General features: G+C 61.6%; 52 protein-coding genes and 2 pseudogenes (2 of these 54 cut by a window edge). 42 read left to right on the forward strand and 12 right to left on the reverse strand.

What is annotated here, in order from left to right; all coding sequences use genetic code 11:
• The 4 genes from AC07VU_RS04325 to AC07VU_RS04340 all read right to left on the reverse strand — a co-directional run.
• Positions 1 to 2,034 carry the 5' portion of a CHASE2 domain-containing protein gene (locus tag AC07VU_RS04325; RefSeq protein ID WP_422121746.1) on the reverse strand. It extends 279 nt beyond the left edge of the window, so 2,034 of the gene's 2,313 nt are visible here — the first part of the coding sequence; its start codon is at positions 2,032 to 2,034; the stop codon falls past the left edge of the window.
• Between the two features lie 18 nt (positions 2,035 to 2,052).
• Positions 2,053 to 3,039, reverse strand: coding sequence for a FecR family protein (locus AC07VU_RS04330; RefSeq protein ID WP_053263216.1), 987 nt, complete (start codon positions 3,037 to 3,039; stop codon positions 2,053 to 2,055).
• A 198-nt stretch (positions 3,040 to 3,237) separates the two neighbouring features.
• Positions 3,238 to 3,927 (reverse strand): aquaporin Z, encoded by a 690-nt coding sequence (gene aqpZ, locus AC07VU_RS04335; protein ID WP_007921032.1) that lies wholly within the window; start codon positions 3,925 to 3,927, stop codon positions 3,238 to 3,240.
• 304 nt (positions 3,928 to 4,231) lie between these two features.
• The gene (locus AC07VU_RS04340; protein WP_274305117.1) at positions 4,232 to 4,516 is read right to left on the reverse strand and encodes a hypothetical protein; all 285 of its coding nucleotides are present in this window, start codon (positions 4,514 to 4,516) and stop codon (positions 4,232 to 4,234) included.
• A 231-nt stretch (positions 4,517 to 4,747) separates the two neighbouring features.
• On the opposite strand from AC07VU_RS04340, the gene AC07VU_RS04345 reads away from it, so the two are divergent.
• The gene (locus AC07VU_RS04345; RefSeq protein ID WP_009041468.1) at positions 4,748 to 5,464 is read left to right on the forward strand and encodes a response regulator transcription factor; all 717 of its coding nucleotides are present in this window, start codon (positions 4,748 to 4,750) and stop codon (positions 5,462 to 5,464) included.
• 77 nt (positions 5,465 to 5,541) lie between these two features.
• On the opposite strand, the gene gyrB is transcribed toward AC07VU_RS04345, so the two are convergent.
• Genes gyrB through dnaA form a run of 4 tightly spaced genes read right to left on the reverse strand, consistent with a single transcriptional unit; the run spans position 5,542 to position 11,750 of the window.
• Complete coding sequence (gene gyrB / locus AC07VU_RS04350; RefSeq protein WP_007924471.1) at positions 5,542 to 7,959, reverse strand: DNA topoisomerase (ATP-hydrolyzing) subunit B; 2,418 nt, start codon at positions 7,957 to 7,959, stop codon at positions 5,542 to 5,544.
• Between the two features lie 4 nt (positions 7,960 to 7,963).
• Complete coding sequence (gene recF / locus AC07VU_RS04355; protein WP_123572349.1) at positions 7,964 to 9,067, reverse strand: DNA replication/repair protein RecF; 1,104 nt, start codon at positions 9,065 to 9,067, stop codon at positions 7,964 to 7,966.
• Positions 9,068 to 9,087: 20 nt separating this feature from the next.
• Positions 9,088 to 10,191, reverse strand: a complete 1,104-nt coding sequence (gene dnaN / locus AC07VU_RS04360) for a DNA polymerase III subunit beta (RefSeq protein ID WP_007924473.1) — start codon at positions 10,189 to 10,191, stop codon at positions 9,088 to 9,090.
• A 38-nt stretch (positions 10,192 to 10,229) separates the two neighbouring features.
• Complete coding sequence (gene dnaA / locus AC07VU_RS04365; protein WP_023967689.1) at positions 10,230 to 11,750, reverse strand: chromosomal replication initiator protein DnaA; 1,521 nt, start codon at positions 11,748 to 11,750, stop codon at positions 10,230 to 10,232.
• A 567-nt stretch (positions 11,751 to 12,317) separates the two neighbouring features.
• Here dnaA and rpmH point away from each other — a divergent pair.
• The 36 genes from rpmH (at position 12,318) to AC07VU_RS04545 (ending at position 47,228) form a co-directional block, all read left to right on the forward strand.
• Positions 12,318 to 12,452 (forward strand): 50S ribosomal protein L34, encoded by a 135-nt coding sequence (rpmH, locus tag AC07VU_RS04370; protein WP_003213577.1) that lies wholly within the window; start codon positions 12,318 to 12,320, stop codon positions 12,450 to 12,452.
• A gap of 16 nt (positions 12,453 to 12,468) precedes the next feature.
• Positions 12,469 to 12,870, forward strand: a complete 402-nt coding sequence (gene rnpA / locus AC07VU_RS04375; protein WP_009041465.1) for a ribonuclease P protein component — start codon at positions 12,469 to 12,471, stop codon at positions 12,868 to 12,870.
• Entirely contained in the window at positions 12,863 to 13,108 is a 246-nt protein-coding gene (gene yidD, locus AC07VU_RS04380) for a membrane protein insertion efficiency factor YidD (RefSeq protein WP_010465488.1), read from the forward strand. Before rnpA ends, yidD begins: the two co-directional genes overlap by 8 nt.
• 2 nt (positions 13,109 to 13,110) lie before the next feature.
• Positions 13,111 to 14,793, forward strand: a complete 1,683-nt coding sequence (gene yidC, locus AC07VU_RS04385; protein WP_274305116.1) for a membrane protein insertase YidC — start codon at positions 13,111 to 13,113, stop codon at positions 14,791 to 14,793.
• A gap of 91 nt (positions 14,794 to 14,884) precedes the next feature.
• Positions 14,885 to 16,255, forward strand: a complete 1,371-nt coding sequence (mnmE, locus tag AC07VU_RS04390; protein ID WP_274305115.1) for a tRNA uridine-5-carboxymethylaminomethyl(34) synthesis GTPase MnmE — start codon at positions 14,885 to 14,887, stop codon at positions 16,253 to 16,255.
• Between the two features lie 596 nt (positions 16,256 to 16,851).
• Entirely contained in the window at positions 16,852 to 18,750 is a 1,899-nt protein-coding gene (mnmG, locus tag AC07VU_RS04395; protein WP_274305114.1) for a tRNA uridine-5-carboxymethylaminomethyl(34) synthesis enzyme MnmG, read from the forward strand.
• Complete coding sequence (rsmG, locus tag AC07VU_RS04400) at positions 18,747 to 19,391, forward strand: 16S rRNA (guanine(527)-N(7))-methyltransferase RsmG (RefSeq protein WP_009041463.1); 645 nt, start codon at positions 18,747 to 18,749, stop codon at positions 19,389 to 19,391. Before mnmG ends, rsmG begins: the two co-directional genes overlap by 4 nt.
• A gap of 18 nt (positions 19,392 to 19,409) precedes the next feature.
• Positions 19,410 to 20,207 (forward strand): ParA family protein, encoded by a 798-nt coding sequence (locus AC07VU_RS04405; RefSeq protein WP_007924494.1) that lies wholly within the window; start codon positions 19,410 to 19,412, stop codon positions 20,205 to 20,207.
• A gap of 9 nt (positions 20,208 to 20,216) precedes the next feature.
• Positions 20,217 to 21,089, forward strand: a complete 873-nt coding sequence (locus AC07VU_RS04410) for a ParB/RepB/Spo0J family partition protein (protein WP_007924496.1) — start codon at positions 20,217 to 20,219, stop codon at positions 21,087 to 21,089.
• Between the two features lie 148 nt (positions 21,090 to 21,237).
• Positions 21,238 to 21,645, forward strand: a complete 408-nt coding sequence (locus tag AC07VU_RS04415; RefSeq protein ID WP_037004398.1) for a F0F1 ATP synthase subunit I — start codon at positions 21,238 to 21,240, stop codon at positions 21,643 to 21,645.
• Between the two features lie 16 nt (positions 21,646 to 21,661).
• Positions 21,662 to 22,531, forward strand: a complete 870-nt coding sequence (gene atpB, locus AC07VU_RS04420; protein WP_007924498.1) for a F0F1 ATP synthase subunit A — start codon at positions 21,662 to 21,664, stop codon at positions 22,529 to 22,531.
• 133 nt (positions 22,532 to 22,664) lie between these two features.
• Positions 22,665 to 22,922, forward strand: coding sequence for a F0F1 ATP synthase subunit C (gene atpE / locus AC07VU_RS04425; RefSeq protein WP_002555987.1), 258 nt, complete (start codon positions 22,665 to 22,667; stop codon positions 22,920 to 22,922).
• 57 nt (positions 22,923 to 22,979) lie between these two features.
• The gene (locus tag AC07VU_RS04430; RefSeq protein ID WP_007924504.1) at positions 22,980 to 23,450 is read left to right on the forward strand and encodes a F0F1 ATP synthase subunit B; all 471 of its coding nucleotides are present in this window, start codon (positions 22,980 to 22,982) and stop codon (positions 23,448 to 23,450) included.
• Between the two features lie 12 nt (positions 23,451 to 23,462).
• Positions 23,463 to 23,999, forward strand: a complete 537-nt coding sequence (locus tag AC07VU_RS04435; RefSeq protein WP_007924505.1) for a F0F1 ATP synthase subunit delta — start codon at positions 23,463 to 23,465, stop codon at positions 23,997 to 23,999.
• 21 nt (positions 24,000 to 24,020) lie between these two features.
• A complete protein-coding gene (gene atpA / locus AC07VU_RS04440) occupies positions 24,021 to 25,565 on the forward strand; it encodes a F0F1 ATP synthase subunit alpha (RefSeq protein WP_007924506.1) in 1,545 nt (514 codons plus the stop codon).
• Positions 25,566 to 25,615: 50 nt separating this feature from the next.
• A complete protein-coding gene (gene atpG, locus AC07VU_RS04445; protein WP_007924507.1) occupies positions 25,616 to 26,476 on the forward strand; it encodes a F0F1 ATP synthase subunit gamma in 861 nt (286 codons plus the stop codon).
• Between the two features lie 27 nt (positions 26,477 to 26,503).
• A complete protein-coding gene (gene atpD / locus AC07VU_RS04450) occupies positions 26,504 to 27,880 on the forward strand; it encodes a F0F1 ATP synthase subunit beta (RefSeq protein WP_007924510.1) in 1,377 nt (458 codons plus the stop codon).
• 45 nt (positions 27,881 to 27,925) lie between these two features.
• On the forward strand, positions 27,926 to 28,351 hold the full coding sequence (locus tag AC07VU_RS04455; RefSeq protein WP_007924512.1) for a F0F1 ATP synthase subunit epsilon: 426 nt from the start codon (positions 27,926 to 27,928) through the stop codon (positions 28,349 to 28,351).
• Positions 28,352 to 28,465: 114 nt separating this feature from the next.
• On the forward strand, positions 28,466 to 29,833 hold the full coding sequence (glmU, locus tag AC07VU_RS04460; protein WP_495029548.1) for a bifunctional UDP-N-acetylglucosamine diphosphorylase/glucosamine-1-phosphate N-acetyltransferase GlmU: 1,368 nt from the start codon (positions 28,466 to 28,468) through the stop codon (positions 29,831 to 29,833).
• Between the two features lie 227 nt (positions 29,834 to 30,060).
• Positions 30,061 to 30,828, forward strand: a complete 768-nt coding sequence (locus AC07VU_RS04465; protein WP_495029549.1) for a DeoR/GlpR family DNA-binding transcription regulator — start codon at positions 30,061 to 30,063, stop codon at positions 30,826 to 30,828.
• A 10-nt stretch (positions 30,829 to 30,838) separates the two neighbouring features.
• The gene (gene glmS / locus AC07VU_RS04470; RefSeq protein ID WP_495029550.1) at positions 30,839 to 32,671 is read left to right on the forward strand and encodes a glutamine--fructose-6-phosphate transaminase (isomerizing); all 1,833 of its coding nucleotides are present in this window, start codon (positions 30,839 to 30,841) and stop codon (positions 32,669 to 32,671) included.
• Between the two features lie 670 nt (positions 32,672 to 33,341).
• Positions 33,342 to 34,421, forward strand: coding sequence for a Gfo/Idh/MocA family protein (locus AC07VU_RS04475; RefSeq protein ID WP_007924527.1), 1,080 nt, complete (start codon positions 33,342 to 33,344; stop codon positions 34,419 to 34,421).
• Positions 34,411 to 35,520: a DegT/DnrJ/EryC1/StrS family aminotransferase gene (locus tag AC07VU_RS04480; protein WP_087087343.1), complete on the forward strand. Its 1,110-nt coding sequence runs from the start codon at positions 34,411 to 34,413 to the stop codon at positions 35,518 to 35,520. The genes AC07VU_RS04475 and AC07VU_RS04480 overlap by 11 nt, the downstream gene beginning before the upstream one ends.
• Positions 35,520 to 36,032, forward strand: coding sequence for an NUDIX hydrolase (locus AC07VU_RS04485; protein WP_495029551.1), 513 nt, complete (start codon positions 35,520 to 35,522; stop codon positions 36,030 to 36,032). The genes AC07VU_RS04480 and AC07VU_RS04485 overlap by 1 nt, the downstream gene beginning before the upstream one ends.
• Positions 36,029 to 37,135, forward strand: coding sequence for a DegT/DnrJ/EryC1/StrS family aminotransferase (locus AC07VU_RS04490; protein ID WP_495029552.1), 1,107 nt, complete (start codon positions 36,029 to 36,031; stop codon positions 37,133 to 37,135). Before AC07VU_RS04485 ends, AC07VU_RS04490 begins: the two co-directional genes overlap by 4 nt.
• On the forward strand, positions 37,116 to 38,486 hold the full coding sequence (locus AC07VU_RS04495) for an NAD(P)/FAD-dependent oxidoreductase (protein WP_092421483.1): 1,371 nt from the start codon (positions 37,116 to 37,118) through the stop codon (positions 38,484 to 38,486). Before AC07VU_RS04490 ends, AC07VU_RS04495 begins: the two co-directional genes overlap by 20 nt.
• Entirely contained in the window at positions 38,483 to 39,181 is a 699-nt protein-coding gene (locus AC07VU_RS04500) for an HAD family hydrolase (protein WP_495029553.1), read from the forward strand. Before AC07VU_RS04495 ends, AC07VU_RS04500 begins: the two co-directional genes overlap by 4 nt.
• Positions 39,182 to 39,183: 2 nt before the next feature.
• Positions 39,184 to 40,296, forward strand: coding sequence for a fatty acid desaturase family protein (locus AC07VU_RS04505; protein ID WP_274305081.1), 1,113 nt, complete (start codon positions 39,184 to 39,186; stop codon positions 40,294 to 40,296).
• On the forward strand, positions 40,293 to 41,204 hold the full coding sequence (gene mtnP, locus AC07VU_RS04510) for an S-methyl-5'-thioadenosine phosphorylase (RefSeq protein ID WP_277589899.1): 912 nt from the start codon (positions 40,293 to 40,295) through the stop codon (positions 41,202 to 41,204). Before AC07VU_RS04505 ends, mtnP begins: the two co-directional genes overlap by 4 nt.
• 4 nt (positions 41,205 to 41,208) lie before the next feature.
• Positions 41,209 to 41,817 (forward strand): GDP-mannose pyrophosphatase NudK, encoded by a 609-nt coding sequence (gene nudK / locus AC07VU_RS04515; protein WP_009041448.1) that lies wholly within the window; start codon positions 41,209 to 41,211, stop codon positions 41,815 to 41,817.
• A complete protein-coding gene (locus tag AC07VU_RS04520) occupies positions 41,810 to 42,715 on the forward strand; it encodes an ABC transporter substrate-binding protein (RefSeq protein WP_495029554.1) in 906 nt (301 codons plus the stop codon). Before nudK ends, AC07VU_RS04520 begins: the two co-directional genes overlap by 8 nt.
• Positions 42,708 to 43,910, forward strand: coding sequence for an MFS transporter (locus AC07VU_RS04525; RefSeq protein ID WP_495029555.1), 1,203 nt, complete (start codon positions 42,708 to 42,710; stop codon positions 43,908 to 43,910). Before AC07VU_RS04520 ends, AC07VU_RS04525 begins: the two co-directional genes overlap by 8 nt.
• Positions 43,907 to 44,563, forward strand: coding sequence for an HAD family hydrolase (locus tag AC07VU_RS04530; RefSeq protein ID WP_495029556.1), 657 nt, complete (start codon positions 43,907 to 43,909; stop codon positions 44,561 to 44,563). The genes AC07VU_RS04525 and AC07VU_RS04530 overlap by 4 nt, the downstream gene beginning before the upstream one ends.
• 58 nt (positions 44,564 to 44,621) lie before the next feature.
• On the forward strand, positions 44,622 to 45,524 hold the full coding sequence (locus tag AC07VU_RS04535) for a LysR family transcriptional regulator (protein ID WP_274305076.1): 903 nt from the start codon (positions 44,622 to 44,624) through the stop codon (positions 45,522 to 45,524).
• A 130-nt stretch (positions 45,525 to 45,654) separates the two neighbouring features.
• On the forward strand, positions 45,655 to 46,278 hold the full coding sequence (locus AC07VU_RS04540) for a glutathione S-transferase family protein (protein WP_150053080.1): 624 nt from the start codon (positions 45,655 to 45,657) through the stop codon (positions 46,276 to 46,278).
• A 65-nt stretch (positions 46,279 to 46,343) separates the two neighbouring features.
• Positions 46,344 to 47,228 (forward strand): pyridoxamine 5'-phosphate oxidase family protein, encoded by an 885-nt coding sequence (locus tag AC07VU_RS04545; protein ID WP_274305075.1) that lies wholly within the window; start codon positions 46,344 to 46,346, stop codon positions 47,226 to 47,228.
• Between the two features lie 259 nt (positions 47,229 to 47,487).
• Here AC07VU_RS04545 and AC07VU_RS04550 read toward each other — a convergent pair whose 3' ends face one another.
• The 4 genes and pseudogenes from AC07VU_RS04550 to AC07VU_RS04565 all read right to left on the reverse strand — a co-directional run.
• Positions 47,488 to 48,618 (reverse strand): glycosyltransferase family 4 protein, encoded by a 1,131-nt coding sequence (locus tag AC07VU_RS04550; protein ID WP_495029557.1) that lies wholly within the window; start codon positions 48,616 to 48,618, stop codon positions 47,488 to 47,490.
• Positions 48,602 to 49,975 carry a glycosyltransferase family 4 protein gene (locus tag AC07VU_RS04555; RefSeq protein ID WP_274305073.1) on the reverse strand — a complete coding sequence of 458 codons (1,374 nt, stop codon included), beginning with the start codon at positions 49,973 to 49,975 and terminating at the stop codon, positions 48,602 to 48,604. Before AC07VU_RS04555 ends, AC07VU_RS04550 begins: the two co-directional genes overlap by 17 nt.
• Positions 49,972 to 51,237: an ABC transporter ATP-binding protein gene (locus AC07VU_RS04560; RefSeq protein WP_495029558.1), complete on the reverse strand. Its 1,266-nt coding sequence runs from the start codon at positions 51,235 to 51,237 to the stop codon at positions 49,972 to 49,974. Before AC07VU_RS04560 ends, AC07VU_RS04555 begins: the two co-directional genes overlap by 4 nt.
• A pseudogene (locus AC07VU_RS04565) lies at positions 51,237 to 51,715 on the reverse strand (ABC transporter permease); the annotation flags it as partial. The pseudogene AC07VU_RS04565 and the gene AC07VU_RS04560, both read right to left, overlap by 1 nt.
• A 582-nt stretch (positions 51,716 to 52,297) precedes the next feature.
• On the opposite strand from AC07VU_RS04565, the gene AC07VU_RS04570 reads away from it, so the two are divergent.
• The 5 genes and pseudogenes from AC07VU_RS04570 to AC07VU_RS04590 all read left to right on the forward strand — a co-directional run.
• Positions 52,298 to 53,902: a glycosyltransferase gene (locus AC07VU_RS04570; protein WP_274305071.1), complete on the forward strand. Its 1,605-nt coding sequence runs from the start codon at positions 52,298 to 52,300 to the stop codon at positions 53,900 to 53,902.
• Positions 53,902 to 55,206 carry a glycosyltransferase gene (locus tag AC07VU_RS04575; protein WP_274305070.1) on the forward strand — a complete coding sequence of 435 codons (1,305 nt, stop codon included), beginning with the start codon at positions 53,902 to 53,904 and terminating at the stop codon, positions 55,204 to 55,206. Before AC07VU_RS04570 ends, AC07VU_RS04575 begins: the two co-directional genes overlap by 1 nt.
• On the forward strand, positions 55,206 to 56,093 hold the full coding sequence (locus AC07VU_RS04580; protein ID WP_274305069.1) for a class I SAM-dependent methyltransferase: 888 nt from the start codon (positions 55,206 to 55,208) through the stop codon (positions 56,091 to 56,093). Before AC07VU_RS04575 ends, AC07VU_RS04580 begins: the two co-directional genes overlap by 1 nt.
• Positions 56,090 to 56,191: pseudogene (locus AC07VU_RS04585) on the forward strand (hypothetical protein); the annotation flags it as partial. The gene AC07VU_RS04580 and the pseudogene AC07VU_RS04585, both read left to right, overlap by 4 nt.
• A gap of 47 nt (positions 56,192 to 56,238) precedes the next feature.
• A protein-coding gene (locus AC07VU_RS04590; RefSeq protein ID WP_274305068.1) for a class I SAM-dependent methyltransferase crosses the window boundary here: on the forward strand, positions 56,239 to 57,005 show its 5' portion. 58 nt of this gene lie beyond the right edge of the window; the window shows 767 of its 825 coding nt (coding positions 1-767); it begins with the start codon at positions 56,239 to 56,241; its stop codon lies beyond the right edge, outside the window.

Below are 57,005 nucleotides of genomic sequence, written 5' to 3' on the forward strand. Positions count from 1 at the left end.
GTACTTGATGGCGTTTTCCAGCAAGTTGAACAAGGCCCGGGTCAGCAGGGACTGATCGGCCAGCACCATGCCTTCGGCATCATCGTCGAGGTCATGCACCAGCTGGATGTTTTTCAGCTGGGCGATGGTCATGGCCTGGTCGAACGCGTCCAGCACCAGCATGGCGAACATGCTCGGCTGGAACTGATAGGCCTCGGACTCGGCCTTCGCCAGTTGTACGAAGGCTTCGGTGAGCCCCAGGGCGCGACGCACCTGGAGTTCGATCTGACTGTAGATCCGCGTGTCACCCGACGAGCCCTGGTGCCGCTGCACATCGAGCAAAGCCAGGATCGCCGAATGTGGCGCGCGCAGGTCATGGGACAGGAAGCGCAACAGGGTTGCCCGCTGCTGTTCGGCGTCCCGCTCGAGGCTCAGGTCAGTGAGGCTCAGCAGCCAGCCGATCGGCGTATCGCTGTCGATCGGCAGCAGGGGTGCCAGGTCCACGCGCAGGCTGCGCTGCTCGATATCGCGAAATTCCACAGGCTGCAGTTGCGACAGGGCAGGGCGTTGCTCGTCCTGCAAACCGGGATAACCCAGGCCGGCCAGCTGCCGGACCAGGTCCTCGCCGATCAGCGCGTTGCCGAACACTTCGCGAGCATTGCGGTTGGCCAGCAGCACGCGACCGTCCGGATCGCTGATCAGGGTGGCCACCGGCAGGTATTCCAGGCCATCGGCAATGAAGCGGCGGGTGTCGCGGGTGCGACTCAAGGCCTGTTCCAACGCCACGATCTGCCCCTGCAGCACATCCCCTGCGGGAGCCTGGGTGCGTCGGCGTTCGGGCAGCACCTTAGGCTCGCTGTCCAGGCGCGCCAGCTCCCAGCCGAAGTAGGCCAGGATCACGCTCAGGCGGCGCCAGTTCCAGATCAGGTACGCCAGCAGCATCCCCAACAGGCTGGCCACCGGCGGCCACCACAGCCCCAGGCGCAGCAGCCCGGCCGAACCGAGCAGGGCAGCCGCCATGCAGGCCAGGGTCAGCCACAACGCATGCCGCGGCCGCACCAGCAGCAATCCCAGCAAGGCTGCCACCAGCAGCACCGACAGCGCCGCGACCGGCCATTGCCCGAGGGCGACAATGGTGCGCTGCTGCAACAAGCCATTGAGCAGGTTGGCCTGGATCTCGATACCTGGGGTGGTGCCGACACTGGCCGACTGCGGGGTGACATAGCGGTCACCCAGGCCGGGCGCGGTGGTGCCGATCAGGATCAGCTTGTCGCGCAACAGCTCCGGCGGGACTTCGCCGCGCAATACGCTGACATAGGGAACACTGGGGAAACCGGCATGGGGACTGATGAAGGGGATGCGTACTGGGTTGCTGCGCAGCCAGCCCTGGGCGATCTGCGCGGTGTCCGAACCGGGCATCGACAGGGCAGTGCCCGGGTATGCCTGTTGATAAAGCAGCCAGGCCAGTTGCGCCTTCGGTGCCTGCGGTGGGCCTTCGCGCAGATAGACGCTGCGAACCGTGCCATCGGCGTCGGCCTCGGCATTGATATGGCCGACCGCCTTGGCGCACTGACTCAACGCCGGCACCGGTTCGATCTCGCCCAGCGGCTGGCCGTAGCGGGCCACGCTCTCGCGCAGCAGGGGCAGGAATACCTTGCCCTCGCGGCAGACCGCCTGGGCCAGTCGTTGATCGTTTTCGGGAACGCTGTCGGGTTCGCTGAAGATCACGTCGAACAACACACCCTGGACCTTGGCCGCCGTCAGCCGATCCAGCAGGTCGGCGTGCAGGGTACGCGGCCAGGGCCACTGGCCCAGCTGCTGCAGGCTGTAGTCGTCGATGGTGATCAGCAGCAACCGCGAATCGACCGGCAGCGGGCTGAGCCGCCGCAGGTTGTCATACAGCAGGTTATTCAGCGCCAGCCCGTGGCTCAACGACAGCAGGGCGGTCAAGGGCAACAGGATCAGGCTGACCCATGCCCATTCCCGCACCAGACCGCCAAACAGTCGCTGGGCTTGCGTCGGCTCCCGGCCCTCGGGTCGGCGCCAGCGCCTCACCGACAAACCGCCGCGCACTTACTGAACACGCGTGGTCCTGGGGTAATAGAAGATGTCATAGACGCCCGTCTCTCCTTCGAGTCCGTGCTCATCGAAAGCAGAAAGGCGGACATGATAAAAAAACGCTTCCAGGCCGCTGAAGTTGACTTCCGGCGTGCTGGAGAACTGTTCCTGCTTGATATTGAGGAAACTTTTGTCAGTCGCCACCTGGGCCCGGTAACGCTTGGCGCCCGGCAAGGGCTTCATGATCAGTTGCCAGACCGGCAGATCGCCCGTCTGGCCCGCCTGGCCCATCAGTTGCGGCGCGGGTAACAGATCGACTGGCTTCAGCGGGCCTTCTTTCTGGATGCGCAAACCCTGGCGAGCCATGACCTGGACTTCACCGGGAACCGGCCCGACCGGTTTATCCACAGGGCGCTTCTTGCCCTTGGTCTTTTTCGGCGCTTCGTCGTCTTCGCGGTTGACCGCTACCTGGCCGTTGAGCACTTCCACCAGCGACAGCTGATCGTCGTTACGCACCCGGAAGTGCGTGCCGCGTACGCCCAGCACGCCGATCGGCGTGACGATCTGGAAACGGTCGTAATCGCTCGGGCGCTTGATGACATAGGATTCGATCTGCCCCTGCTCGAGCGCGACCTGGGGGATCGCATGTTCTTCGTTCAGGTGCAGGGTGATCTGGGAACTGGAGGGCAGTACCACCAGCGAACCATCGCCCAGGGACAGGCTGACGAATGCCGAAGGCGAGGTCTTCACCCCTTCGAGTTCATCGACGCTCATACCTTCTTCCAGGGGCACCTGGTTGCCCTTGGCATCCAGCTTCCAGGCTTCGCCCGTGAGGTGCTCGACCGTCGCCGGCAACGGCTGGCCACGGCATTGCTGGTTTTCATCGATATAGGGAGGGCGCTTGGGTGCTGCAACGGCAGCCTGCACCGTGGAAAAGGCCAGTGCGCTACCGAGAAGAAACGACACGAGCATGGCCCGGTGGCGGATGTGCAAGGAGGTCATGGGTTCATAGGTCCGTAGTCGCGCTCTTCTGAAGTCCGTGCCATTAGAACTGCATTGTTAGCGTTCTGACCATACCTCTCGAACCAAGGCCGGCCAGGGTCATTCCCTTACGGGACAAACAGCACAACCGCTGGAGAGCGGCTGCGCTGTTTGGCTCCATGCCGGCCGGATGCGAATCGGCGCATCCGGCCGCACAGGTCAGTCCCGCTCGATGGAGATCAACCGATAGGCCAGGGCTCCCAGCCCTGCGCCCAACAGAGGTGCTACCCAGAACAGCCACAGCTGGGACACTGCCCACTCACCGGCGAAGAAAGCTACCGCGGTGCTGCGGGCCGGGTTGACCGAGGTATTGGTGACCGGAATGCTGATCAGGTGGATCAGGGTCAGCGTCAGGCCAATGGCAATCGGCGCAAAACCGGCTGGAGCACGCTTGGCGGTGGCACCCAGGATGATCAGGAGGAACATCGCCGTGAGCACAACTTCGGTCAACAGCGCAGCAAACATCGAGTAGCCACCAGGCGAGTGCTCACCATAGCCATTGGCCGCGAAGCCCGCCGACGCGTCGAAACCGACCTTGCCGGAAGCGATCAGGAACAGCACGCCACCCGCGGCGAGTCCGCCGAGAACCTGGGCGACAATATAAGGCAGCAGCCGGCTACCCGGGAAACGCCCACTCAACCACAGGCCAACCGAGACCGCGGGGTTGAGGTGAGCCCCGGAAATCGGACCCAATGCGTAAGCCATGGTCAGGACGCTCAGGCCAAAGGCCAGGGCTACCCCCAGATAACCGATCCCGAACTGCGGAACGCCGGCCGCCAGCACGGCGCTCCCGCACCCGCCCAGGACCAACCAGAACGTACCGAAAAACTCAGCGCCGAATGTCTTCATCAGAGGCCTTCACAGATAAAAAATGAGGAGTTGTTTGTTGGCTGGCGGCGCCGTGGGGCCGCGCGGGAGAGGAGGGATGACACATCCCTGTGTCGAAGCATTACGTCCTGAGGAGGCACTCCCTGTATTCCCCTGTACTGCAAATCGAGGCCAAGCCTCGGTCTGACGCCCGCCAATCCGGCGGTTGACACTCCCTGTGTCGGAGCACTTCCGAATGCCCCTGTGTGCCACTCAGCGACTACGAATTTACCGGCATGCCGTGGAGGCCGGGCCGGTTTGCAATATTTGTTCAGAATTGTCTGATCTAGAACACCCAACGCTGCTGCTCCTGATAGACCATAGGCTGGGTCATCTGTGGCGCGCTGATCGGGGCGAATCCCTGGGAATCGCTGAACCCGATAGTGGTTACGGATGGGCTGAAATAGCGCTGCACCGGCAGGGCGTAGTCCGAAGACGGCAGCGCAGGCTGCTCCGCGGTTGAACCCAGGCTCAGGCAAGCCGCGAGCATCAGTGTGATAAATCGAGCCAGGTCCGCTGCCCGCGCAATGCCTGCGTAGAGCAACCGCCCCTTCCCCAGGATGTTTCCCATAGTCCTTTTCCTTGCACGTTCGAGCCGGTATCGTTCTGCAATGAATGCAGGCCGGATGGACAGTGCTCCTGTCAGCTACCGGCTATATGACATCAGCGTACCGAGCAAAGGTATGAACCAGAGCAATTCGCCACAATTGTTCAGATTCGTCTGATCAGCCTAAACTCAGCGCCAGGTAAGGCCTCAAATAAAGCAATCAGCATTCTCTCGCGATAAAAGGAACTGCCCCGCATGCGTGTCGCAATACTGGATGACGAACCCGCCGAACTGGCGCGGGTGGAACAGACACTGCGACAGATCCCCGGCCCCGGGGAACAGCCATGGACGCTGCACAGCTTCGAGCGTGGCGAGGACCTGCTGCGGCAGCTGCGGCGCGAAACCTTCGACCTGCTGATTCTCGACTGGCAGCTGCCAGACCTCAGCGGACTGTCGTTGCTGCGCTGGACCCGTGAACACATGGAGGCGCCACCGGCGGCCATCATGCTCACCAGCCGCGATGCCGAGAGCGATATCGTCCAGGCCCTGAACACCGGTGCCGACGACTATGTGAGCAAACCTTTCCGCCCCAACGAACTCAAGGCACGGGTGACCGCTGTCCTGCGGCGTCACGGCTTGCAGCGATCGGCAGCCGTCGAGGTGCAAACCTTCAACGACCTGGCCTTCGATGACGCCGAGCTGACCGTGACCCGAGCCGGCAACCCGATCAGCCTCACCGAACGCGAGTACCGCCTGGCCCGCTGCCTGTTCGCCAACCTGGGTCGGCCGTTATCCCGGGAGTACCTTTACGAACGCTTCTGGACCCATGAGGAAATCGTCTCCTCCCGTCCCCTGGACACTCACATCTACCGCTTGCGCAACAAGCTGGGGTTGACCGCGGATCGTGGCTGGCAGCTGCTGACCATCTATGGCTACGGCTATCGCCTGGAAAGTGTTTCGGCGGCGGAGTAGGGCGACCCTTTTAGCCGGGCAATAAAAAAGGCCAACGCTGAGCGTTGGCCTTTTTTATTTCGGCGATGCAACCCGGATCAGAAGTCCAGATTGGATACCGCCAGGGCGTTGCTTTCGATGAAGTCACGACGAGGCTCGACCGCATCACCCATCAGGGTGTTGAAGATTTGGTCGGCGCCGATGGCGTCTTCAATGGTGACCTTGAGCATGCGGCGCACGCTTGGGTCCATGGTGGTTTCCCACAGCTGATCCGGGTTCATCTCACCCAGACCTTTGTATCGCTGGATGGTGTGGCGCTTGGTGCTTTCGGTCATCAGCCAGTCCAGGGCTTCCTTGAACTCGGTCACCGCCTTCTTGCGCTCGCCGCGCTGAATATAAGCGCCTTCGTCCAGCAGGGAGCTCAGTTGAGCGCCGAGGGTGACGACGGTCTTGTAGTCATTACTGCCGAAGAAATCGCGGTTGAAGGTAACGTAGTTCGACAGGCCGTGGGAGATCAGTTCGACCTCTGGCAGCCACACATTACGTTCACGGTCTTCACGCAGGCTGGCCTTGTAGACCAGGCCGGACTTCTCGACGGTGCGCAGGCGGACTTCATACTGGGCCAGCCAATCCTGCATCGCCGCGTGATCGGAGAGTTGCTCCAGGCTCACGGCCGGCAGGTAGATGAAGTGCTCGGTCAGCTCTTGAGGGTACAGGCGCGACAGACGCTTAAGGGTCTTCATGACCATGCGGAAGTCGTTCACCAGGCGCTCCAGCGCCTCGCCGGAAATACCCGGTGCTTCTTCGTTCAGGTGCAGGCTCGCATCTTCCAGGGCCGACTGCGTCATGTACTCTTCCATGGCGTCGTCGTCTTTGATGTATTGCTCTTGCTTGCCTTTCTTGACCTTGTACAGCGGCGGTTGAGCGATGTAGATGTAGCCACGCTCGATCAGCTCCGGCAACTGACGGAAGAAGAAGGTCAGGAGCAGGGTACGGATGTGCGAACCGTCGACGTCGGCGTCGGTCATGATGATGATGTTGTGATAACGCAGCTTGTCGATGTTGTACTCTTCACGGCCGATGCCGCAACCGAGTGCAGTGATCAAGGTGCCGACCTCTTGCGAGGAAATCATCTTGTCGAAGCGCGCTTTCTCGACGTTGAGGATCTTGCCCTTGAGCGGCAGGATCGCCTGGGTCTTACGGTTGCGTCCCTGCTTGGCGGAGCCGCCAGCAGAGTCACCTTCCACCAGGTAGAGTTCGGAAAGGGCAGGGTCTTTTTCCTGGCAGTCCGCCAGTTTGCCCGGCAGGCCGGCGATATCCAGCGCGCCTTTACGACGGGTCATCTCACGGGCTTTACGCGCCGCTTCACGGGCACGGGCGGCGTCGAGCATCTTGCCGACCACCAGCTTGGCTTCGTTCGGGTTTTCCAGCAGGAAGTCGGAGAAGTACTTGCCCATTTCCTGTTCGACCGCGGTCTTCACTTCGGAAGACACCAGCTTGTCTTTGGTCTGGGAGCTGAACTTCGGATCCGGCACCTTGACCGAAATGATCGCGGTCAGGCCTTCGCGGGCATCGTCACCGGTGGTGGCGACCTTGTGCTTCTTCGCCAGGCCTTCTTGTTCGATGTAGTTGTTCAGGTTACGCGTCAGCGCCGAACGGAAGCCCACCAGGTGGGTGCCACCGTCGCGCTGCGGAATGTTGTTGGTGAAGCACTGCAGGTTTTCGTTGAAGCTGTCGTTCCACTGCAGGGCGATTTCCACGCCAATGCCGTCTTCACGCTGCACATTGAAGTGGAACACCTGGTTGACCGCAGTCTTGTTGGTGTTCAGGTATTCAACGAACGCACGCAAGCCGCCTTCGTACTTGAACAGTTCTTCCTTGCCGCTGCGCTCGTCCTTCAGAACGATACCGACACCGGAGTTGAGGAAGGACAGTTCACGAATCCGCTTGGCCAGGATGTCCCAGCTGAAGTGGATGTTCTTGAAGGTCTCGCTGGAAGCCTTGAAGTGAATCTGGGTACCGGTGGTTTCGCTGTCACCGACGATCGCCATAGGCGCCTGAGGCACACCGTGAACGTAGGTCTGTTCCCAGATCTTGCCACTGCGGCGAACGGTCAGGACCAGTTCTTCGGACAGGGCGTTTACTACCGACACACCCACACCGTGCAGACCGCCGGATACTTTGTAGGAGTTATCGTCGAACTTACCGCCGGCGTGCAGCACAGTCATGATGACCTCGGCTGCGGAAACGCCTTCTTCTTTATGCACGTCTACCGGGATGCCGCGACCGTTGTCACGCACGGTAATGGATTCGTCCGGGTGGATGATGATGCTGATGTCGTCGCAATGGCCGGCCAGAGCTTCGTCGATCGAGTTATCGACCACCTCGAACACCATATGGTGCAGACCGCTGCCATCGTCGGTGTCACCAATGTACATACCGGGACGTTTGCGTACGGCATCCAAACCTTTCAGCACTTTAATGCTGCTCGAGTCGTACGTGTTTTCTTCGCTCATGCCTTCACTCCCGATGGTCGTGGGTCTGGGTGATACGGCCCTGTTCCACGTGGAACAGGGCAACTGGCGTTTCCGTCTGCCAGCCTTCCCTCAATAATTCGTGGTCTACACAGGTGATGAACACCTGGCAGCGTAAGTCTTCCAACAAGCGACAAAGTGCGCGGCGATGCTGCTCATCCAGTTCGGACGGCAAGTCATCCACCAGATAAATACATTGACCGCGCCGGGCCTGGCTGACCAGGTGCCCCTGGGCGATCCGCAAGGCACAGACCACCAACTTCTGCTGACCGCGGGACAAGATGTCCGCAGCGTTGTGTGCGCCCAATCTGAGACGCAAATCAGCACGTTGGGGGCCGGCCTGGGTATGACCCATTTGCTGATCACGATGGAGGGAGGTCGCGAGCACTGCACTGAGCTCTCGCTCTTTATCCCAACCACGGTAATAGCTAAGCGTTAAGCCCTCGAGCTCTACCAGCTCGCTCAAGGTCCGCTCAAAGACTGGTTTCAAGGCTTTGATATAAGCGCGGCGGTATTCATCAATTTCAGCGCTGGCCTGACACAGTTCCCTGTCCCAGGCTGCTTGCGAAGCGGCGTCAAGTGTACCATGCCGCAGCCATGAGTTCCGCTGCCGCAGGGCCTTCTGCAAGCGCTGCCAGGTTGACATGAAGCGGGGTTCCACGTGGAACACGCCCCAATCAAGGAACTGGCGCCTGATTTTCGGAGCACCTTCCAGCAGGCGGAAACTGTCCGGGTTGATCAACTGCAGGGGCAGGATCTCCGCCAGTTGCGCCGCGCTGCGGGCGTTCTGCCCGTCGATACGGATCTGGAATTCACCCTGCCGGTCGCGAGATATCCCCAGGCTGCTGTGTCCTCCTTCCGCCAGCTCGACCTGACCGAACACCGTACAGGCGAGTTTCTCGTACTGGATCACCGGCAATAAACGAGCACTGCGAAACGAGCGAGCAAGCCCCAGCAAGTGGATGGCTTCCAGCACGCTGGTTTTGCCACTGCCGTTGGCGCCGTAGAGGAGATTGATGCGGGGAGAGGGGGAGAAGGTCACCGGGTGCAGATTGCGCACCGCGGTGACCGAGACGCGACTGAGGGACATCTAGCTTCTGCTGAGCATGATTACAGGCGCATCGGCATGACAACGTAGGCCGAGTCGTCGTTGTCGGACTCCTGTACCAGCGCACTGCTGTTGGAATCGGACAGGATCAGGCGTACTTGTTCGGTGGTCATCACGCCCAACACGTCGAGCAGGTAGCTCACGTTGAAGCCGATCTCCAGCGAACCGCCGTTGTATTCCACGCCTACTTCTTCTTCCGCCTCTTCCTGCTCCGGGTTGTTCGCCTGGATTTTCAGCTGACCATTGGCCAGTTGCAGACGGATACCGCGGTACTTCTCGTTGGACAGAATCGCGGTACGGCTGAAGGCCTCCCGCAGCGCCTGACGGTCGCCCAGTACCAGCTTGTCACCGCCCTTAGGCAGCACACGCTCGTAGTCCGGGAACTTGCCGTCGACCAGCTTGGAGGTGAAGGTGAACTCGCCGGTGGTAGCACGGATATGGTGCTGACCCAGCACGATGCTGACGATGCCATCCGGCTCGGTGAGCAGGCGGGCCAGTTCCAGGATACCTTTGCGCGGCACGATCACCTGGTGGCGATCCGGCTGACCGATATCGGCCTGCATCGAGCACATAGCCAGACGGTGACCGTCGGTGGCCACGGCGCGGATGATACCGGCGGAGACCTCCAGCAACATGCCGTTGAGGTAATAACGCACGTCCTGTTGGGCCATGGCGAAGCTGGTGCGCTCGATCAGGCGGCGCAGCTTGCTCTGTTCCAGCTGGCAGGTCAGCGAGCCCGGGCCTTCTTCCACGGTCGGGAAGTCGTTGGCCGGCAAGGTGGACAGGGTAAAGCGGCTACGGCCAGCCTTGACCACCAGCTTCTGCTCGTCGACCTTGATGTCGATCAGCGCATCGTTCGGCAGGCTCTTGCAGATGTCCATCAGCTTACGCGCCGGGACAGTGATTTCGCCTGGCTCCGCCGGCTCTTCCAACTGCACGCGACCGACCAGCTCGACTTCCAGGTCGGTACCGGTCAGCGACAGTTGCTGGCCTTCGACAACCAACAGCACGTTGGAAAGTACCGGCAAGGTCTGACGACGTTCGACGACGCCGGCGACCAGTTGCAGGGGTTTCAACAGGGCTTCGCGTTGAATGGTGAAATGCATGGTCTAGTCCCTTGCCTTAATAAGCTGCGCTGGAGTCATCAAGTGGTCAGAGTACGCAGCAGGTTCTTGTAGTCCTCGCGGATGTCCGCGTCGGATTCCTTAAGTTCATTGATCTTGCGGCATGCGTGCAAGACCGTGGTGTGATCGCGGCCGCCGAACACATCGCCGATTTCCGGCAGGCTGTGGTTGGTCAGTTCCTTGGACAAGGCCATGGCTACCTGGCGCGGGCGCGCGACAGAACGCGAGCGACGCTTGGACAGCAGATCGGAGATCTTGATCTTGTAGTACTCGGCGACAGTGCGCTGAATGTTATCCACAGAGACCAGCTTGTCCTGCAGGGCCAGCAAGTCTTTCAGCGATTCGCGAATCAGCTCGATGGTGATATCGCGCCCCATGAAGTGCGAGTGGGCGATGACACGCTTGAGCGCACCCTCCAGCTCACGCACGTTGGAGCGAATCCGCTGGGCAATGAAGAACGCCGCATCGTGAGGCAGTTCGACTTTGGCCTGGTCGGCTTTCTTCATCAGGATCGCGACGCGGGTTTCCAGTTCCGGTGGCTCTACCGCCACCGTCAGGCCCCAGCCGAAGCGCGATTTCAGGCGTTCTTCCAGGCCTTCGATTTCCTTCGGATAGCGGTCACTGGTGAGAATCACCTGTTGGCCGCCTTCGAGCAGGGCGTTGAAGGTGTGGAAAAACTCTTCCTGGGAACGCTCCTTACGGGCGAAGAACTGGATATCGTCGATCAGCAACGCATCCACCGAACGGTAGAAGCGCTTGAATTCGTTGATCGCGTTGAGTTGCAACGCCTTGACCATGTCCGCCACGAAGCGCTCGGAATGCAGGTACACGACCTTGGCATTCGGGTTCTTCTTTAATAGGTGGTTACCCACAGCGTGCATCAAGTGGGTCTTACCCAAACCTACGCCCCCATAAAGGAAGAGCGGGTTGTAACCATGCTTGGGGTTGTCGGCTACCTGCCAGGCCGCGGCGCGGGCCAGCTGGTTGGACTTGCCTTCCACAAAGTTTTCGAAGGTAAAGGTGCGGTTCAGGTAACTGGTGTGCTTGAGCGCACCTTCCACCTGAACGGTGCGCTGTTCGGCGCGTACTGGAGCCTGCTGCGAGCTGGCCCCCGCCATCGGGTCGAAGCTGTCACGAGAGGGTTCTTCGCTGACTTCGGCGACTTTCTGGGTCGCCGGTTTGGTCGGTGCGGCCGGAGCAGGTGCTGCGACTGGGGCGGCAGCGGCAGCCTGCTGAACCTGAGAGGCAACCGCGGCGGCCAGCGGAGCATTGGGTGCCGCACGAGGAGCGGAACTGCGCTTGCTGCCTATTAATAAGGAAAGCGCCGGCGCCATGCCATTGCCATGCTCATCCAGCAGCTCGAGCACGCGGCCCAGGTACTTTTCGTTGACCCAATCGAGAACAAAACGATTCGGTGCGTATACACGCAACTCGTCGCCTTCGGCTTCGACCTGTAGCGGACGGATCCAAGTGTTGAATTGCTGGGCAGGCAGCTCATCACGCAGAAGCTCCACGCACTGCTGCCAAAGTTCCACTGACACGGATATCCCCTAAGTTGAAAGCCGGTGAGGCAAAAACAAGCCGCCATTGTAGCGACCAGACGCACACTTATCCACATGTAGGTTGATCACAGGGCACTATGAATCAACGCTTTATCCCGAAAAAACACGACCAATGGTATGTGCATAAGCTCTGTGGATAACCATGCCTGAGGGCATTGCACAACTGGGGGCGAAAATCGGTGGATAACCCGCCTGTGGATAACTAACCTTTCCACACACAGCTTTTCCGATAGCGCAGCACAGGCAGAGCACCGTTTCTCGACAGTGTTGTCATTCTCTGTACACCACGGCCTACAAGGGCTGAATGTAGTTATCCACAGACAGAGGCATCCCTAGCCTTTATAAGCTTTACAGAAAAGCTTTAAATAATTCCCTTCTTTATTTTTATATCTGGTTGACCGGGTTCTTCAGTCTTCGATGTGGACATACCCAGACAAAGGAAAAGCTGGTTGGAAATTGACCTAGAGGCTTGCTTTCTCTAGAATCGCCGATCTCTTAAAACGGGGGCCATTCCGGCCCGTTGTGGACGAACCAGGTAACACGACAATGAAACGTACTTTCCAACCAAGCACTATCAAACGCGCTCGTACCCACGGTTTCCGTGCTCGCATGGCTACCAAGAACGGTCGTGCCGTCCTGTCGCGTCGTCGCGCCAAAGGTCGTGCGCGTCTGGCAGTTTGATACTCCGGCACTGGAGGTGAGTCAGGACTTCAGTCGGGAAAAGCGTCTGCTTACCCCCCGGCATTTCAAGGCAGTCTTTGACTCCCCTACCGGCAAGGTTCCGGGGAAAAATCTCCTGCTCCTTGCGCGCAACAACGATCTGGATCATCCCCGTCTGGGGCTGGTTATCGGAAAAAAGAGCGTCAAGCTCTCCGTTGAGCGCAATCGCCTCAAACGTCTGATGCGCGAATCGTTTCGCCTGCACCAGGATGCTCTGGTCGGCTGGGACATCGTTATCGTCGCGCGCAAAGGTTTGGGCGATGTAGAAAACCCCGAATTGATTCAGCATTTCGACAAGCTCTGGAAGCGTCTGGCCCGTAACAAGCCAGCACCAGCAGCCAAACCCGAAACTGTAGGGGTAGACAGCCCGAATGCGTAAACTGGCACTCGTTCCGATCCAGTTTTATCGCTATGCCATTAGTCCTCTGATGGCCAGTCACTGTCGTTTCTACCCCAGCTGTTCCTGCTACGCGTATGAAGCCATCGAAAATCATGGCCTTCTGCGCGGTGGCTGGCTGACCTTTCGTCGTTTAGGTCGCTGTCATCCGTGGAATCCCGGTGGTTATGACCCGGTTCCACCTATCCCTACCTCCCGTTCTTCTTCGATGGCCGAGTAATCATGGATATTAAACGCACGATCCTGATCGTCGCCCTGGCAATCGTGTCCTACGTCATGGTTCTTAAGTGGAACCAGGATTATGGCCAGGCTGCCCTGCCGACTCAGAATGTTGCTGCCAACACCGCCACCCCGGCTCTACCGGATACGCCTGTTGGTAACAATGCTTCCGCCAGTGCCGATGTACCCAGCGCGAATACCGATACCAGCACCCCTACCGAAACTCCGGTAGCGGCAAGCAAAGACCTCATCCAGATAAAAACGGATGTGCTCGATCTGGCTATCGATCCTCAAGGTGGTGATATCGCCCAGCTGAAGCTGCCGCTGTATCCACGTCGCCAGGACCATCCGGAAATTCCGTTCCAGCTGTTCGATAACGGTGGCGAACGTACTTATCTGGCGCAAAGCGGCCTGACCGGTACCAACGGCCCGGATGCCCGTCCTGCCGGACGCCCGGTTTACTCGGCCGAAAAAAAGACTTATCAACTGGCTGACGGCCAGAACCAGCTGAATGTCGACCTGAAATTCAGCGATGCCGGCGTCAACTACATCAAGCGTTTCACCTTTACCCGCGGTCTGTACGATCTGAAAGTCACCTATCTGATCGACAACACCAGCGACAAGGCCTGGACTGGCAACCTGTTTGCCCAGCTCAAACGCGACGCCAGCTCCGATCCTTCTTCCAGTACCGCCACCGGTACCGCGACTTACCTGGGCGCCGCCCTGTGGACAAGTTCCGAGCCGTACAAAAAAGTGTCGATGAAAGATATCGACAAGGGCTCGCTGAAAGAAACCGTGCAAGGTGGCTGGGTTGCCTGGCTGCAACACTACTTCGTGACCGCCTGGATCCCGGCGAAGAACGAAAGCAACGTGGTGCAGACCCGCAAAGACAATCAAGGCAACTACATCATCGGTTTCACCGGCCCGGCGCTGACCGTTGCACCAGGTGCCAAGGCTGAAACCACCGCCACTCTGTACGCCGGTCCGAAAAGCCAGGCCGTGCTGAAAGAGTTGTCCCCAGGTCTGGAATTGACTGTCGACTACGGCATTCTGTGGTTCATTGCCCAGCCGATCTTCTGGCTACTGCAACATATCCACAGCATTGTGGGTAACTGGGGTTGGTCGATCATCTTCCTGACCATGCTGATCAAGGGGATCTTCTTCCCACTGTCGGCGGCCAGCTACAAATCCATGGCGCGCATGCGTGCAGTGGCGCCGAAACTGGCGGCTCTGAAAGAGCAACATGGCGACGACCGGCAGAAAATGTCGCAAGCCATGATGGAGCTGTACAAGAAAGAGAAGATCAATCCGCTGGGTGGTTGCTTGCCAATCCTCGTGCAGATGCCGGTGTTCCTGTCCTTGTACTGGGTACTCCTGGAAAGCGTGGAAATGCGCCAGGCACCGTTCATGCTGTGGATTACCGACCTGTCGATCAAGGATCCGTTCTTCATCCTGCCGATCATCATGGGCGCCACCATGTTCATCCAGCAGCAACTGAACCCGACTCCTCCGGATCCGATGCAGGCCAAGGTGATGAAAATGATGCCAATCATCTTCACCTTCTTCTTCCTGTGGTTCCCGGCGGGTCTGGTGCTGTACTGGGTTGTGAACAACTGCCTGTCGATCGCCCAACAGTGGTACATCACACGTAAGATCGAAGCGGCTACCAAGAAAGCAGCTGCCTGACCTACTCTGTGGATAACCACTCAAAGCGCCCCCTAGTGGGGCGTTTTGCTATCTGTCACTTTTGTCTGCCTCTTTATGTCTGGAGCGGGTTATGAATGTCCCTCGTGAAACCATCGCAGCCGTAGCCACCGCCCAGGGGCGCGGTGGTGTGGGCATCGTGCGTATTTCCGGACCGTTGGCCAGCATTGCCGCCAAGGCCATCAGCGGCCGCGAGCTGAAACCGCGTTACGCCCATTACGGGCCGTTTTTCAGCGATCGGAACGAGGTCCTGGATGAGGGGATCGCCCTGTATTTCCCGGGGCCGAACTCCTTTACCGGCGAAGACGTGCTGGAACTTCAGGGCCACGGCGGCCCGATCGTCCTGGATATGTTGCTGCAGCGTTGCCTGCAGCTGGGATGCCGCCTGGCCCGGCCGGGAGAATTCAGCGAGCGCGCGTTCCTCAACGACAAGCTCGACCTGGCCCAGGCCGAAGCCATCGCCGACCTGATCGAAGCCAGTTCCGCACAGGCCGCGCGCAATGCCTTGCGCTCTTTGCAGGGGGCATTCTCCAAGCGTGTGCATAACCTGACCGAGCAATTGATCGCGCTGCGCATCTACGTCGAGGCGGCCATCGATTTTCCCGAGGAAGAAATCGACTTCCTGGCCGATGGCCACGTCCTGCAGATGCTCGACGCGGTGCGTGACGAATTATCCACCGTGGTCCGCGAAGCCGGGCAGGGCGCCTTGCTACGTGACGGCATGACCGTGGTCATCGCCGGTCGGCCGAATGCCGGCAAGTCCAGCCTGCTCAATGCCCTGGCCGGACGCGAAGCGGCGATTGTGACCGAGATCGCCGGTACCACCCGGGATGTGCTGCGTGAACATATCCACATCGACGGCATGCCGTTGCACGTTGTGGATACCGCGGGGTTGCGCGATACCGAGGACCAGGTGGAAAAGATCGGTGTGGAACGTGCCCTCAAGGCCATTGGCGAGGCCGATCGCGTACTGCTGGTGGTCGACGCCACGGCGCCGGAAGCGCTGGACCCCTTTGCCTTGTGGCCAGAGTTCCTGGAACAGCGGCCGGATCCGGCGAAAGTCACGCTGATCCGCAACAAGGCCGATCTGACCAGCGAAGCGATCGCCCTGGAGGTCAGCGACGATGGCCATGTGACTATCAGCCTCAGTGCCAAGGCAGGCGGCGAGGGCCTGGAACTGCTGCGTGAGCACCTCAAGGCCTGCATGGGTTACGAACAGACTTCCGAAAGCAGCTTCAGTGCACGCAGACGTCACCTGGAAGCCCTGCACCACGCCAGCGACGCACTTGAACATGGCCGTTCGCAATTGACCCTGGCCGGTGCCGGCGAGCTGCTGGCTGAAGATCTGCGCCAAGCTCAGCAATCCCTGGGAGAAATTACCGGCGCTTTCAGCTCGGACGACCTGCTGGGCCGGATCTTCTCCAGCTTCTGCATCGGTAAATAACCCCCATCTCCCTATAGGAGCAGCCGTTCGACGGCTTGGTTGCTCGTGATGCTCATGACGGTGTTCCGCCGGCATCACGGGCAAACCCGCTCCTGAAATCCCTCGTACTCCCCATCATTTCCAAGTTTGTCGGGCGCAATTGGGCGCTCCGGCGGATTTCTTGTGGCCGCCGTTTGGTCGGACGAGCTTTTTTCTGTGGATTAAGCCCTGTGAATAACTGCCCTTAGGCTCAGTTGATAACAGGGCGTCAAAACTGAGGAAAACCCGCTCTGTGGATAAGCATCACTTTAATCCACAGGCTTACACCGGTTATCCAAAGGCCTCGTTGCTACCTAACCACAGACTTTTGAATCTCTGTACATATTGAAAACAAAGGGCTGTATGAATCTATCCACAGATAGGTCGGTGCCTAAGAATAAACATAAAAACAAAGATTTAATAAATTTCTTTCTTTTTAATTTCTATTGTCCGTGAGTCATCCACAGCTGGTTAAATTTTGTGCAAAGGGTTCTTTAGGAAGGGCGAAGACCCTATACTTGTCCGTTATCCCAAGAACCCATCCTTTTTTACCCATATAAGCAGGCACGAGGTGCGTGGTGGATTTCCCTTCCCGTTTTGAAGTGATCGTCATCGGCGGCGGTCATGCCGGTACCGAGGCAGCACTTGCATCAGCACGCATGGGGGCAAAAACCCTGTTGCTGACGCACAACGTGGAAACCCTCGGAGCAATGAGCTGCAATCCCGCGATTGGCGGGATCGGTAAAAGTCATCTGGTCAAAGAAATCGACGCCCTCGGCGGCGCGATGGCCATGGCTACCGATAAAGGTGGTATTCAGTTTCGGGTGTTGAACAGCCGTAAAGGCCCAGCCGTGCGTGCTACCCGCGCCCAGGCCGACCGTATTCTGTACAAGGCTGCTGTCCGCGAAATCCTGGAAAACCAGCCGAACCTGTGGATATTTCAACAGGCAGCGGATGACCTGATCGTCGAACAGGACCAGGTCCGCGGTGTCGTGACCCAAATGGGCCTGCGTTTCTTCGCCGAATCCGTGGTGTTGACCACCGGTACCTTCCTCGGCGGACTTATCCACATCGGGTTGCAGAATTATTCCGGCGGTCGTGCCGGTGATCCGCCGTCGATCGCTCTGGCTCGCCGTCTGCGCGAATTGCCTCTGCGTGTGGGCCGCCTGAAAACCGGTACGCCACCGCGCATCGATGGCCGGTCTGTGGATTTCTCAGTGATGACTGAGCAACCGGGCGATACGCCAATCCCGGTCATGTCTTTCCTGGGCAACAAGGAACAGCATCCGCGGCAGGTCAGTTGCTGGATTACTCATACCAATGCGCGGACTCACGAAATCATCGCGGCAAACCTCGACCGTTCGCCGATGTATTCCGATGCCGGCTCGATCGAGGGCATTGGCCCGCGCTACTGCCCGTCGATCGAAGACAAGATCCATCGCTTTGCCGACAAGGAAAGCCATCAGGTCTTCATCGAGCCGGAAGGCCTGACCACTCACGAGCTGTACCCGAACGGGATATCCACAAGCCTGCCGTTCGATGTGCAGTTGCAGATCGTGCAATCGATCCGCGGCATGGAAAACGCGCACATCGTGCGTCCCGGCTATGCCATCGAGTACGACTACTTCGATCCGCGCGACCTGAAGTACAGCCTGGAAACCAAAGTGATCGGCGGCCTGTTCTTTGCCGGCCAGATCAACGGCACCACCGGTTACGAAGAAGCCGGCGCCCAGGGTTTGCTCGCCGGTGCCAACGCCGCATTGCGCGCGCAGGGCAAAGACAGCTGGTGCCCGCGTCGCGATGAAGCCTACATCGGTGTGTTGGTCGACGACCTGATTACCCTGGGAACCCAGGAACCGTATCGGATGTTTACATCCCGTGCCGAATACCGCCTGATCCTGCGCGAAGACAATGCCGACCTGCGCCTGACTGAAAAAGGTCGGGAACTGGGCCTGGTGGACGATGTCCGTTGGGCCGCGTTCTGCAAAAAACGCGAAAGTATTGCCCTGGAAGAGCAACGCCTGAAAAGCACTTGGGTTCGTCCGGGTACCGAGCAGGGTGATGCGATCGCCGAAAAGTTCGGCACACCGCTGACCCATGAGTACAACTTGCTGAATCTGCTGAGCCGTCCGGAAATTGACTACGCTGGTCTGGTCGAAGTGACCGGGCAGGGTGCAGAAGATCCACAGGTCGCCGAGCAGGTCGAGATCAAGACCAAGTACGCCGGCTACATCGATCGCCAGCAGGACGAAATCGCCCGTCTGCGGGCCAGCGAAGACACCAAGCTGCCTGTGGATATCGACTACAGCAACATTTCCGGCCTCTCGAAAGAGATCCAGAGCAAGCTCGGCGCCACGCGTCCTGAAACCCTGGGCCAGGCTTCGCGGATTCCGGGCGTGACCCCTGCAGCGATTTCGCTGTTGATGATTCACTTGAAAAAACGCGGCGCGGGCCGTCAGTTGGAGCAAAGCGCTTGAGTTCGCAGGTCACCTCGCAACATGCAGAAGAGTTATCCACAGGTGCTCGCCAACTCGGTGTCAACCTGACAGAAGCCCAGCACGAGTTGCTGCTGGGTTATCTGGCCCTGTTGATCAAATGGAACAAGGCTTACAACCTGACCGCAGTACGCGATCCGGATGAAATGGTCTCGCGTCATCTGCTCGATAGCCTGAGCGTGATGTCGTTCATCGAAAACGGCCGCTGGCTGGACGTTGGCAGCGGCGGCGGGATGCCGGGCATTCCATTGGCTATCCTGTTTCCGGATTCGCAAGTGACCTGTCTGGACAGCAATGGCAAGAAAACCCGCTTCCTGACCCAGGTCAAACTGGAACTGAAACTGGATAACCTGCAAGTTATCCACAGTCGTGTCGAAGCTTTCCAGCCGCAGCGGCCATTCAACGGGATCATTTCCCGGGCATTCAGCAGCATGGAGAACTTCACCAACTGGACTCGCCACCTCGGCGACCGCGATACACGTTGGCTGGCAATGAAGGGCGTTCATCCCGCCGATGAGCTGGTAGCATTGCCGGCGGACTTCCACCTCGATAGCGAACACGCCCTGGCCGTACCCGGTTGCCAAGGCCAACGCCATCTGCTGATACTGCGCCGCACGGCATGATTGGGAACACAAGCAAGAATGGCTAAGGTATTCGCGATAGCGAACCAGAAAGGTGGTGTGGGCAAGACCACCACCTGCATCAACCTCGCAGCATCGCTGGTTGCTACCAAGCGCCGGGTGCTGTTGATCGATCTCGATCCACAGGGCAACGCCACCATGGGTAGCGGTGTGGATAAACATGGCCTGGAAAATTCGGTCTACGACCTGCTGATCGGCGAATGCGATCTGGCCCAGGCCATGCACTACTCCGAACACGGCGGCTATCAACTGCTGCCGGCGAACCGCGACCTGACCGCCGCGGAAGTGGTTCTGCTGGAAATGCAGATGAAGGAAAGCCGTCTGCGCAGTGCCCTGGCGCCGATCCGGGAAAACTACGATTACATTTTGATCGACTGCCCGCCGTCGCTGTCGATGCTCACGCTCAACGCCCTGGTTGCCGCCGATGGGGTCATTATCCCCATGCAGTGCGAGTACTTCGCTCTCGAAGGGCTGAGCGACCTTGTGGATAACATCAAGCGCATCTCCGAATTGCTCAATCCGAACCTCAAGGTCGAAGGCTTGCTGCGGACCATGTACGACCCGCGCCTGAGCCTGATGAACGATGTTTCTGCGCAACTCAAGGAACACTTCGGCGATCAGTTGTACGACACAGTGATCCCACGCAACATCCGTCTGGCGGAAGCCCCCAGTTATGGCATGCCGGCGTTGGTCTACGACAAACAGTCCCGCGGTGCCATCGCCTATCTGGCCCTTGCTGGCGAGATGGTTCGTCGGCAACGGAAAAATTCACGCGCAGCCGCTGCCCAGCCAACTTAAGGAATCCCCATGGCCGTCAAGAAACGAGGTCTCGGACGTGGACTGGATGCACTGTTGAGTGGTCCGACTGTCAGCTCGCTGGAAGAACAAGCGGTTCAAGCCGATGTGCGTGAGCTGCAACATTTGCCGCTAGACCTGATCCAGCGCGGCAAGTATCAGCCGCGCCGGGACATGGACCCTCAGGCGCTGGAAGAATTGGCGAGCTCGATCAAGACTCAGGGCGTGATGCAGCCAATCGTGGTGCGTCCGATCGGTTCCGGCCGTTTTGAAATCATCGCCGGCGAGCGCCGCTGGCGCGCCAGCCAGCAGGCGGGTCAGGAAACCATTCCGGCGATGGTCCGCGATGTGCCCGACGAAACCGCCATCGCCATGGCGCTGATCGAGAATATCCAGCGCGAAGATCTCAATCCCATCGAGGAAGCGGTTGCCCTGCAGCGCCTGCAGCAGGAATTCCAGCTGACTCAGCAGCAGGTTGCCGAGGCTGTGGGTAAGTCCCGCGTCACTGTAGCCAACTTGCTGCGCCTGATCGCTTTGCCTGAAGTGATCAAGACCATGCTGTCCCACGGCGACCTGGAAATGGGTCATGCCCGTGCCTTGCTGGGTTTACCGGAAAATCAACAGGTTGAAGGGGCGCGACACGTTGTCGCACGCGGCCTCACCGTACGCCAGACCGAAGCCCTGGTTCGCCAGTGGTTGAGTGGCAAACAGCAGCCTGCCGAACCTGTCAAACCCGACCCGGATATCGCGCGCCTGGAGCAACGCCTGGCCGAGCGCCTAGGCTCTGCGGTGCAGATTCGTCACGGAAAGAAAGGGAAAGGTCAGTTGGTGATCGGGTATAACTCCCTCGATGAGCTTCAAGGCGTCCTTGCACACATCCGCTGAAACATTTCCTCATGTAGCGTGCAGTCGGAAATCACTACCCGGCAGTTGAATAGGGGCTGAACCGCCCCTATACTCTGCGCGCATTTTGTCGGCACAAATTATGCCAAGTTATTGAATTCTGGCAGCCGACCCATGAGGAGCAAGAGTGATGGAAACCCGCACGCCAAACCGCTTGCCGTTCCATCGCTTGGCGGTTTTCCCGGTTTTATTGGCTCAGTTGGTCGTTTTATTGCTGGCCGCCTTGGCGCTCTGGCATTGGCATGGAGTCGTAGCCGGATACTCAGGCCTTTGTGGGGGACTGATAGCCTTGCTCCCCAATGTGTATTTCGCTCATAGGGCATTTCGGTTTTCCGGCGCCCGAGCAGCTCAAGCCATCGTCCGGTCTTTTTATGCCGGCGAGGCGGGCAAACTGATTTTGACGGCAGTGCTCTTTGCATTGACGTTCGCAGGTGTGAAGCCATTGGCGCCGCTAGCTGTATTCGGCGTCTTCGTGCTGACCCAACTGGTCAGCTGGTTCGCTCCCCTGCTTATGAGAACAAGACTTTCGAGACCTTAGGGCGTTTGAGGCAACCATGGCAGAAACAACCGCTTCGGGCTATATCCAGCACCACTTGCAGAACCTGACCTTCGGTCAGCTACCTAATGGCGGCTGGGGCTTTGCCCACACCGCAGCAGAAGCCAAAGAAATGGGCTTCTGGGCATTCCACGTCGATACTCTCGGCTGGTCTGTAGCGTTGGGTCTGATCTTCGTTCTTCTTTTCCGCATGGCGGCCAAGAAGGCAACTTCTGGTCAGCCAGGTGCTTTGCAGAACTTCGTTGAAGTATTGGTCCAGTTCGTCGATGGCAGCGTGAAAGACAGCTTCCATGGCCGTAGCCCAGTGATTGCACCGCTGGCACTGACCATCTTCGTCTGGGTGTTCCTGATGAACGCCATCGACCTGATCCCGGTCGACTGGATTCCTCAGCTGGCCATCCTGATCTCCGGCGATGCGCACATTCCTTTCCGTGCCGTGTCGACTACCGACCCGAACGCCACGCTGGCCATGGCCTTCTCGGTGTTTGCACTGATCATTTTCTACAGCATCAAGATCAAGGGCATCGGCGGCTTCATCGGCGAACTGACCCTGCACCCGTTCGGCAGCAAGAACATCTTTGTTCAAGCGCTGCTGATTCCGGTGAACTTCCTGCTTGAATTCGTGACGCTGATCGCCAAGCCAATCTCTCTGGCACTTCGTCTGTTCGGCAACATGTACGCTGGCGAACTGGTGTTCATCCTGATCGCCGTGATGTTCGGCAGCGGCCTGCTCTGGCTCAGCGGCCTGGGCGTGGTGCTGCAATGGGCGTGGGCTGTGTTCCACATCCTGATCATCACCCTGCAAGCGTTTATCTTCATGATGCTGACCATCGTCTACCTGTCGATGGCACACGAAGAGAACCATTAAGACTGGTCTCGACCAGTCTGATGTCCCTCCTGGTCAAACGGGAGGGGGCCCGTCTAGGGCACGATGAAACGATTTGTTTTACCGCTTTAATCTAAAAAACCTAAACCATACGACGTAAAAGTCGGGAGGAAAGATGGAAACTGTAGTTGGTCTAACCGCTATCGCTGTTGCACTGTTGATCGGCCTGGGCGCACTGGGTACCGCAATTGGTTTCGGCCTGTTGGGCGGCAAGTTCCTGGAAGGCGCTGCGCGTCAGCCAGAAATGGTTCCAATGCTGCAAGTTAAAATGTTCATCGTTGCCGGCCTGCTCGACGCCGTAACCATGATCGGCGTTGGTATCGCTCTGTTCTTCACCTTCGCGAACCCCTTCGTTGGTCAACTCGCTGGCTAATCACTCGAATTTTCGAGTTGATTGGTGTGATGGACAACGAACGAGCGAGGTGTTGGCGTGAACATTAATGCAACCCTGATTGGCCAGTCCGTTGCGTTCTTCATTTTTGTACTGTTTTGCATGAAGTTCGTGTGGCCTCCGGTCATCGCGGCTTTGCACGAACGTCAGAAGAAGATCGCGGATGGACTGGACGCTGCCAGCCGAGCAGCTCGCGACCTGGAACTGGCCCAAGAGAAAGCGGGTCAGCAACTGCGCGAAGCAAAAGCTCAGGCAGCCGAAATCATTGAGCAAGCCAAGAAACGCGGTAACCAGATCGTCGAAGAGGCTGTTGAAAAAGCCCGTGTCGACGCTGACCGTGTGAAGGTTCAGGCTCAGGCCGAGATCGAGCAGGAACTGAACAGTGTCAAAGACGCGCTGCGTGCCCAACTGGGTGTGCTGGCCGTTGGCGGTGCCGAGAAGATCCTGGGTGCCACAATCGATCAAAACGCGCACGCGGAGCTGGTTAACAAACTGGCTGCTGAAATTTAAGCGAGGGCGATCATGGCAGAACTGACCACGTTGGCCCGACCTTACGCTAAGGCGGCCTTCGAGCACGCTCAGGCCCACCAGCAGCTGGCCTCTTGGTCAGCCATGCTCGGCCTGGCTGCAGCAGTGTCGCAAGACGACACCATGCGGCGCGTGCTCAAGGCCCCGCGACTGACGAGCGCAGACAAGGCCGCCACGTTTATCGACGTGTGCGGCGACAAGTTCGATGCCAAGGCACAGAATTTCATCCACGTCGTTGCCGAAAACGACCGTCTCCTGCTTCTGCCGGAGATCGCCGCCCTGTTCGACCTGTACAAGGCCGAGCAAGAGAAGTCGGTAGATGTGGAAGTCACCAGTGCTTTTGCGTTGAACCAAGAACAGCAAGACAAACTCGCCAAGGTTCTCAGTGCACGACTCGACCGGGAAGTGCGCCTGCAAGTTGCGGAGGACGCTGCCCTGATTGGTGGTGTCGTCATCCGCGCCGGCGACCTGGTTATCGATGGCTCGATTCGCGGCAAAATCGCGAAACTTGCCGAAGCATTGAAATCTTGAGTTTGAAGGGGCAGCAGAGCAATGCAGCAACTCAATCCTTCCGAAATAAGTGAAATTATCAAGGGCCGCATCGAAAAGCTCGATGTGACCTCCCAAGCCCGTAACGAAGGCACTGTCGTCAGCGTTTCTGACGGTATCGTGCGGATTCACGGTCTGGCCGACGTCATGTACGGCGAGATGATCGAGTTTCCGGGCGGTGTCTACGGTATGGCACTCAACCTCGAGCAAGACTCCGTAGGTGCCGTTGTACTGGGCGCATACACGACTCTGGCTGAAGGCATGAGCGCCAAGTGCACCGGCCGCATCCTCGAAGTTCCGGTTGGTAAGGAACTGCTGGGTCGCGTAGTCGACGCACTGGGTAACCCAGTTGACGGCAAAGGTCCGCTGAACAACACCGAGACCGACGCGGTCGAGAAAGTTGCTCCAGGCGTGATCTGGCGTAAGTCGGTAGACCAGCCTGTACAGACTGGCTACAAGGCTGTCGATGCCATGATCCCTGTCGGCCGTGGCCAGCGTGAGCTGATCATCGGTGACCGTCAGATCGGTAAGACCGCTCTGGCGATCGACGCGATCATCAACCAGAAAGACAGCGGCATCTTCTGCGTATACGTGGCTATCGGTCAGAAACAATCGACCATCGCCAACGTTGTTCGCAAGCTGGAAGAAAACGGCGCTCTGGCCAACACCATCATCGTGGCTGCCAGTGCTTCCGAATCCGCTGCCCTGCAATTCCTGGCACCGTACTCCGGTTGCACCATGGGCGAATTCTTCCGTGACCGCGGTGAAGACGCGCTGATCGTTTATGACGATCTGTCCAAGCAAGCAGTGGCTTACCGCCAGATTTCCCTGCTGCTGCGCCGTCCACCAGGCCGTGAAGCTTACCCAGGCGACGTGTTCTATCTCCACTCCCGTCTGCTGGAGCGCGCATCCCGCGTTTCGGAAGAGTACGTAGAGAAGTTCACCAACGGCGCGGTAACTGGCAAGACCGGTTCCCTGACCGCACTGCCGATCATCGAAACTCAGGCTGGCGACGTTTCCGCGTTCGTTCCGACCAACGTGATTTCCATCACCGACGGTCAGATCTTCCTGGAATCGGCCATGTTCAACTCCGGCATCCGCCCGGCAGTGAACGCCGGTGTTTCGGTATCCCGTGTAGGTGGTGCCGCTCAGACCAAGATCATCAAGAAGCTGTCCGGTGGTATCCGTACCGCTCTGGCTCAGTACCGTGAACTGGCGGCATTCGCCCAGTTCGCTTCTGACCTGGACGAAGCGACCCGTAAGCAACTTGAACACGGTCAGCGCGTTACCGAGCTGATGAAGCAGAAGCAATACGCGCCTATGTCCATCGCTGACATGTCGCTGTCGCTGTATGCCGCTGAACGTGGGTTCCTGACTGACGTCGAAATCGCCAAGATCGGTAGCTTCGAACAAGCGCTGATTGCTTACTTCAACCGCGATCACGCCGATTTGATGGCGAAGATCAACGTGAAGGGTGACTTCAATGACGAAATCGACGCTGGCCTGAAAGCCGGTATCGAGAAGTTCAAGGCCACCCAAACCTGGTAAGCCGCAGCGGGGGCCGCGAGGCTCCCGCTTGCTAACCTGATAGGTGTTACATGGCAGGCGCAAAAGAGATTCGCAGTAAGATTGCGAGCATCAAAAGCACGCAAAAGATTACCAGCGCCATGGAAAAAGTGGCGGTCAGCAAAATGCGCAAGGCACAAATGCGCATGGCTGCTAGCCGTCCTTACGCGGAGCGCATCCGCCAGGTTATTGGTCATCTGGCCAACGCCAACCCGGAATATCGCCACCCGTTCATGATCGACCGCGCAATCAAGCGCGTCGGTTATATCGTGGTGAGCAGTGACCGTGGTCTGTGCGGTGGTTTGAATACCAACCTGTTCAAGGCTTTGGTCAAGGACATGGCGGTAAACCGCGAAAATGGCGTCGAGATCGATCTGTGCGTGGTAGGCAGCAAAGGTGCGGCTTTCTTCCGTAACTTCGGCGGTAACGTCGTCGCTGCAATCAGCCACCTGGGTGAAGAGCCGTCGATCAATGATCTGATCGGCAGCGTCAAGGTGATGCTGGATGCCTACCTGGACGGCCGGATTGACCGCCTGTCCGTGGTGTCCAACAAGTTCATCAACACCATGACGCAACAGCCTACGGTGGAGCAGTTGATTCCGCTGGTGGCAACCCCGGATCAAGAACTCAAGCACCACTGGGACTATCTCTACGAACCGGATGCCAAAGAGCTGCTTGACGGCTTGATGGTTCGCTACGTGGAGTCGCAGGTCTACCAGGCGGTGGTCGAGAACAACGCGGCTGAACAAGCTGCGCGGATGATCGCGATGAAGAACGCTACCGACAACGCCGGTGATTTGATCAGCGATTTGCAGCTGATCTACAACAAGGCGCGTCAGGCTGCGATCACCCAAGAGATCTCGGAAATCGTCGGCGGCGCTGCCGCGGTTTAACGGTTCAAATATTCAGAGGATCCAGCTATGAGTAGCGGACGTATCGTTCAAATCATCGGCGCCGTTATCGACGTGGAATTTCCACGCGACAGCGTACCGAGCATCTACGACGCCTTGAAGGTTCAAGGCGCCGAAACCACTCTGGAAGTTCAGCAGCAGCTGGGCGACGGCGTGGTACGTACCATTGCGATGGGCTCCACCGAGGGCTTGAAGCGCGGTCTGGACGTCAACAACACTGGCGCAGCCATCTCCGTACCGGTCGGTAAAGCGACCCTGGGCCGGATCATGGACGTACTGGGCAACCCGATCGACGAAGCTGGCCCGATCGGCGAAGAAGAGCGTTGGGGCATTCACCGTCCTGCGCCGTCCTTCGCTGAACAAGCTGGTGGCAACGACCTCCTGGAAACCGGCATCAAGGTTATCGATCTGGTTTGTCCGTTCGCCAAGGGCGGTAAAGTTGGTCTGTTCGGTGGTGCCGGTGTGGGCAAGACCGTAAACATGATGGAACTGATCCGTAACATCGCCATCGAGCACAGCGGTTATTCCGTGTTCGCCGGTGTGGGTGAGCGTACTCGTGAGGGTAACGACTTCTACCACGAGATGAAGGATTCCAACGTTCTGGACAAAGTGGCACTGGTATACGGCCAGATGAACGAGCCGCCGGGAAACCGTCTGCGCGTAGCTCTGACCGGCCTGACCATGGCCGAGAAGTTCCGTGACGAAGGTAACGACGTTCTGCTGTTCGTCGACAACATCTATCGTTACACCCTGGCCGGTACCGAAGTATCCGCACTGCTGGGCCGTATGCCTTCCGCAGTAGGTTACCAGCCGACCCTGGCTGAAGAGATGGGCGTTCTGCAAGAACGTATCACTTCGACCAAGCAAGGCTCGATCACCTCGATCCAAGCGGTATACGTACCTGCGGACGACTTGACCGACCCGTCGCCAGCGACCACCTTCGCCCACTTGGACGCCACCGTCGTACTGTCCCGTGACATCGCTTCCCTGGGTATCTACCCAGCGGTAGATCCACTGGACTCGACTTCCCGTCAGCTGGACCCGAACGTGATCGGCAACGAGCACTACGAAACCGCTCGCGGCGTTCAGTACGTGCTGCAGCGCTACAAAGAGCTGAAGGACATCATTGCGATCCTGGGTATGGACGAACTGTCCGAAGCCGACAAGCAACTGGTATCCCGCGCTCGTAAGATCCAGCGCTTCCTGTCGCAGCCGTTCTTCGTGGCTGAAGTCTTCACTGGTTCTCCAGGCAAATACGTTTCCCTGAAAGACACCATCGCTGGCTTCAAAGGCATCCTCAACGGTGACTACGACCACCTGCCAGAACAAGCGTTCTACATGGTCGGCGGCATCGAAGAAGCGATCGAGAAAGCCAAGAAACTGTAATCCCGGCGCCCGGCAACGGGCGCTAATTTAGGTTGAGGCAAGCAGATGGCTATGACAGTCCATTGCGATATCGTCAGCGCGGAAGGAGAAATCTTCTCCGGTCTGGTCGAGATGGTGATCGCACACGGCGAGCTGGGGGATCTTGGTATCGCCCTGGGTCACGCTCCGCTGATCACTAATCTGAAACCAGGTCCGATCCGCTTGATCAAGCAGGGCGGGGAAACCGAGGTGTTCTACATCTCCGGTGGTTTCCTCGAGGTTCAGCCGAACATGGTCAAGGTTCTTGCCGACACCGTGCAGCGTGCTGCCGACCTGGACGAAGCCTCCGCTCAGGAAGCCGTCAAGGCTGCTGAGAAGGCCCTGAATGAAAAAGGCGCAGATTTCGACTACGGTTCTGCTGCTGCACGTCTGGCCGAGGCCGCAGCCCAGCTGCGCACCGTCCAGCAGATCCGCAAGAAGTTCGGCGGCTAAGCCGCGGGATTTCCGCGTGATTGATTAAAAAGGGTAGCCTCGGCTACCCTTTTTCTTTTTCTGCAATTCACCTCATGGTCGCAGTCGCTGACCACCCAGGATTGGTAGCCAGTCATGTCTCTCGAAATCGTTATTCTCGCTGCCGGTCAAGGCACTCGCATGCGTTCGTCGTTGCCGAAAGTGCTGCACCCGGTGGCGGGCAACTCCATGCTGGGGCATGTTATCCACAGCGCTCGGCAACTCGATCCACAGCGTATCCATGTCGTCATTGGTCACGGTGCCGATGCGGTGCGTGAGCGCCTGGCGGCGGACGACCTGAATTTCGTGCTGCAGGACAAGCAGCTGGGTACTGGTCACGCCACCGCCCAGGCGGTGCCGTTCATTACCGCCGATACCGTGCTGATTCTCTACGGTGACGTGCCGCTGATCGAAGTCGAAACCCTGCAGCGCTTGCTCAAGCACGTTGTTCCCGGGCAAATGGGATTGCTGACCGTGGAGCTGGACGACCCGACCGGGTATGGCCGGATCGTTCGCGATGCCGACGGCAGGGTAGCAGCCATTGTCGAGCACAAGGACGCCAGCGAAGCGCAACGCGCTATCACCGAAGGCAACACCGGCATCCTTGCCGTGCCGGCCAATCGCCTTGCCGACTGGATGAGTCGTCTGTCGAATAACAACGCCCAGGGCGAGTATTACCTGACTGACGTGATCGAGATGGCGGTCAGCGATGGTTTGTTGGTGGCCACCGAGCAACCGCACGATCCGATGGAAGTGCAGGGCGCCAACGATCGCAAGCAGCTGTCCGAGCTGGAGCGTCATTACCAGTTGCGCGAAGGTCGGCTCCTGATGGCTCAGGGCGTGACCCTGCGCGACCCGGCACGTTTCGATGTGCGCGGTGAAGTGACGGTGGGCCGCGACGTGCTGATCGACATCAACGTGATTCTCGAAGGCCGCGTGGTCATCGAGGACGACGTGGTGATCGGCCCGAACTGCGTGATCAAGGACAGCACCCTGCGCAAGGGCGTGGTGATCAAGGCCAACAGCCATATCGAAGGTGCGGTACTGGGTGAAGGCAGCGATGCCGGTCCGTTCGCCCGCCTGCGCCAGGGCACTGTTCTCGAAGCCCGTGCCCATGTGGGTAACTTTGTCGAGTTGAAGAACGCACGCATGGGCGAGGGCGCCAAGGCCGGGCACCTGGCCTACCTGGGCGATGCCGAGATCGGTGCGCGCAGCAACATCGGCGCCGGCACCATTACCTGCAACTACGATGGCGCCAACAAACATCGGACGGTGCTGGGCGAAGACGTCTTCATCGGTTCCAACAACTCGTTGGTGGCACCTGTGGATATCCGGGATGGCGCGACCACGGCGGCCGGTTCCACCATCAACCAGACTGTGGAAAAAGCCCAGCTGGCCGTGGCCCGCGCCCGACAGAAGAACATCGACGGCTGGAAACGCCCGGTGAAAATCAAGAAGAGCTGAGTTATCCACAGCCGATGCAAGGTCGGTGCTGTTCGCTCTGCCTATCGTGAGCAAACTCGCGGCTACAGGATTGATACCCATCCTTCTGTGGCCGCGAAGCGTCATCCCTATGGATAATTCCTTCAGGCTGTTATCCACAGCATTTTTTTCATTTCCCTTGCTTGACGAATTTCCGGCAATAGGTTTTGATTGCTTCCGTTATCTTTCGAATCGAAACTTAAGTGCTCATGTCGAAACGCAATACGCCCCAGCGCCGTCACAACATTCTGGCCTTGCTCAATGAACAGGGCGAGGTGAGCGTGGATGAGCTGGCTAAACGCTTCGAAACTTCGGAAGTTACGATCCGCAAGGACCTGGCGGCCCTGGAGAGCAACGGCTTGTTGCTGCGGCGCTACGGCGGCGCGATCACCATGCCGCAGGAACTGGTTGGCGATATCGGCCAGCCAGTCTCCCCCTATAAACAAGCCATCGCCCGTGCGGCGGTTGCACGGATTCGCGAACACGCCCGCATCATTATCGACAGTGGCAGTACCACCGCGGCCATGATTCCCGAACTCGGTCAGCAGCCGGGCCTGGTGGTCATGACCAACTCGCTGCATGTGGCCAATGCCCTGAGCGAACTGGAGCACGAGCCGGTGCTGTTGATGACCGGCGGTACCTGGGACCCTCACTCCGAGTCGTTCCAGGGGCAGGTCGCCGAGCAGGTATTGCGCTCCTACGACTTCGACCAGCTGTTTATCGGTGCCGACGGCATCGACCTGGCGCGCGGGACCACCACCTTCAATGAGTTGCTCGGCCTGAGCCGGGTGATGGCCGAGGTGGCGCGGGAAGTCGTGGTGATGGTCGAGGCCGACAAGATCGGCCGCAAGATTCCCAACCTGGAACTGCCCTGGAGCAGCGTCCATACCCTTATTACCGATGATCGCCTGCCTGCAGAGGCCCGCGACCAGATTCAGGCCCGCGGCATTACGCTGATTTGCGCGGCAGTCATCTAGGAGAGAAACCATGTGTGGAATTGTTGGCGCCGTTGCTGAACGGAATATCACGCCCATCCTGCTCGAAGGCCTCAAGCGTCTCGAATACCGCGGCTACGACAGTGCCGGGGTGGCGGTCCTGACCAACGATGGCAAGCTCGAGCGCCTGCGTCGTCCGGGCAAGGTCAGCGAGCTGGAACAGGCCTTGGCCGGCGCGCCGCTGGTCGGTCGCCTGGGCATCGCCCACACCCGCTGGGCCACTCACGGCGCGCCATGCGAGCGTAACGCCCACCCGCATTTCTCCGGCGACCTGGCGGTGGTGCACAACGGCATCATCGAGAACCATGAAGCCCTGCGCGAGCAGCTCAAAGGCCTGGGCTACGTGTTCACCTCGGACACCGACACCGAAGTCATCGCCCACCTGCTGGATCACAAACTCAAGGACCTGGGCGACCTGACCGTGGCCCTGAAAGCCACCGTCAAGGAACTGCATGGCGCCTATGGCCTGGCCGTGATCAGCGCCAGCCAGCCGGACCGCCTGGTCGCCGCCCGCAGTGGCAGTCCGCTGGTGATCGGCCTGGGCCTGGGGGAAAACTTCCTGGCTTCCGACCAACTGGCCCTGCGTCAGGTAACCGACCGCTTCATGTACCTGGAAGAGGGCGATATCGCCGAGATTCGCCGCGACAGCGTGCAGATCTGGGATGTCGACGGCAAAGCGGTCGAGCGTGAAGCCGTGCAATACCGTGATGGCGCCGAGGCCGCCGAGAAAGGCGAGTTCCGCCACTTCATGCTCAAGGAAATCCACGAGCAGCCAGCCGTGGTGCAACGCACCCTCGAAGGCCGCCTGAGCCCGAACCAGGTGCTGGTCCAGGCTTTCGGCCCACAGGCCGCCGAGCTGTTCGCCAAGGTGCGCAACGTGCAGATCGTCGCCTGCGGCACCAGCTACCACGCCGGCATGGTTGCCCGTTACTGGCTGGAAGAGTTGGCCGGGATTCCGTGCCAGGTCGAAGTGGCCAGCGAGTTCCGCTACCGCAAGGTGGTGGTGCAGCCGGATACCCTGTTCGTGACCATTTCCCAGTCCGGCGAAACCGCCGACACCCTGGCCGCCCTGCGTAATGCCAAGGAGCTGGGTTTCCTCGCCAGCCTGGCGATCTGCAACGTCGGTATCAGCTCGCTGGTGCGTGAGTCCGACCTGACCCTGCTGACTCAGGCCGGTCGTGAAATCGGCGTGGCATCGACCAAAGCCTTCACCACCCAGCTGGTGGGCCTGCTGTTGCTGACCCTGTCCCTGGGCCAGGTCCGCGGCACCCTGGGCGAAGGCGTCGAAGCCACCCTGGTGGAAGAACTGCGGCGCTTGCCGACCCGCCTGGGCGAAGCTCTGGCGATGGACAGCACGGTGGAAAAAATCGCCGAGCTGTTCGCCGAGAAGCACCACACCCTGTTCCTCGGGCGTGGGGCGCAATTCCCGGTGGCGATGGAAGGGGCACTCAAGCTCAAGGAAATCTCCTACATCCACGCCGAAGCCTACCCGGCCGGCGAGCTCAAGCACGGTCCGCTGGCCCTTGTGGATAACGACATGCCCGTCGTCACCGTGGCGCCGAACAACGAGTTGCTGGAGAAGCTCAAGTCCAACCTGCAGGAAGTCCGCGCCCGTGGCGGCGAGCTGATCGTCTTTGCCGACGAGCAGGCCGGCATGACCAACGGCGAGGGCACGCATGTTATCCACATGCCGCATATCCACGACATCCTGTCGCCGATCCTCTACACCATCCCCCTGCAATTGCTGTCGTATTACGTGGCGGTACTCAAGGGCACTGACGTCGACCAGCCGCGAAACCTGGCCAAGTCGGTGACGGTGGAGTGAGTTATCCACAGCCGGCTGATTTTTCGGCCCGGCCGACGCTTTGACAACGGGCCTATATGGCCCGTTGCCTTATGTCCGGATTATTCAAAACAATATGATGAAACGATATAGCAACTGATTTGCGCTCCGAAAAAGGCTGATCTATACCTCCAAGCCACACATTGATGAGGTGTGTGCAAAGCAAGGGCTCACGGAACCGGAGCTCCTGCATAACAAGGGATAGAAACAGCGCTTCAAGGATGATTCAGCCATGCATGCGTATCGGCATTTCGGTCGTTGTTCCGTTTTTAAACGAAGCCACAATTCTTCGATCCAGGTTTTCGGCCAGGTTGCTCATTGCCACCGGCGTTCGATTCGACTTGGTTCCCCTCCTTCCTATTGCCTTCGCGGCGCTATCCCTTCTGTCCATCACGCTTCTATGACTCCTCGGCATCAGCCGGGTGTCGGCGTGTGGCGAGAAACATCCGAGTGTTCCACCCGGGTGACCCTGGGCAACAGCCCGAACGGACTCTGTAAAGGTGATCCGTTGTTCTGAGGCAATCCTGCCTCGATTGAAGCGAATGTCGGACCGGATCGGCTCACCCCGCAGGTGACCCGAAGCGGATCCCGTGTAGTCGTTCGTCCAACCTTTTCATGACGCAGTACCCACTTTTCCAGGATGGAGATGGTTATGACTGTACTCAGAGTTGGCATCGTCGGTCTCGGCGCGCAGATGCAAGAAAACCTGCTGCCCACGCTTCTGCAAATGCCGGATATTCGCATCGTCGCCGTGTGCGACAGCGACCTGACCCGCGCCGGACAGATTCACCGTTTCATTTCCGAGGTCGCGATCACCGACGACTTCGATGAGATGCTCGATACCGCTGCGCTGGATGCGGTGGTCATGGCGTGCCCGCCCCAGGCGCACCGCGACCTGGCGATCAAGGCAATGGCCAAGGGCGTGCATGTCTTCGTCGAGAAGCCGCCGTGCTTCACCCTCGCCGAGCTCGAATACCTGATCGGCGCGGCGCGCCAGGCCCAGGTGGTCACTGGCGTGGGCATGAACTTCAAATATGCCAAGCCCATGCGCCAGCTGCGCGATATGACGCGCACCGAGCAGTTCGGCAAGGTCGTGCACATCCAGCTCAACCACTATGCGAGCAAACCCACCGCGCCGCTGTGGGGGCTGGATTCCACGCTGCGTTCGTTCCTGCTGGCCCAGGCGATTCACACCATCGACCTTGGCGTGACCTTCGGCGGCGGCGAATTGCGCGATATCGAATCCCGGGTCCAGCGCCACGAGGACTCGCTGCTGGTGAGCCTGGAGCTCGGTTTCAGCTCCGGCGCGACGGTCAGCCTGCTGAGCGGGACGATGTTCCCGTACTTCGAATTCGACATGAAGATCGTCAGCTCCAATTCGATGATGGTCGAGCTCAACAACCTGTGGAACATCACCCTGCACGAACCGGTGCATGGCACCGGGGCAACCGGCACCGCCAAGCGCTGGCGCGGCGCGTGGCAGCCAGGGCCGCTGGATTCGGGTTATGAGCGCAGCGGTTATTTCGGCGAACTGGAGAAGTTCTTCGACGCGGTGCGCAACCGTACGCCTTACGAGGCCAGCTTCGAGAGCCTGCTGCCGACCTTCCGGGTGATCGAGCAGATCTGTCATGCCGACAGCGCCCGCGCCGATGTCGCCCCCGTGCTTGCCCTCCATTCCACCCATGCCGCCAAGTCCCCAGCCTTTCTCGGAGCCCAGACCAATGTCCTCTAATCTCTCCAGCGCCGCCCGCATCTCCGTTTCCGACAAATACCGTCCGGTGTACGCCGACGATCTGCTGACCTTGCAGAACACCCTGGAGCGGCCGCTGTCCGGCACCAGCGATGTGGTGGGCGAATACGAGGTCAAGCTGGCGGCCTGGTTCGAGGCGCGGCATGCGATCGCGGTCTCCTCGGGTGGCGCGGCCCTGAGCGTGGCGATCTACGCCGCCGGCGTCGGTCCCGGCGACGACGTCCTGCTGACGCCGAGCTGCCCGCTGTGCACCATCTATCCGATCATCGCCGCGGGCGCCAACCCGATCTTCGTCGACACCCGCCGTCACGGTTTCGGCGCCGATCCGGAATCGATCAAGGCCCGCATCACCCCGCGGACCCGGGCGATCATCGATATTCCGATGTGGGGCTACCCCACCGAAGTCGATGAGCTGCAAGGCCTGACCCGCGAGCTGGGGATCAAGCTGATCCTCGACCTGGCGCATTCCCATGGCAGCACCCTCAATGGCCGGCCGCTGTCGGCCTACGGCGACCTGTCGTGCTTCAGCACCCACGAACGCAAGCCGCTGGCCACCGGCGAGGGCGGATTCATCCTCACCGACGACGACCAACTGGCCCAGCGTTGCCGCGACTACAGCCGCTTCGGCAACCTCAACGGCAAGGACTTCGGCCTCAACTACAAGCTGGCCGCGCTGCCTGCCGCCCTGGGTGCCAACCGCCTGGACTCGCTGGCCGCGCAGATCGAGCAGCGCCGCGCCAATGCCACCTACTTCCTGCAGCAGCTCGACCACAGCAAGGTGCGGGAAAAGGTCATCATCGAGGGCGGACGGACCAACTACTACTTCCTCAACCTGGAGCTGCATTTCGCCGACAACCGGGCCTTCATCGATTACCTGGACGAGGCGGGCATCCCGTCGGACATCAAGCGCTACGGCTGCAAGGCACTCTACGAGTTCCCGGCGCTGGCCCAGTACCGCAACGACTGCCCCAACGCCGAGGCGCTGCTGGCCAGCATGACCACCATCCCGGTCCATCCGGACATCACCCGCGCCGAACTGGACTACATGGCCGAACGGATCAACCAGTACGGGGCCGCATGATGACGGACGTTCTTGATCGTTCGACCCTGGACCGGCATTTCACGGCCTCGGCGTTCGTGTTGAACCCCGACCGCAAGATGCTCCTGCTGCACCACCGCAAGCTGGGGGTCTGGCTGTATCCGGGCGGCCATATCGAGCAGGGGGAAACCCCTGATGTGGCGGTGCTGCGCGAGATCTACGAAGAAACCGGGATTCACGCCGTCCTGCTGGGCGAGCGTGACCTGGAACTGGCCGATGCCGAGACCGATGTCACTGTGTTGCACCAGCCTTACCGGATCCTCTGCGAATTCATCGATGACAAGCGCGGGCCGCATTACCACCTGGACCTGATCTACCTCACCGCCACCGACCTGCGGGCTTGCCCGCCGGAGCGCGAGGTGGAAAACGCGCGCTTCTTCAGCCGCCAGGAAACCGCCGAGCTGAAGATGTTCCCCAACTTCCGGCGCATGGTGGACCGGGTGTTCGCCGATGCCGAGGTGTGGGACATGGTCGGCCGGAAGGTGGCGCCATGAACCAGGCCCTTGCTCAACAGGGCCGGGTCATCGCGGACAAGTGCGGCCACGATACCCCCGACGATGTGCCCGAGCTGCAACGCGCCCTGGCGACAGGGCTGACCGGCACCTCGCAGATCGTCGAGGACTACGAGACCGCGCTCGCCGTGTTGTACGGCGTGCGTCATGTGATCGCCGTGTCGTCGGGGGCCGCTTCGGTCACCGCGGCGCTGGCCGGCGTGCGGTTCCAGCCGGGGGACGAAGTGATAGTCGCGCCCACGTGCCCGATCTGCACCGTCCTGCCGATCCTGTCCCTGGGCCTGGTCCCGGTGTTCTGCGATGTGGCGCCGGACAACTTCGGGCTCGACCCGGATGACCTGCAACGCTGCATCGGCCCGCGCACCTGTGCGGTGATCGAGGTGCCGATGTGGGGGTACCCGATCGCCTCGCATACCACCTGGGCCACCACGCGCCAGGCCGGTATCCCGCTGATCCAGGACCTGGCCCATGCGCACCTGACGCGCCTGAACGGCAGCTGGCTGGCGCAGCATGGCGACATCAGCTGCTTCAGCACCCACGACTGCAAGTTCATGTCCACCGGTGAGGGCGGTTTTGTCATGACCGATGACGACGAGCGCGCCAGCCGTATCCGCGCCTACACCCGTTTCGGCAACCTCACCGGCGAAACCCTGGGCATCAACCTCAAGCTCGGCGGCCTGCAGGCCGCCCTCGGGCTGGCGCGTTCGCGGCAGCTGGAAAGCCGCTTGCACCAGCGCCAGGCCAACCGCCGGCAGCTGCTGGAGCTACTGGACAACCCGGCGATCCGCGAACTGCCGCTGACCCCCGGTGGAGAGGCCAACGCCTATGCCTTGCTGTTGCAGGCGGTGGGGCACGACGGGCGTGAACTGGTGCACTACCAGCAGCGTCACGGCATCCCTTCGGACATCGGCAAGTACGACAACCAGCCGCTGTACCAGCTGCCGCTGCTGGCGCAGTACCGCCGCGATTGCCCCAACGCCGCCCGGTTGCTGCGTTCGCTGACCACGGTGCCGCTGCACCCGGGCCTGGCGGGCGACGACCTGGCCTACATTGCAAAGGTGCTCAATGACTACTCCCCAGCCTGATACCGCCACGGGCGGTCGACATGCCGTGGTCATCGGCGGCAGCGTGACGGGCTGCCTGACGGCCGCGGTCCTGGCCCGGCGTTTCCAGCGGGTCACGGTGATCGAGAAGAGCGATTTCTTCGACGAGACCGGCCCGCGCCAGAGCCTGCCCCAGGAGCATCACGTCCACCTGTTGCTGCTGCGTGGCAAGCAGATCATCGAAGGCATCTTCCCCGGCACCTTGAGCGCCCTGGAGCAGGGCGGCGCGCAGGTGGCCGACCTGGGTCACGACGTGAAGTGGTACCAGGGCGGGCGTTGGAAAAACCGCTACCGCAGTGGCATTTATGCCCATTACTGCAGCCGGCGGCTGATCGACAACCAGCTGCGCCGGGCCCTGCTCGGCGTGCTGAACGTCGAGGTGCTGTCCAGCACCCGGGTCACGCAGATCGAGTTCACCGGGGTCGATCCTTCCCGGCGGGTCGAGGCGGTGACCGTCGACGATGGCCACGGCGAGCGGACGCTGCGCTGCGACCTGCTGGTCGACGCCAGCGGGCGTGGCACGCGCTTGCCGACGTGGCTGAAAGAGGCCGGCTTCGGCGAGGTCGAGACCAGCGTGGTCAAGACCGAGCTGGGTTATGCGTCGCGCATCTACCGGCGTCTTCCGGCCTATGCCGAGCAGTGGCAGGTCCTGCTGGTGCTGCCCAAGGCGCCGTTGCAGCGTTCCATGGGAGTGATCAGCCCGATCGAAGGCGACCGCTGGATGGTCACCACTGGTGGCTGGTTCGGTCACTTTCCCGGCAACGACCCGCAGGAGTTCCTGCAGGCGCTGGCGGCGCTGCCGGTGCCGGATATCCATGAGGTGATCCGCGACGCCGAGCCGCTGTCGCCGGTCTACACCTTCAAGATGCCCGGCAGTCGCCGCACGCACTTCGATCGGGTCGAGCACTGGCCGGCCGGGCTGCTGGTGGTCGGCGATGCCTTGAGCAGCATGAACCCGCTGTACAGCCAAGGCATGACCATCGGCGCGCTGGAGGCCGATTGCATCGACCGCCACATCGACCAGGTATTGCAGGGCGGCCAGGGCTTTCGCCAATTGCAGGGACGCCTGTGCGAAGTGGTCGATGGCGCCTGGAGCATGGCCACCACCGAAGACTTCCGCTTTCCCGAAACCGTAGGCCAGCGCAGTTGGCGCACGCGATTCCATCATTGGTACGGCGCCGGCCTGGGCCAGGTCTCGGCGAACAATCGGCGGGCTCTGGAAACCCAGATTGGCGTGACCAACCTGGTGATGGAGCCGAGCAAGCTCTACACACCGGCGATCGCCTCGCGCATTGCCCTCAACGCCCTTCTTGCGGAGAAAACCCGACCATGATCGATGATCGACTGCACTTCTCGGGGATCGAACACCTGGTCTTCGACTGGAACGGCACCCTGATCGACGACATCGCCCTGGCGGTCAGCGCGGTCAATCGCTGTGGCGAGCGCTATGCGGTGCCGCCCATCGATGCCGTGCGCTACCGCGCGCTGTTCGACTTTCCGATTGCCGATTTCTACGCCTCCCTGGGGTTCGACCTGCAGCGCACGCCCTTTGCGCGAATCGTCGAGCACTACCTGGAGCATTTCGATACGAATGTCGCGCAGTGCCCGCTGCACGATGGGGTATTCGAGGTCCTGGAGGCAGCGCGCAATGCCGGTATCGGCGTCTCCATCGTGTCCGCCTCGCATTGCGACGTGCTGCGCAAGACCCTGGAAGCCAAGGGCCTGCTCGGGCATTTCGAGCATGTCGTGGGGCTGAGCCACAACCAGGCCACCAGCAAGACCGCCGAGGCCCTGATGCTGCAGGAGAAGCTCGGCACACCGGCCGGGCGCACCCTGTTCATCGGCGACACCCTGCACGACTACGACGTGGCGCGGGCCGTCGGCTGGCAGCCGCTGCTGGTCAGCACCGGCCATCAGGACCTCAACCGCCTGCGACAGGCCGACGCCCCGGTCTTCGGTGGGTTGGGCGAACTGCTGGGCCATTACGCCAGTGACGAGCGGCGCGCCGTCGTTCACGAGGGAGCCTGATCATGGACACCGAGCACATTGTCCTGTTGGGCCTGATCGCTGCTTCGCTGCTGTTGCGCGCGCTGGTGGCGTTCTATTACCGCGATGCGCAGCGGGTGCTGCGCCTGCTCAAGCTGATACCGCGCCTGGAGGGGCGGCGGGAGCAGTACTACCGCCCGCTGGATACCTGGTTCGCGCCGCTGCCCTTTGTCTGGACGTGGCTGGATATAGTCGCCGCGGTGCAGGCGGCGTCGATCTACTCGTCGCCGCTGGCCTGGCTGGCCGTGCTGCTGTGGAGCGGCGGGCGCATGCGCGCGTTGCAGGAGTTCGGGCACAACGCGGTGCACTTTGCCCTGTGTCGCCACCATGCCTGGCAATGGTGGCTGAGCAACGTGTTCTACCAGTTCCCGATGTTCAAGCGCGACATGCGCAGCCGGCACCAGACCCACACCCTGGAACACCATCGCCACCCCAACCATCCGCAACTCGACCCCAACCGCGCCCGGGTGCATGCCGGCGGCTATGTGGCGGGCCTGTCGCCCAGCGGTTTCTATGCGCTGTTGCTGTACCCGCTGACCCCCCGCGGGGCCTGGGTCAATCTCACCACCCTGGTGCGCAGCAGCCTGCTCAACCACTCACGCCTGACCACCCTGGTGCGGTGCCTGAGCGTGGCGGCGGTGGCGGCGTTGCTGTACGCCTTCGGTGGCTGGAAAGGCGTGTTGTTCGGCTGGTTGCTGCCGTTGCTGACGTCCTATCCGGTGTTTGCCTGGATCTCGCTGCTGACCGAACACCGCTGGTTCATCGAAGGCACCGCGCGCAATCGCCGCGAGCTGGAATACCTGGCGGGCCGGCCCACTGATTACTTCGGGGTTTCCGGCTGGCTGGTGCGGGTATTCATCGCCCCGACGTCCGACGCCTATCACCTGGCGCATTCCCTGTATCCCGGCGTGCGCTGGAACTACCTGCCGGCGATCGACCGGCACCTGAAGATCCACGAACCGCGCTACAGCAGCAACGCCAGCGAAGGCTTGCTGTTGCCTCGCGGCAATGCGCCCACGGCCCTGTCCGAACTCTATGAGCGCCTGGTGTGCACCGAACACGAACCGTCCCCCCTGAAGTCGAGAGGTAGCCTGTGACCCATTCCACTCCAACCCAGCACGTTCAACGTATCGGCATCATCGGCGGCAGCGGCCTGCAACAGCTGCCAGGCCTGCAGGACATTCAGCAAGTGGAATGCACGACCGCCTTCGGCACGCCGTCGTCGCCGCTCACCCTGGGCACGCTCAATGGCGTGCCCGTGGCCTTTGTGCAACGGCATGGCGTGGGGCATGTGATTCCGCCGGCCTCGATCAATGCCCGGGCCAACATCGCCGCGCTGCGCAGCGTCGGTTGCACGCAATTGCTGTCGGTCAGCGCGGTGGGCAGCCTGACCCACGACGCGCCTCCCGGCAGCTTTGTGCTGATCGACCAGTACATCGACCGCACCATCCAGCGGGAAAAAACCTTTTTCGGCCCCGGGCTGGTCGGCCATGTGCCCTTTGGCGAGCCGGTCTGCGCGCGCATGCGTGGCGTGCTCGCCGAGAGTGCCGAGGCCACTGATATCCAGGCGCGCAACGGCGGCACCTACGTGGTCATGGAAGGCCCGCAGTTCTCCACCCGCGCCGAGTCCCACCTGTACCGCCAGTGGGGCGGCACGGTGATCGGCATGACCGCGATGCCCGAAGCCAAGCTGGCCCGCGAGGCCGAGCTTTGCTACGCGATGATTGCCATTCCGACCGATTTCGACTGCTGGCACGAATCCCACGAGCCGGTGAACGCCACCCTGGTGGCGCAACGCATGGCGGACACCTTCAACCTGACCCGGCGCCTGGTGACCGAAGCCGTGACGCGCCTGGGCCGGCATGCCGGTGCCTGCCCCTGCGGTTGCGACCGCGCCCTGGACACCGCGGTGATGACCGCGCCCGAGCACCGGGACCCGCGCATGGTCGAGCGTCTGTTGAGCGTTGCGCCCCATGCCACTCATCTCTCTGCGAGCAAGGAATAAAGCGATGAACCAGGCCATCTCCACCAAGGACCGGGTGCGGATCCATCAGGTCGAAGTGCTTTCGGACAATTGGTACGTGCTGCGCAAGACCACCTACGACTTCCAGGGCCGCGACGGGGTCTGGCGCACCCTGGACCGGGAAACCTACGACCGCGGCAATGGCGCCACCATCCTGCTGTACAGCAGGGCCAAGCAGACGGTGGTGCTGACCCGGCAGTTTCGCTTCCCGGCCTTCGTCAACGAACACGACGGCATGCTGATCGAAACCTGCGCCGGGCTGCTGGACAAGGATGATGCGCGGACCTGCATCCACAAGGAGACAGAGGAGGAAACCGGCTATCGCATCCGTGAGGTGCGCAAGGTGTTCGAAGCCTTCATGAGCCCGGGGTCGGTCACCGAGCGCCTGCATTTCTTCGTCGGCGAATATTTCGATGAAGACAAGCAAAGCGAGGGTGGCGGCCTGGAACACGAGGGCGAAGAGATCGAAGTGCTGGAGCTGCCGATCGACCGGGCGCTGGCAATGATCGACAGCGGCGAGATCTGCGACGGCAAGACCATCATGCTGCTGCAGTACGCCAAGCTGCATCGGCTGCTGGAGGCCACCGATGACTGAGCTCAACGCCATCAGCTCGATGGAAAACGCCGAGCTGGCCGAATTCATCGCCGGCATCAGCCAGCACATCGGCATGCCGGTGCGCCTGACCCGTTGTTCCACCTCGGAGCTGATCGAGCGCCTGCACGGTGGCAGCGCCGGGGCCTGGGACCTGTTGCTGGGCACGGCGGCCACCGCCTTGCTCGACCCGGCCCTGGCCTGGCAACTGATGCCGCTGACGGACATCGAATTCTCCGGCCTGCCGGACGCCGCGGTGGCCACCGATCGCCGGTGGTTCGCGGCATCGGGTTTCGTCCCGGCCTTCTGTTACGACCCCAAGGTCCTGGCCCGCGAGGGCCTGGCGGCGCCGACCCGCTGGCAGGACCTGACAGGCCGCGAATGGGCCGGGCGCATCGCCTTGCCCGACCCCGCGCGCTCCGGTGCCGGTTACCTGCACCTCAGCGCGTTGCTCGAGCATTACGGCGAACCCGCCTGGGCACTGCTGGCCCAGGTGGCCGGGCACGGCCCTGCGATCAGCGGCTCCTCCACGGCGCCGATCGAGGCCGTCGTGCAGGAGCGGGCCTGGCTGGGGGTGACGGTGTCGACCGCGGCCACCCGCGCCGCCGAACAGCACCCGCAGCTGCGCTGGTGCGTGCCCGAAGATGCATGCTGTTATGAGGACGAGGTGTTCGCCTGCCGGGCCGGCTCGCCCAACGCCGCCTATGCGCAGCAGGCGTTGCAATGGATGCTCACCCCGGCCGCGGCGCAGATCAGCCAGCGCTATGGCAAGGTCGTGCCGGGCCAGGCTCACCCGGTCGGCGCGCTGCAACCGCTGCCGGCCTTGCAGGCCAGTCGCGACAAGGCCGCGCGCTGTCGGCAATGGCAGGCACTGTTCAGCCGGGAGACGGCCCATGGCTGAAGCCGCGCGGGATTCCAGTCAAACGCTCAGCCGCCAGGAGCAGGTCCGCGAGGCACGCCCATGGTTCCTGTACCTGCTGTTCGGGCTGTTCGGCGCCCAGCAAGGGTTGCTCGGGCCGATCATGCCGTTCCTGCGCGACACCCTGGCGCTCGACCTCGGTTGGGCCGGCCTGCATTTCGCCGCCTATGCCGCCGGCCTGGCGCTGGTCGGCTGGCCCTATCGCTGGCTGGAACGACGGCTGCGCTCGACGAGCATGAGCACCATCGCCTGCCTCTCGGTGGTTATTGCCAGCAGCCTGTTCGCCCTTGCCGGACACTGGTCGCTGAGCTTGCTCGCCGCCGGGGCGATGGGCCTGTCGGGCGGATTTGTCCTGGCGGTAGGGCAGGCGGCCCTGGGCGAGCGTTATCGCGAACAGGCCGCGCCGAGGCTGGTGGAGGCGCACATCGTCGCCGGGTTGTGCGTGCTCGGCGGCGCCCTGCTGGTGGGGGGCATGACCGGCCTGGGCCTGTCCTGGCGCTTGGTGCCGGGCAGCATCGCCGCCGTCGCGTTGCTGGTGACCTTGCTCTCGCGGAGTGCCTGGAACGCCCCGGCAATACTCGCCGCCACCGATCAAGCCCGTGAGGGCGGGCAGACCCACATGACCCGGCGGGTGCAACTGAGCCTGTGGGCTTTGGTGCTGCTGGGTATTTCCGCGGAATGGGGCGTCGGTTTCTGGGGCGCGGAATACCTGGCCGTGCATGTCCAGGTCAGCGCCTCGGCCGCGGCCACGCTGATGAGCCTGTATTTTGCCGGCACGGTGTGCGGGCGCCTGGCCAGCCGTTATGCGTTGATCCGCATCAGATCGTTGCCGCTGCTGGTCGGCGTGATACTCGGGGCCATCGCCACCCTGGTGCTGCTGTACTTCAGCCAGACCCGGCTGCCGACGGCCTTGTTCATCTTTGTCCTGGGCGCCTGCCTGGGCAATTTCTTCCCGCTGATCCTCGGTTCGGCGATGCGCATCGCGCCCCAGGCCAGCTCGGCCATCAGCGCCCAGGCTTCGCAGGCGGTGGGCGTGGCGCTGTTGCTGGCGCCTTTCCTGCTGGGCCTGCTGTCCTCGCGGATCGGTGTCGAAGCGGCTTTCAGCCTGTTGATCGTCTACCCCTTTCTCATGCTGCCGATCGCCCGCGGTCTGCATTTTTCCGGAGCACACCCTTGAAGCTTTCTGCCCTGTTGTTCGATCTCGACGGCACCCTCATCGACACTGATGACCTGCACCTCAACGCCTACAACCAGTTGCTGTCGCGCTGGGGAAAATCCATGAGCCTGGATTACTACAAGGCCCATGTGATGGGCTTTCCCGACGACATGATTTTCTCCGGCCTGTTTCCCCAGGTGCCGGCGACGCAATACCCGGAGCTGGCGGCGCAGAAGGAGGCCATGTTCCGCGCCCAGCTGCGCGAGACCACGCCGGTGCCTGGCGTATTGCGTACCCTGGATTATGCCCAGGCGGCCGGTATCTCCATGGCGGTGGTGACCAACGCGCCTAGGGAAAACGCCGAAGCCATGCTCCAGGGCCTGGGGATTGCCGAGCGTTTCGATGCGCTGGTGATCGGCGGTGAGCTGGCGCGCGGCAAGCCTGACCCGCTGCCTTACCTGACGGCCTTGCGCTTGCTGGACGCGAGCGCCGATCAGGCGCTGGCCTTCGAAGACTCGCTGGCCGGCGTGCGTTCCGCGGCAGCGGCGGGTATCCACACCTTTGGCATGCTCTCAGGTCTGGAGGAAACTCAGCTTCGCGAGGCGGGTGCGCGGAGTATCATCCGGGACTTCAACGATGAGGCCTTGTGGCAGCGACTCCAGGTCCCTGCCTGAGCCCGGGCGGTCCATGCGGGACGGTGCCGGGGCAGGGCGCCGTACTGCGAGGACCGTCATGGACCGATTCCAGGAAATGCAGGTGTTCATCAGCGTCGCCCAGGAGCAGGGCTTCGCGGCCGCGGCCCGGCGCTTGGGGCTGTCCGCACCCAGCGTGACCCGCGCGGTGGCGGCGCTGGAGCAGCGTATCGGCACCCAGCTGCTGACCCGCACCACGCGCAATGTGCTGCTGACGGAAGCCGGCCAGCGTTACCTGGAAGACAGCCGGCGCATCCTCGCCGAGTTGCAGGACGCCGAGGCCTCGGCCGCCGGCATCCATGCCCTCCCGCGCGGACAACTGACGATCACCGCTCCGGTGCTGTTCGGCGAGCTGTTCGTGACCCCGCTGATGGTGGATTACCTGGAACGCTTTCCCGAGGTCAGCATCAATGCCCTGCTGGTCGACCGGGTGGTGAGCATGGTCGAGGAAGGCATGGACGTCGCGGTGCGTATCGGCGAGTTGCCCGACAGCGGCCAGCACGCGATGCGCGTCGGCGAGGTGCGGCGGGTCATCTGTGCCTCCCCGGCTTTTCTGGCGCGGCATGGCCGACCACGGCATCCCCAGGAACTGCGCCAGGCGCCGGTGATTGCGCCGTCGTCCATCGGCCAGTCCAGAAGCTGGCTGTTCGACGAGGGCGGAACCCCCTTGAGCGTTCGTCCGGAGCCGCGGCTGGTGGTCACCGCCAACCAGGCGGCGATCAGTGCCGCCTGCCTGGGGCTGGGCCTGACCCGGGTGCTGTCGTACCAGGTCGCGGGCAAGGTGGCGACGGGTGAGCTGGAGATTGTCCTGGCGGAGTTCGAACTGGCGCCGCTGCCGATCCATGTGGTGTATCAGGGCGGGCGCAAGGCCCCGGCGCGGGTGCGCAGTTTCGTCGATTTCGCGGTGCAGGCGCTGCGCGGACACCCGGCGTTGCAACCGTAGCGCGGATTATTACGCTGGCTGAAATGATGGATTGTGTTTTCTGGTGATTCTGTTGTTTTGACCCGAGAGGGAAGATGGCGTCCGTCAGTGCCGCTCTTGTGAGCCGCACCCCTGCCCAGCGGAGTCTGCCATGCACGCCATCAAGCTCTACAGCTTCCCCCGTTCCGGTCATGCCCATCGTGTCGAACTGATGTTGTCGCTGCTGGGGCTGCCTTTCGAGCTGGTCTTCGTCGATCTGGCGAAAGGCGAGCACAAGCAGGCGGACTTCCTGGCGCTGAACCCCTTTGGCCAGGTGCCGGTGATCGACGACCAGGGCGTGATACTGGCCGACTCCAACGCGATCCTGGTGTACCTGGCGCAGAAGTACGGCCAGGGCCGTTGGTTGCCCAGCGATCCGGTTGGCGCGGCACGAGTCCAGCGCTGGTTGTCGGCGGCGGCGGGGCCGATTGCGTTCGGCCCGGCGGTGGCGCGGTTGATCACCGTATTCGGCGCCCAGCGCAACGCCGAGGAGGCCATCACCCGCTCCCATGCGCTGCTCAAGGTGGTCGAGCAGGAATTGACGGCCAGCCCTTACCTGGCGGGCAGCGAACCGACCATCGCCGATATCGCCGGCTACAGCTACATCGCCCACGCCCCCGAGGGCAATGTGTCGCTGGCGGATTATCCACAGGTCCGCGCCTGGCTGGCACGCATCGAAGCCTTGCCTGGCTTCGTCGGCATGCCGCGCACCGCGGTGGGCCTGCAAAGCGCCTGAATCTGGCGGCCCGGCACCCTCCGGGCCCGCTGACTGCTGCGTCATCGACGCAGGGGAGCCCCATCATGAACATCGAATCCCCCTGGCATGCAGGCGAAACCCGCCTGCAAGCCCAGGCAGGCGTTGCCGAGCGCATGGACGTCGTCGGGCGCAAGGTGATCCGCAGCGAGATGCCCGACCAGCACCGGCAGTTTTATCAACAGCTGCCGTTCATGTTGCTCGGGGCTGTGGATAACCAGGGCAACCCCTGGGCCAGCGTGCTCGAAGGGGCTATCGGTTTCGCCCACTCGCCAACCCCCGGGCGGCTAAGGCTCGACAGCCTGCCCGCCGTCGAAGACCCCGCCCAACTGGCGCCGGGCGCGGCCATCGGTCTGCTGGGCATCGAGCTGCACACCCGGCGGCGCAACCGCCTCAACGGGCGGATCGTCGAGCTGGACGACAGCGGGTTTGCCCTGGGGGTCGAACAGTCCTTCGGCAATTGCCCGCGCTACATCCAGCTGCGACAGTTCGAGTCGGTGCCGCTGGCCGCGCACCGGCCGGTGCAGCGCCTGAACGCGCTGGATGAAGCGGCGAGGGCGATGATCCGGGGCGCCGATACGTTTTTTGTCGCCAGTTACGTGGAGCTCGAGGGACGGCTCTGGGTCGATGTGTCCCACCGCGGCGGCCCGGCCGGTTTCGTGCGGGTCGAGGGCAACCGCCTGAGCATTCCGGATTTCGCCGGCAACCTGCATTTCAACACCCTGGGCAACCTGCTGCTCAACCCCCGCGCCGGCCTGCTGTTCATCGACTTCAGCCGTGGCGACCTGCTGCAGCTCAGCGGCCGCACTGAAGTCGTGCTCGACGACCCGCAGATCGCCACCTTCCCGGGCGCCGAGCGCCTGTGGCGCTTCGAGGTCGAGCAACTGGTGCGCCGGCCTGCGGCGCTGGCCCTGCGCTGGCGTCCGACGTAAAAAATCGCAGGAGCGAGGCTTGCCCGCGATAGGGCCGTGGCTGACCCACCACGGTGTTTGCATCGCGAGCAAGCTTCGCTCCTACAGGTGTTGCGGCGTTCAGGAAAATGTAGGAGCGAGCTGCGTCAGGCGTAGGACAGAGCTTTTTCCTCCAGCAACTCCTGGTACAGCTCGTTCCACCTTTGGCCCATCTGCGCGGCCTGTTCGGTACACCGACCGAGTCAGGTAAATCGGTTTTGAAAAAAGTAAGACACCCTTTTCAGCCTCCCAAAGCCTGACGATAAGCACGAGCGGTGATTTGTGCGCAGTGCCTCCAGGAAAACAGCCTGGCTTGTTGCAAACCCGCTTCGCGGCATGCCTGCCAATAGGGTTCATCGTCAATCAAGCGAAGCAGGGTGCTGCTCAAGCCGTGCGCATCGCCAGGCTCGACATAATTGCCCGCTACCCCCGCGACTTCCGGCATCGCCGAACGCCGCGTCACGACCACCGGTGTGCCGCTGGCCATGGCTTCCAGGACCGGAAGACCGAAGCCTTCGTACAGCGATGGAAAGATCAGCGCCCTGGCTCCGGCCACCAGTTGCGCTACTTGTTCGTCCGGCAGGTAGCCCAACAGTCGTACATGGCCGCTGGCCAAGGCCTTTTGCAGGGTGTCGCTGAACTGCCCTTGCTCCCAACCCGCCATGCCGACGATCAGCAACGGATAACGCTGGCGCAGCGCTGGCGGCAGCAGTTCATGGGCTTGCAGGGCCTGGGACAGGTTCTTGCGTGGCTCCAGCGTGCCGACGCACAGGAAGTAGCCTTGAGGCTGCAGGCCACGGGCCGCGAGACTATGTTCTAGCTCGGTATGCTCACGAGGATGGAAGCGCGGGGCGACGCCCAGGGGCGCCACGACAAAACGATCGCGCGGCAGGCCGAAGTAATCCTGGGCTTCATCGGCGATGAACTGCGAGTCTGTCAGGATCAGCCGCGCCTGTTCCACACCCGCGCCAAGGCGCCGCTCGATTTCCTTCAAGCGTGCCGGCGGCTGAGTCGAGGGGTAATGCAGGTGGGTCAGGTCATGCAGGGTCATCACGGTCGGGCCTTCGAACTCCAGCGGCCACAGGCTGGGTTCGTGGTAAAGGTCGATCGCCTCATGTTGTCCCTGGTCGAAACGTCGCTGTTCCAGCCAGCGCCTGGCCTGGTAGGCCCCGGGGATCTGTCGCAGCCAAGGCGCCAGTCGGGAGTAACCCGGCATGGCGGCCGCCGGCAGTTCGGGGCTCCAGCCCCAGCCATGGAACAGCGACAGCTCCAGTCCCTGCTCGGTGACCAGGGCCGAGGCCAGTTCCGCTACGTAATGGCCGATACCGGTGCGCGGCGACTGGAGAATGCGTGCGTTAAGGGCTATCCGCATCGTGCGTCTCCATGACCGTGGGGGCGTGGTTCCTGTGGAACACAATGCGTTCGACCAGCTGGGTACTGGCTTCTCGCCAACCCAGCCAGCGCCAGTCATCGACATGGCGGGCGGCGGGAAACACGCCACTGGTTTCCTGCTGGATGACCAGGTCGGCCAGGCTCTGCGGATCGTTCAGGTCGAAATAGGCCATGAACTCGCCGCCGATTTCGCGAAATACCGGGATGTCGCTGCCCATGGCGGGCAGGCCGCGCTGCATGGCCTCCACCAGGGGCAGGCCGAACCCTTCGACATGGGAGGGGAAAACCAGCGCCGTTGCTTTGGAATAGGCGTACTCCAGGCTGTTGTCGTCCAGTGAATTGAACATGAACAGGCGCCGGTTCAACTCCGGGTGCCGGCGAATCCGCTCGATCAGCGCCTCGCATTTCCAGCCGATGCGCCCGGCGATGCACAGGCGGGCCTGGGACCCACGGGCCCAGACACGCTCGAAGGCGTCAAGCAGGAACCCGTGGTTTTTACGTGGCTCGATGGTGCTGACTATCAGAAACACCGCTGCCTGGCCCTTGAACAGCTGGGCCAGATCCGGGTTGATCCGAGCGTTTTCGTTGCACTGGTCCAGTTCCGAACCCAGGTGGAAATAGTCGAACCAGCGCTGTGCCACCTGCTGGCGCCCGACCCGGCGGAGCATCTCTTCGCGAACCTGATCGCGGATGGTCGCGGAAATGGCGATGTAGCCGTCGGCGGTGCGCGCTATCCAGTCGAACCAGTGGCTGAACACCCGGACCAGCCCGGCGTCGCAGAACTGCGGGTGGGTCAGGGGGATCAGGTCGTAGATGACCGAGACGATACCCACGCCATCCCGTTTGAGCTGTTCGGCCAGGGGAAAGAAATCGGCGTGCCAGGACGAGTCCAGCAACACCAGTTGATCGCCCGGTTGATGTTGCAGCTGTACACAGCGCTGGGGGATTTCCCGGGTGTCGAGGAACCGGTTGCACAGCCGCAACGGAATGCTGAAGCAGACCAGGGCAGTCAGCCGGCACGCCACATAGAGCAAGCGGCGCGCAAGGTAGGAATCGAAAGGTTTGCGTCGCTCCAGGGTGCGGTGACGCAGCCAGAAGACGTTGGCCATCTGTTCCAGGCGCACCCGCAGTCCCATCAGGTTCCAGCGCGCGGGCTTCAATGGCTTGAGGCTCAATACCCGGTAGAGCTTGCCTTTGAGCATGACCACCGGAATGCAATCCACCGAGGCATCGGCTGCGGGCAGTTCACGGATGACGTTGCGCACCACGCGCTGGATACCCGAGTTGGTCTCGGGGTGTTCGAACACATAGGTGCATTCAATCAACAGTCGGGTCATGGCGCCGCTCGCTGAGGCATTGACTGAGTGGACTTCGACGGTGAGCGAACAATGCTGGTCCGCGCCTGCAACCAGGAGCAGCCGACAAAGTCTTCCTGGCGGTTATTGATGACGTGGAAGACCAGGCCGTAGTCGCGCCATTCGAAGTTGCGATCCAGGTGCGAATCCAGCCGTGACAGGCTCAGGGCCACCGAGTAGTTGCCCTTGCCCAGGCCCATGGTGAAGGCGAAGCGGAAGGTGACCTTTTCGCCGGCGCTCAAGTCGGTCAGGGCCTGGTCCAGGCGATGGGTGTTGATGCCATACATGGGCTGGCCGAGACGGTCCTTGATCATGAAGCCCAGCACCAGCCGTTCGATGTCCTGGCGCACCTCGACCTGTACTTCCAACACCACCGGCTGGCCGACTTCGGCCATCTCGATCGAACGCTCGCGTTCGTCGCGCAGGTGCACGCTGAGGATCGCGGCTTCGCCGGTGCCGGAAATGGTCCGTACCTGGCCGTTGGCGAGCATTTCCTGGCGCACCGTCTGGCCTTCGCGTTCGGCGAGCATGGCGTTGTAGTAGTCCATCACCTCTTCCGGCTTGCCGTGCATGGCCACGCGGCCCTGCTCGAGCAGGATCGCGGTGTCGCAGATCGACTGGATCGCCGAGCGGTCGTGGGACACGATCAGCAGGGTGGTGCCGGCGCGGCGGAAGCTGCGGATGCGCTCGAAACTCTTGTGCTGGAAGTAGGCGTCGCCCACCGACAGCGCCTCGTCGACGATCAGGATGTCCGGGCGCCGGGCCGTGGCCACGCTGAACGCCAGGCGCATCTGCATGCCGCTCGAATAGGTGCGTACCGGATGATCGATGGCCTCGCCGATCTCGGCGAAGGCTTCGATTTCCGCCATCAGGGCCTGGATTTCCTCGACCTGCATGCCCAGCAGCTGGCCGGCCATGACCGCGTTCTGGCGTCCGGTGAAGTCCGGGTGGAAACCCATGCCCAACTCCAGCAACGCCGCCACCCGACCCCGCAGATGGATCTCTCCGCAGGTTGGCTGGGTGGTGCCGGTGATCATTTTCAGCAAGGTGCTTTTGCCGGCGCCGTTGACCCCGACTATGCCCACTGCCTGGCCCGGCTCGATCTCGAAATCGACGCCCTGCAGCACCCAGTGCAGGTGATGGCGCGGCCTGGAAAACGGAATCATCCATTCGAACAGCCGGCTCCAGCGGTGCGGGTAATGCTTATAGGCCTTGCCCAGGTCGGTGACGCGTATATGTCCCATCAGAGCTCATCCACCATTTCACCGACGCGCTGGCGGAAAAGCCGCAGCCCTATGCCACAGAACAACAGGCTGATCACCAGCATCGGGGTCAGCGAACTCCATTGCGGCCACTGGCCGTACAGGAACAGATTCTGGTAGCTCGGCATCAGCGCGGTCAGCAGGTTGAGCGCCAACAGGCGCTGCACCGACTCGGGCAAGATGGTGATGGAGTAGACGATGGGATCAGCCAGAACCAGAACTGCAGGAAGGAGCCGAAGAACTGCCCGACGTTGCGGAAGAAGACGTTCAGTACCTCGAGCATCATCCCCAGGCCGGAGCAGAACAGCACCTGCAACAACCGCGGGATCAGCGTCAGGCCCGGCAGGCGCCCGAAGTTGATGCCTGCATTGAGCAGCACGACCATCGGCAGACAGATACGCGGGAAGCTGATCTTCTTCAGCAGATTGGCGTTTTCCAGGATCATGCTTTGGCTGTGCAGCAGGCCACAGGTCTTGCAGGCTTTGCGGTTGGGTCAGGTCGAAGGGCGGCGCGGGCAACAGTTCCCAGCCGGAATCGGCAGCGCCCAGGCGGGATCGCAGATGGCGTCCCACAAATCCATTCAGGCCCGTTACAAACAGACGCTTTTTCAAGCAGCAGCCTCTTTAGACGGAGGCTTCGGCAATATTTGGACACATAATTCATGTGAGAAATACGAAAACTCTGCTATTTCCCCAGAGCCTTCCTATTGACGAAGCTTGTTGTAGTTGTTTGCGCTCAATCTGTGCCAATTGCTTTGGAATTTCAACAGGTCCTACCGTGACCGGTAAGTTCTCGTTTTCCAGCATAGGAAAAATCTTGTCGGGAGGTTCCCGAATCTTCAAAGGATGTGTTTAGAATGCCCCTCGTCTCGACCCCAAAGTGATCAGAATGGCTGTCTCGCAGCCATGCAAAACTGACCAATAGAACAAGAACGTAGACGGGCATGAGAACGATGGATGCACGCCCGCAACACAGGCGTGGCGCCATGGCTCTACCGTCATTGTGTGAAGGTGCCAGGATGGCGGCTTCATCGTGAGATGCCATGAATTTCATTCTTTATTCGGATGTTAACGACGGCTCCATCAGCCAGAGCCTCGGGCGTCCGGAATACAGTTATTACTTCGTGCTCAAGGCTTATCGCCCGGTGCTGGAAAGCCTTGGGCGCGTGCATGTGGTGCAGACGCCGGCCGAGGTCGACCGGCTGTATCACGAGCTGCGGCTCAAGGGCGAAGACTGCCTGTTTCTTTCGTTCACCCCACCCCAGAAAACCCCGGTCGACCTGGACTGCCCGACCCTGTGCGTGGTGGCCTGGGAGTTCGATTCGATCCCCCACGAATACTGGGATAACGACCCGCACCAGGACTGGAGCCGCACCCTTGGCCGCCATGGCCGGGTGATCACCCTGTCCAGCCATACGGCCCGTGCGGTGCGGCGGGTGCTGGGTGAGCATTTTCCGGTGCTGGTGCTGCCTACCCCGCTGTGGGAGCGCTTCGACGGCGTCCGCGGGCAATACCCCAATGTACCGGTCAACGCCGGCACCACCCTGCAGATCAAGGGCTGCATCATCGACAGCCGGGCCCTGGGACTTTCCGCCGACGGCCTGATCGCGCCGGTGCTGGATGAGGCGCCGCCTCCCGCTCCCGTCGAGGTCGAAATCGTCGAAGCCCCGCCGCTGACCGTCAGGCGCCGGCTGTTCATTGCCAAGCACTATCTGCGCGAATGGTATCGGGCGCTGGCCGGCGGCGAATGGCGCCGGCCGCTGTTCATCAGCAAGCACTATGTTCGTGAATGCTACCGCGAGGGGTTGCGCGACCGGGTTCCCGAGCGCCTGCGGGCGCTGATGGCGAAATCGAGACCGGAGCACGCGGCAGCGCTGCCCGTCGTCCTGCCGGCACCTGCGCCTGAGCCGGAACACCCCCAGGCCGTCCTCCCGGCCACCGACCAGCAGGTGGAGTTCCAGGTCGATGGCGTGGTCTATGTCAGCGTGTTCAACCCCGACGACGGCCGCAAGAACTGGCATCAACTGATTACCGCGTTCTGCTGGGCGATGCGCGACACCGAAGACGCCACCCTGGTGTTGAAGATGACCCAGAACGACCTGTCGACCTATTACGTCGAAATGCTGACCCTGCTGTCGCAGCTGTCTCCGTTCAGCTGCCGGGTCGTGGTCATGCACGGCTATCTGGACGACGAGCAGTTCGCCCGGCTGTACGGCGCGGCCAGTTTCTACGTCAATGCCTCGCGGTGCGAAGGCCTGTGCCTGCCGCTGATGGAGTTCATGGCCTGCGGCAAGCCGGTGATCGCGCCGCTGCACACGGCTATGCTCGATTACATCGACGAGGACGTGGCCTTCGTCGTCAAGTCCAGCCAGGAGCCGGCGATCTGGCCGCAGGACTCGCGCATCCTGTTTCGCACCCTGCGTCACCGCCCGGATTGGGGCTCGTTGAAAACCGCCTACCAGGACAGTTACCGCATGGCCAAGGAAAACCCCGCGGGGTACCAGTCGATGTCCCTGGCCGCGGCCCGGCGCATGCAGGAGTACAGCAGCTTCGCCAGCGTCCAGGGGCGCCTGCGGGAGTTCTTCGCCCTGACCCCACTGACCGAGGCCGACGGCGCATCCTCCCTGGCCGTGGCGGGTAACGCCTGATGCTGATCCTCATCCATTCGGAAACCAACAAGAGCAACATCCAGCAGAACCTCGGCCGTCCCGAATACAGCTACTACTTCGTGCTCAAGGAGTTCCGGCCGGTGCTGGAGCGCCTGGGTCAGGTGCTGGAGGTCAGCAACCCCGACGAGTTGGTGGACCGCCTGTATTTCGACTGCCAGAGCCGCGGCGAGGCGTGCATCTTCCTGTCGTTCTCGCCGCCCCATCGCACGCCCAACCATTACGCCTGCCCGACCATCCCGGTGTTCGCCTGGGAGTTCAGCACCATTCCCACCGAAAGCTGGCAGGGCGAGCCACGCCATGACTGGCGGCTGGTCCTGGGCACCGCGGGCGCGGCGATCACCCACTCCAGTTTTACCGTGCGAGCGGTGCGCGATGTGATGGGCGAGGACTACCCGATCTGCGCGATCCCGGCCCCGGTCTGGGATCGTTTCGCCCGCCGTGGCGAGCAACTGGGCAAGCAGCCACGGGCGGCCCGGGTGACCCTCAACCTGCATGGACTGCTGCTCGACAGCCGGACCCTGGACCTGAGTGCCTACGGCCCGGGCACACTGCGCGAAGACATGCCGCTGGCGCTCGATGCCACGGCCCGCGACTGCCAGCTGCTGCTCGACGGGGTGGTCTACACCTCGGTGTTCAACCCCTACGACGGGCGCAAGAACTGGCAGGACATGATCAGTGCGTTCTGCACCACCTTTCGCGACTGTGCCGACGTCACCCTGGTGCTGAAACTGACCCACCACGATATCGGCAACGCGCTGGCCGACATGCTGCACCACCTCTACAAGAACCAGTCCTACCAGTGCCGGATCGTGCTGATCCACGGCTTTTTGTCCGACCCGGACTACGAGCGGCTGGTGGAGGCCACCCGCTATGTGGTCAATTCCTCGTTCGGCGAAGGGCAGTGCCTGCCGCTGATGGAGTTCATGTCCTGCGGCAAGCCGGCGGTGGCGCCGTGCAACACCGCGATGGCCGACTACATCGACCCCGACAACACCTTTATCGTCGACTCCACCGACGAGTTGACCGCCTGGCCCCACGATCCGCGGGCGGCCTACCGGACCCTGCGCTACATCACCAATTGGGATTCGTTGTGCTCGGCCTATCGCGCCAGCTACGACGTCGCCCTGCAGGACCCCGAGCGTTATGCGCGCATGTCGAGCCATGCGATCGAAAGCCTGCGGCGCTTCTGTAGCCAGGCCACGGCCGAACAGCGCCTGGGCGAGTTCTTCCAGCAGGTGCTGGAGCGGCGCAAGGCGCCTGCCACCCCCGGGCTTCCCGCGTGATGCGGGCGTTTCTGCGGCGTTTGCGCAGGGGCGCGCCGTTGCCTGCGCTGCTGCTGGCCGAAGCGCCCAGGCCCGCGGTTTCTCCCCGCGATTGCGGCTTGCGCGACGCCATGCTCGATGGCTGGTTCTGTTCCGCAACCGGCGAGCTGCTCAAGGGCTTTGCCATCAGCGCCGACGACACCCTGCTCGATGTCGGCTGTGGTGAGGGCGTGGCGACGTTGTTCGCCATGCGCCAGGGCGCTTCGGTGATTTTCACCGACAGCGAGTTCGACAAGGTACGCGACCTGGCCCGGCAAGTCGCCGAGCAATCGGACGTGCCCGCCCTGGGGCTGGTCAGCAACAGCCTGCCGTTGCCGCTGGCCCAGGGCTGCGCGAGCAAAGTGGTGTGCATGGAAGTGCTGGAGCACATCGAACAGCCCGAGCCGTTCCTCGCCGAGCTGGTGCGCATGGGCCGTCCCGGCGCGCAGTACCTGATCAGCGTTCCGGACCCGGTGGGCGAGCATTTGCAGAAGGGCATCGCGCCGCCCGGCTACTACCGCGCGCCGAACCATGTGCAGGTGTTTTCCCGCGAAGGCTTTGGCCAGATGATCGAGGACGCCGGGCTGGTCATCGAGCATCGGCAGGCCACGGGCTTTTTCTGGGTCATGGGCATGATCTTTTTCTGGGCCAGCGAACGGGCCGCCGGACGCGAGCCGCCGGGCGCCGTGCGCGACCGCATCCAGGCGCCGTACCCGGCGCTGATGGAAGGCTGGGCGCGGACCTGGGAGGAGCTGCTTGCGCAACCCGACGGGCTGGCGATCAAGCAGGTGCTCGATGGCTTCATGCCGAAAAGCCAGGTCATCATCGCCCGCAAGCCGCTGCCCGGCGCCGTGGCTGAGCCGTCTTGAACGACAAGCGGATCATGGACATCGAGCTGCTGCGGGGCATCGCGGTGCTGGGCGTGGTGTTCCATCATCTGCAAGGCAATCTGTTTCGCGAGGGGCCGCCTGGTTGGGCATCCCGTTCCCCCGTTCCTTCCACTGGAGTCACTTCATGCTGAGCCTTCTGAAAAAACTCACGGCGAGCGCTCCTGCGGCCGTGACGCCCGACGCACCGTCGCCGGTCAAGGTCGATCCGTACATGCTGGGCCTGCAGGACGCCATGCTCAGCGGCTGGTTCAACCAGGAAAACGGCGAGCTGTTCACCGGCTTTCCGGTGACGGCCGAGGACACCCTGCTGGACGTTGGCTGTGGTGACGGCGGCAACGTGCATTACTGCGCGATGCGCGGGGCGAAGATCATCATTGCCGACATTGACGCGGCCAAGGTCGAGGCGACGCGCCAGCGTCTGAGCGATACGCCGGCCCGCGGCGTGGAATGCCATGTCACCGACTGCAACCCGCTGCCGATTGCCGATGGCACCGCCAGCCGCGTGGTGTCCACCGAGGTCATCGAGCATGTGGACGATCCGGCGCAGTTTCTCTGCGAGCTGGTGCGGGTCGGCCAGCCGGGCGCGCTGTACCTGCTGAGCGTGCCGCACCCGAGCTCCGAGGACCTGCAAAAGGACATCGCCGCGCCGGAGTATTTCCAGAAGCCCAACCATATCCGCATCATCAGCGAAGAGCAGTTCAAGCAGATGGTCGGCGACGCCGGGCTGGAGGTGCTCAGCCATAGCCAGTACGGCTTCTACTGGTCGATGTGGATGCTGCTGTTCTGGGAAGCCAAGGTCGAATTCAGCAACCCCGACCACCTGTTGCTCGACCAATGGGCGAACACCTGGCAGACCATCCTCAACTCGCCGCGCGGGGTGCAGATCAAGAA

This window comes from Pseudomonas sp. GW821-FHT02B10, from assembly GCF_059421865.1.

What these genes read in the sequence shown, in the direction of transcription:
- AC07VU_RS04540 (WP_150053080.1), top strand. Translation starts at nt 45,655, where the DNA reads ATGCACGCCATCAAGCTCTACAGCTTCCCCCGTTCCGGTCATGCCCAT.
- AC07VU_RS04500 (WP_495029553.1), top strand. Translation starts at nt 38,483, where the DNA reads ATGATCGATGATCGACTGCACTTCTCGGGGATCGAACACCTGGTCTTC.
- AC07VU_RS04345 (WP_009041468.1), top strand. Translation starts at nt 4,748, where the DNA reads ATGCGTGTCGCAATACTGGATGACGAACCCGCCGAACTGGCGCGGGTG.
- AC07VU_RS04560 (WP_495029558.1), bottom strand. Translation starts at nt 51,237, where the DNA reads ATGGGACATATACGCGTCACCGACCTGGGCAAGGCCTATAAGCATTAC.
- AC07VU_RS04580 (WP_274305069.1), top strand. Translation starts at nt 55,206, where the DNA reads ATGCGGGCGTTTCTGCGGCGTTTGCGCAGGGGCGCGCCGTTGCCTGCG.
- yidC (WP_274305116.1), top strand. Translation starts at nt 13,111, where the DNA reads ATGGATATTAAACGCACGATCCTGATCGTCGCCCTGGCAATCGTGTCC.
- rpmH (WP_003213577.1), top strand. Translation starts at nt 12,318, where the DNA reads ATGAAACGTACTTTCCAACCAAGCACTATCAAACGCGCTCGTACCCAC.
- AC07VU_RS04495 (WP_092421483.1), top strand. Translation starts at nt 37,116, where the DNA reads ATGACTACTCCCCAGCCTGATACCGCCACGGGCGGTCGACATGCCGTG.
- dnaN (WP_007924473.1), bottom strand. Translation starts at nt 10,191, where the DNA reads ATGCATTTCACCATTCAACGCGAAGCCCTGTTGAAACCCCTGCAACTG.
- AC07VU_RS04535 (WP_274305076.1), top strand. Translation starts at nt 44,622, where the DNA reads ATGGACCGATTCCAGGAAATGCAGGTGTTCATCAGCGTCGCCCAGGAG.
- AC07VU_RS04550 (WP_495029557.1), bottom strand. Translation starts at nt 48,618, where the DNA reads ATGCGGATAGCCCTTAACGCACGCATTCTCCAGTCGCCGCGCACCGGT.
- yidD (WP_010465488.1), top strand. Translation starts at nt 12,863, where the DNA reads ATGCGTAAACTGGCACTCGTTCCGATCCAGTTTTATCGCTATGCCATT.
- glmU (WP_495029548.1), top strand. Translation starts at nt 28,466, where the DNA reads ATGTCTCTCGAAATCGTTATTCTCGCTGCCGGTCAAGGCACTCGCATG.
- atpD (WP_007924510.1), top strand. Translation starts at nt 26,504, where the DNA reads ATGAGTAGCGGACGTATCGTTCAAATCATCGGCGCCGTTATCGACGTG.
- AC07VU_RS04410 (WP_007924496.1), top strand. Translation starts at nt 20,217, where the DNA reads ATGGCCGTCAAGAAACGAGGTCTCGGACGTGGACTGGATGCACTGTTG.
- AC07VU_RS04570 (WP_274305071.1), top strand. Translation starts at nt 52,298, where the DNA reads ATGAATTTCATTCTTTATTCGGATGTTAACGACGGCTCCATCAGCCAG.
- AC07VU_RS04480 (WP_087087343.1), top strand. Translation starts at nt 34,411, where the DNA reads ATGTCCTCTAATCTCTCCAGCGCCGCCCGCATCTCCGTTTCCGACAAA.
- AC07VU_RS04505 (WP_274305081.1), top strand. Translation starts at nt 39,184, where the DNA reads ATGGACACCGAGCACATTGTCCTGTTGGGCCTGATCGCTGCTTCGCTG.
- AC07VU_RS04340 (WP_274305117.1), bottom strand. Translation starts at nt 4,516, where the DNA reads ATGGGAAACATCCTGGGGAAGGGGCGGTTGCTCTACGCAGGCATTGCG.
- atpG (WP_007924507.1), top strand. Translation starts at nt 25,616, where the DNA reads ATGGCAGGCGCAAAAGAGATTCGCAGTAAGATTGCGAGCATCAAAAGC.
- atpE (WP_002555987.1), top strand. Translation starts at nt 22,665, where the DNA reads ATGGAAACTGTAGTTGGTCTAACCGCTATCGCTGTTGCACTGTTGATC.
- AC07VU_RS04490 (WP_495029552.1), top strand. Translation starts at nt 36,029, where the DNA reads ATGAACCAGGCCCTTGCTCAACAGGGCCGGGTCATCGCGGACAAGTGC.
- AC07VU_RS04455 (WP_007924512.1), top strand. Translation starts at nt 27,926, where the DNA reads ATGGCTATGACAGTCCATTGCGATATCGTCAGCGCGGAAGGAGAAATC.
- AC07VU_RS04415 (WP_037004398.1), top strand. Translation starts at nt 21,238, where the DNA reads ATGGAAACCCGCACGCCAAACCGCTTGCCGTTCCATCGCTTGGCGGTT.
- AC07VU_RS04435 (WP_007924505.1), top strand. Translation starts at nt 23,463, where the DNA reads ATGGCAGAACTGACCACGTTGGCCCGACCTTACGCTAAGGCGGCCTTC.
- mnmE (WP_274305115.1), top strand. Translation starts at nt 14,885, where the DNA reads ATGAATGTCCCTCGTGAAACCATCGCAGCCGTAGCCACCGCCCAGGGG.
- AC07VU_RS04330 (WP_053263216.1), bottom strand. Translation starts at nt 3,039, where the DNA reads ATGACCTCCTTGCACATCCGCCACCGGGCCATGCTCGTGTCGTTTCTT.
- glmS (WP_495029550.1), top strand. Translation starts at nt 30,839, where the DNA reads ATGTGTGGAATTGTTGGCGCCGTTGCTGAACGGAATATCACGCCCATC.
- AC07VU_RS04520 (WP_495029554.1), top strand. Translation starts at nt 41,810, where the DNA reads ATGACTGAGCTCAACGCCATCAGCTCGATGGAAAACGCCGAGCTGGCC.
- AC07VU_RS04525 (WP_495029555.1), top strand. Translation starts at nt 42,708, where the DNA reads ATGGCTGAAGCCGCGCGGGATTCCAGTCAAACGCTCAGCCGCCAGGAG.
- AC07VU_RS04555 (WP_274305073.1), bottom strand. Translation starts at nt 49,975, where the DNA reads ATGACCCGACTGTTGATTGAATGCACCTATGTGTTCGAACACCCCGAG.
- nudK (WP_009041448.1), top strand. Translation starts at nt 41,209, where the DNA reads ATGAACCAGGCCATCTCCACCAAGGACCGGGTGCGGATCCATCAGGTC.
- AC07VU_RS04405 (WP_007924494.1), top strand. Translation starts at nt 19,410, where the DNA reads ATGGCTAAGGTATTCGCGATAGCGAACCAGAAAGGTGGTGTGGGCAAG.
- atpA (WP_007924506.1), top strand. Translation starts at nt 24,021, where the DNA reads ATGCAGCAACTCAATCCTTCCGAAATAAGTGAAATTATCAAGGGCCGC.
- AC07VU_RS04465 (WP_495029549.1), top strand. Translation starts at nt 30,061, where the DNA reads ATGTCGAAACGCAATACGCCCCAGCGCCGTCACAACATTCTGGCCTTG.
- recF (WP_123572349.1), bottom strand. Translation starts at nt 9,067, where the DNA reads ATGTCCCTCAGTCGCGTCTCGGTCACCGCGGTGCGCAATCTGCACCCG.
- AC07VU_RS04485 (WP_495029551.1), top strand. Translation starts at nt 35,520, where the DNA reads ATGACGGACGTTCTTGATCGTTCGACCCTGGACCGGCATTTCACGGCC.
- AC07VU_RS04575 (WP_274305070.1), top strand. Translation starts at nt 53,902, where the DNA reads ATGCTGATCCTCATCCATTCGGAAACCAACAAGAGCAACATCCAGCAG.
- gyrB (WP_007924471.1), bottom strand. Translation starts at nt 7,959, where the DNA reads ATGAGCGAAGAAAACACGTACGACTCGAGCAGCATTAAAGTGCTGAAA.
- atpB (WP_007924498.1), top strand. Translation starts at nt 21,662, where the DNA reads ATGGCAGAAACAACCGCTTCGGGCTATATCCAGCACCACTTGCAGAAC.
- AC07VU_RS04475 (WP_007924527.1), top strand. Translation starts at nt 33,342, where the DNA reads ATGACTGTACTCAGAGTTGGCATCGTCGGTCTCGGCGCGCAGATGCAA.
- AC07VU_RS04545 (WP_274305075.1), top strand. Translation starts at nt 46,344, where the DNA reads ATGAACATCGAATCCCCCTGGCATGCAGGCGAAACCCGCCTGCAAGCC.
- aqpZ (WP_007921032.1), bottom strand. Translation starts at nt 3,927, where the DNA reads ATGAAGACATTCGGCGCTGAGTTTTTCGGTACGTTCTGGTTGGTCCTG.